This window comes from Bradyrhizobium sp. UFLA01-814 (assembly GCF_046718885.1).
Lineage (GTDB): Bacteria > Pseudomonadota > Alphaproteobacteria > Rhizobiales > Xanthobacteraceae > Bradyrhizobium > Bradyrhizobium elkanii.
In genome coordinates, this window is the sequence record NZ_JAQOSR010000061.1 from 1 (window position 1) to 44,999 (window position 44,999).

A 44,999-nucleotide genomic window follows, 5' to 3' on the forward strand; every position below is an offset into this window, starting at 1 on the left:
GTTCCTGATGCGCGGGCTTCGCCGTCTCCTCCAGTCTCTCGGCGCGCTGCTTCAATTGCCTGGTCTTCGACAGCAAAAGGTCGCTGCCGGAATTGATGCCGAGGTTGTTGAGCTTCGCGGCCTGCTGCCGGAGCTGCCGCACGGCCTTCATGTCGCGCTGATAGCGCCGCTCGTCCGAGGCATCGAATTCGTCGATCGCCGCGCGCGCCGCGGTATAGGGCAGCGAGAACAGCTGCGACCGCTCCGGGCGCAGGAACAGCGTCCGGTTGGTCGTTGCATCGAGAAAGGCGCGATCGTGGCTTGCGATCACCACCGGCATCTCGCGTGGCAGTGCGTTCAGCCAGGCCTCGAGCCGGCCGATCTTGGCGAGGTCGAGATGGTTGGTCGGCTCGTCGAGCAGCAGCACATCGGGTTCGGTCACCAGCACGCGGGCGAGCACCGCAAGCCGCAGCCAGCCGCCGCTCAGCTGCTTCAGCGGTCTCGTCCACAGCTCCTCCGGAACTTCAAGCGATTGCAAGGCGACGTCGACCCGCCAGCCCTCGCTGGCGCGCTGCTCGCCGGGAAGCGCCTCGAGCACGGCGGCGTGGAACGGCGTATCCAGCAGTCTTGGCGGCGCATCCTGCTCGACATGGCCGACGGTCAGTCCGCGCGCACGAGTGATGTCGCCTTCGTTAGGCTCCATCGCATCTGCGATACAGCGCAAAAGCGTGGACTTACCGCGGCCGTTGGCGGCCACCAGCCCGATACGGTCGCCGGCATTGACGACAAAATTCAGTTCGGAAAACAGCGGCGCGTTCAGCGTCACGCCGAGGTTGCGTACATTGATGAGGGTCACGATCAATTCTCTGGTCTTGCCGGCGATCGCGACATCCCGAGGCGTCCAGCCATCATCGGATGTGCGTGTCGAAGCGCGGCGAGGGATTCATGTGCAGGCACGAACGCTCAAACGTTCGACGCCGCACGGCCACGAAGGGCAGACCAGGAAGAGATGTTGCGCGAGTTTCCGGTCAGCCCTGCAAACGCATCTGCAGGGCGTTGACGGGGCCACGCTTGAGGTGGGGATCGGTGTATCTCGCCACGACGCGGCCCTCCTTTCTCGGCTGAAATGATGTGGTGGGTCGAGATGTAGCCGGGCGAGCAACGGATGGCAAGCATAGCCGGCCGGGCCGGCGACCATTCAGGCCAAATTACCCGGCTCTGCGCACGGTCTCCGCAAGCTGGTCGCCACCGACCAGCCCGGCAAATTGGCCGATCGGGGCCGGCCTGCCGATCAGATAGCCCTGCACCGCGTCGCAGCCCTCTTCGGCGAGGAAGCCGAGCTGTGCCTCGGTCTCGACGCCTTCGGCGACGATCGACATTTCAAGGCCGTGGCCGAGATCGATCACCGCGCGCACGATCGCGGCCGATTGCGGGTTGCGGCCGAGATTGATGACGAAGGCGCGGTCGATCTTGATCTTGTCGAACGGAAACGCCTGCAGGTAGCTCAGCGAGGAATAGCCGCTGCCGAAATCGTCCATCGAGATGCGGACGCCGAGCGCCTTCAGCCGCCGCAGCAGCGACAGGCCGCGGTCGAAATCCTCGATCAGCACGCCCTCAGTGATTTCGAGCTCGAGCCGGTCGGGCGTGAGCCCGGTTTCGAGCAGGATCGAATGCACGAGGCCGACGAGGTCGCCATGGGTGAATTGCGCCGGCGACAGGTTCACCGCAACCTGCAGCGGGATCGCCCAGGAGGCCGCCTCCCGGCAGGCTTCGCGCAGGATCCATTCGCCCATCTCGACGATCAGGCCGCTTTCTTCCGCGAGCGGAATGAAGTCGCCGGGCGGCACGAAGCCGCGCACCGGATGGTGCCAGCGCGCCAGCGCCTCGAAGCCGATGATCCGGCTGGCCGCCACGCTGCCGCCCGCGGCGGCCTGCGGCTGGTAGTAGAGCGACAATTCGCCATTCTTGATCGCGACCGACAGCTCCTGGTGCAACACGCGGCGATCGCGGATCTGCTGGTCCATCTCCGGCTCGAAGATCGAGATCGTGCCGCGCGACTTCGCCTTGGCGCGAAACAGCGCCGCGCCGGAATTGGCCAGCAGCGAGGCCGCGTCGGATCCGTTGTCCGGGAACACCGCGATCCCTGTGGTGAGGCCGGTCCGCACCGACTTGCCGTCGATCAGGAAATCCTGCCCGAGCGCCTCGGCGGCCTGCTCGGCCAGCGCGATGCCGGCCGCCGGCTGCTTGCCGTCGATGATGAGGCCGAATTCGTCGCCGGACAGCCGCGCGACCACGCCGCCGCGCGCCACGGTCTGCAGGCGCTGCGCGACCTCGATCAGCACCTTGTCGCCCATCGCGTGGCCGTAGACGTCGTTGATCTCCTTCAGCCCGTCGAGGTCGACGCAGAGCACGGCGAACTCCTCGTCGGTGCCGTCGCAGGCCTCGATCATCTGGGTCAGCGCCTGCAGGAAGGCGGCGCGGTTCGGCAGATCGGTCAGGCCGTCATGATAGGCCATATGCGCCATGCGCGACTCGGTCTGGCGCCGGTCGGTGACGTCCTCATGGGTCTTGATCAGATATTGCGGCTCGCCGACATCGTCGAGCACGGTCATACGGCGGGTCAGGAACAGCCGCAGGCCGTCCTTGGTCGAGATCGGATGCTCCTCGGCGATCATGCTGCGCTTCCTGATCGCGGCCTCGTCGCGGGCGATGATCAGCTTGGCTTCACGCGCATTGAAGATGTCGGACGCGGTCAGGCCGGCGGCGTCCTCGCGGCGGCGATTGAGGATCGTCTCGGCGCTGCGGTTGGCCAGGAGGTAGCGGCCGTCGCTGACCCGCTGCACGATCAGCGAGACCGGGATGTTGTCGACCACGAGCTCGAGGAATTTCTTGTTGTTCTCGAGCTCGCGCGATAGCGAGCGGCGATCGGTGACGTCCTCGAACAGCGCGATCAGGAATTCCGGCTCGCCGGCCTCGTTGCGGGCGATCACGCGGTTGGAGGCGAGGATCCGCTTGTCCGAACCGCGTTCGACGAAGAATTCGCTGCGATGATAGCCTTCCGCCGCGTTCAGCGCCGCGCGGTCGGCGGTGTCGATGCTGGCGGCGGTCTCGGGGCGGAAGATCTCGTCGGCGCGCCTGCCCACGATGTGATCGCGCGAGAAGCGCGAGAAGCGCTCGAAGGCGCGGTTGGCGAAGATGTAGCGGCCGTCCTCGATGTTCTTGGCCGCGACGCAGACCGGAACGTTGTCGAGCACCGATTCCAGGAATTGCGTGGTCGAGGCGAGCTTGCGCGACAGCTTGCGCTGGTCGGTGCAATCGAGATGGGTCGCGACCGAGCCGCCGTTCGGCAGCGGAAAATACTTCACCAGCACCGACCTGCCGCCGGGCAGCTCGGTGACCAATCCATCGGGCGCCGCGGCCCTGGCGAAGAAATCCTCGGCGCTCAGGTCGAGCACGCCGCGGTCGCGGCGCAGCTCCAGCAGCTCGACGCCCGTCATGTTGCGCCGGATGTCGGCACGCGACAGGCCGTAGATGTCGAGATAGCGGTCGTTGCAGAACACGATGCGCTCCTGCGCATCGGTCATCACCACGCCCTGGTTCAAATGGTTGAGTGCCGACGAGACGAAGGCGTTGCGCCGCAATTGCGCGCGCTTCGCCTTGCGCAGCGCCGAGAGGATCCACAACCCGACCGCGCCGAAAAAGGACGCCACCACCACGCTGCCGATCAGGAGCTCCCAGACCACGCCGGGATCGAGGCTGCCCAGATAGCTCGACGGCGCCGCGAACGCACCGGTGCCGGCCCGGGCTGCAGCGCACGGCGCTACGGCGGCGATCAGGCAGAGCACGGCCCTTGCCGGAATCCAATTCTTCCCGCCCGCCTGCACCTTCCTGCCAGCCATCGATCACCCGCGGATTTCCGGGGCGAGTGTCCGGCTCCGGCGGTTTGGATCGGGTAAACGCGTACTGATGCAACCGGAAAATGCTGACTTAATTTATGGCAATTGCCCTGACATGATTAATGCTCCACTAACTGGGCATGGCTTCCCAACTATTTGAGATAGCCCAAGCACTTGCCTAATAAGCACTTGCCCAAAGCGACCGGATCGGCTGAACGATGTTGGCGGCAGCGGCCAGGCGCGGCCGGGCGGAAATTTTCGGACCTGAAGGACGAGATGGACAGGGTTGATTGCGTGATCGTCGGTGCGGGGGTGATCGGCCTCGCCGTGGCGCGGCGGCTGGCACAGGCCGGCCGCGAGGTGATTGTGATCGAGGAGGCCGAGGGGATCGGCACGGTGACCTCGTCGCGGAACAGCGAGGTGATCCACGCCGGCATCTACTACCGCGCCGGCAGCCTGATGGCGCGGATGTGCGTCAGCGGCAAGCGGGCACTCTACCGCTACTGCGCCGAGCACGGCGTCCCGCACAAGAATTGCGGCAAGCTGATCGTGGCTACCACGCCTGCCGAGACCGAGAAGCTGCAGTCGATCCGAGCGCATGCAAAGGCCAATGGCGTCGACGACATGCAGCGGTTGTCCGGCGAGGCGGCGCGCGCCCTGGAGCCGGCGCTGAATTGCGACGCAGCGCTGCTGTCGCCCTCGACCGGGATCATCGACAGCCATGCCTACATGCTGGCGCTGCGCGGTGACGCCGAGGCGGCCGGGGCGGCGTTCGCCTTCCATACGCCGCTGCTCCACGCCAGGGCCACCGCCGACGGGTTTGAGATCGAGGCCGGCGGCGCGGCGCCGATGACGCTGGCCTGCGATCTTCTGGTCAATGCCGCCGGGCTCGGCGCGACGGCGGTCGCGCGCAACGTCGAGGGCATGCCGATCGAATTGATTCCAACGGCCTATTTGGCCAAGGGCAATTATTTCAGCTGCAGCGCCAGGGCGCCGTTCTCGCGGCTGATCTACCCGGTGCCGGAACCCGGCGGGCTCGGCGTGCACCTGACGCTCGACATGGCCGGACAGGCGAGGTTCGGGCCCGACGTCCAATGGATCGATCACATCGATTACGCCGTCGACCCTGATCGGGCCGAGCGGTTCTATCCGGCGATCCGGAAATACTGGCCGGCCCTGCCGGACGGCGCGCTGATGCCGAGCTATTCGGGAATCCGCCCCAAGATCGTGCCGCCGGCGGTGGCGACGCAGGACTTCCTGATCCAGGGGCCGGCCGATCATGGCGTCGCGGGCCTGATCAACCTGTTCGGGATCGAATCGCCTGGACTGACGTCATCGCTCGCGGTCGCCGACCATGTCGGCGAGTTGGCGGAACTCTGAGCAAATACAGTATGGCCGTCCGGGGGATGCGCGCGCACTTGTGCGTTCATCCCTCGGTGAAAGGCCAGGCTATTTGCTAATTTGCAGGGGGGCGGTCTAGTGGACCGTGTCGTCGGCGGACAGTCTCAACCGCTCGATTTGATCCTTGACCATCAACTTGCGGCGCTTCAGCTCGCAAATATGCAGGTCGTCTACGGAGGGGTGAACGAGCGCTTCGTGCAGTTCGTTCTCGAGTATTTTGTGTTTACGCTCCAGCTCAATGAGATGGGCCTGTATTGCCATTGCGAACTCTCCTCGGTGCGTTAAACCTCAGGTTCGATCCGGACCGCCGAGTGTACACGAGTGGACGGCGCTGTCGATGGGGAACGCGAAATGCCGCACGCACTCATTTCGGTTTATCTGTAACCAATCGTGACTATGGAACCGGTCTGGCTTGCGCGGCGCGCGCGCAAGGAGGATATTCCGGCGAGCGGCGACTTCCGCCGCAACAACCTCATCGTGCTTATCAGTTAATATACAACCATGAACGATCAGGATGAGCGCGAACTAATCGCCGAGCTCGCGCGTCTGCAACAAGAGCACCGCGACCTCGATGCCGCGATCGACGCGCTGCATCAGTCGCCGGCGCCGGATCTCTTGATGCTGCAACGCTTGAAGAAGCGGAAGCTGCAACTCCGCGATCGCATCGCCTTCATCGAAGACCAGATCACGCCCGACATCATCGCCTGACGCGCGTCGCGGCGCGGGCCTTCGCGGTTCGGCGCTTCCGGTTCAGGCCGGGCGGCGGTTTTCCCCGTCATCCACAGCGCCGCACCGGCTTCACGTTCGCGGCAACGGACGCGAGGCGGTTTCCCGGCGCTTGACTCTATCGGAACAAAAAGAGAACATAACGATCCAGCCGCCAGCCATCAGAGGGAGTTTCGCCATGTCCGCACCGCCTTCCCTGCCCGACAACAGCCGCTACGAGAAGGCCTGCGATCAGGCGATCGCGATGTGCGACGGCAACCTGCGCAGCACCATCAAGGCGCTGATCATGGCCAACGAATACCTGGAAGCCGAGCTTGAGGAATTGCAGGCCGCGATCACCGCCGGCTGCGTGCCGGCGCAGACCCCGGCGGCGAGCGATGCCGCCTGATCCTTGGCCTGATCCTTGGCCTGATCCTTGGCCTGATCCTTGGCCTGATCTTCAGGGAGCACAGCGATGGCCGATGTAACCTATTACGTGGCACTGCCCTTCATGCAGGATGATGACGGCACGCCGGTCGCCGGCAATGCCGAGGAATGCCAGAGCTCGGCGGTCGCGCTGCGCCGCGCGGAGACCATGTCGCGGATGCCCGGCAGCATCGGCGCCGTCGCGTTCAGCCGCACCGGCGATCCCGCGATCGGCGAATTCGGCGATGCCAAGCTGTTGCGGGCCTACGGCAATGTGCCGGAGGATCTGAGCGCGCTTTGATCTCTTAAGCGCGATGGGATCGGGTCGAATCATCATCGTTTGAGCATGATCTTTTCGGAAAACCGCTTCGCACTTTTCCGGATCATGCTTAGGATTCGTGGCGCCGCTGCGCCTTGCGCACATACATCGCACGGTCGGCCTCATCGAGAACGCGATCGATGTCCGAATGCGCGGTGAGGATCGCAACGCCCGCGGAGGCACCTGCGGTGACCTGGCTGTCACGGAACATGAAGGTCAACCGATCGATCGCCTCTTCCAGCGCAGCCGCCTTGGCGCGGGCATCGATCTCGCTGAGATTCCACAGCAGCACGGCGAACTCGTCACCGCCGAGACGGCCGATCACATCGGAAGCGCGCACCTGATCCGATATCGCGGCAACGATCGCCTTCAGCACCTCGTCGCCCGCCGCGTGGCCGAAGGCATCGTTGATCGGCTTGAGGCGATCAACGTCGAGCACGATCAGCGCGCCGGAGGCCTGATAGCGCTTGATGAAGGAGAGCGAACGGGCGAGCTCGCGCTCGAATCCGCGCCGGTTCAGGATGTCGAGCAGGAAGTCGGTCTCGGCGGAGGCCTGCAGCTCCTCGATCCGGGCCTGCGCCCGCGCCAGTTGCGCCCGCAAGCTGCGGATCGTCGATTTGTCGCCGGATGCGACCGCGCCTCGCGTGGAAGCTGCGGTTCCAACCCGTTTGGTTCCAGCCCGCTTGGCTCCAGTCTTGCCCGGCCCGGATTTGCGCGCGGCGGGCGCGCCTTTGCGTCGTTTCGCGGCCCCGGAGGCGGCCGCCGTCGTCTTCTTCATGCGCATCCTTGTTGAGGCCTGCTTATGAAGGCTTGCCGGGATTCACCAAGACAGGATAGTCCATTCTAACTCCCTTGCCACGCCTTGGATGACGCCCGGGCCGCCCCTATAATCGGCCTATGCTTTTGGATTCCTGCACAGAATTGAAGAGATGACCGCTCCGATCGCCATCATCATGGGAAGTCAGTCCGACTGGGAAACCATGCGCCATGCCGCCGAGACGCTGGCTGCGCTCGGTGTGGCCTGCGAAACGCGTATCGTTTCGGCCCACCGCACCCCGGATCGGCTCTACGCCTTTGCCAAGGGCGCCAAGGCGGCCGGCCACAAGGTGATCATTGCCGGCGCCGGCGGCGCCGCCCATCTACCGGGCATGACGGCCGCGCTGACCGAGCTTCCGGTGTTCGGGGTTCCCGTCGAGTCGAAGGCGCTGTCGGGCGTCGATTCGCTCTATTCGATCGTGCAGATGCCGGCCGGCGTCCCGGTCGGGACGCTGGCAATCGGCAAGGCCGGCGCGATCAATGCCGCGTTGCTCGCGGCGAGCGTGCTCGCGCTCAACGATCCGGCTCTGTCGGCCCGCCTTGCGGCCTGGCGCAAGCAGCAGACCGACGCGGTCAATGAGCATCCGGAGGGCGCGGCGTGACGGCTTCGAACGGAGTGAAGCTGAAGCCGGGCGACACCATTGGAATCCTCGGCGGCGGGCAATTGGGCCGGATGCTGGCGATGGCCGCGGCGCGCCTCGGGCTCCGCTGCCAGGTGTTTTCGCCGGATCCGGACTCCCCGGCGTTCGACGTGGTGCAGAACGCGACCTGCGCGGAATATGCCGACGTCGAGGCGCTCGAACTGTTCGCCAACGACGTCGACGTCGTCACCTATGAATTCGAGAATGTCCCGGCCGCAACCGCGATGGTGCTCGCCGCACGCCGCCCGGTGCTGCCGGCCTACAAGATCCTCGAGACCACGCAGGACCGGCTGATCGAGAAAGATTTTATCAGCAAGCTCGGCATCGGCACCGCCGACTACGCCGACGTCTCCTCGGTCGGCACGCTGCGCACGGCGATCGAGCGCATCGGCCTGCCCGCGGTGATCAAGACCCGCCGGTTCGGTTATGACGGCAAGGGCCAGGCCATCATCCGCGCCGGCGACGATCTCGAACAGGTCTGGCAGGACCTCGGCACCAAGTCGGCCATCCTCGAAGCCTTCGTGCCGTTCGAGCGCGAGATCTCGGTCATCGCCGCTCGCTCCGCGTCCGGCGAAGTCGAATGCTTCGACGTCACCGAGAACGAGCACCGCGACCACATTCTGAAAATTTCCCGCGCGCCGGCCGCAATCCCCGATGAGCTTGCCGCGCAGGCGCGCGCGATCGCCGAAAAGATCGCCTCGGCGCTCGATTATGTCGGCGTGCTCGCGGTGGAGATGTTTGCGGTGCCCGGCAACGGCAGCAAGGCGACGGTGCTGGTCAACGAGATCGCGCCGCGTGTGCACAATTCCGGCCACTGGACGCTCGACGGCGCCTCGATCTCACAGTTCGAGCAGCACATCCGCGCGATCGCCGGCTGGCCGCTGGGCAAGCCGGTGCGCCACGGCGATGTCGTCATGACCAACCTGATCGGCGACGATATCCTGAGCTACGAGCAGTGGCTCACCGTTCCCGGCGCCACGGTGCATCTGTACGGCAAAGGCACGCCGCGCCCCGGCCGCAAGATGGGGCACGTCACCGAAGTGACGCCCGCCCGCAAGCCTTAATTCCACTAAAGCGCGATGAGCGATTCATCGCGCTTTAGCTCGTCGTTTGAGCATGATCTCTTCGGAAAACCGCTTCCCACTTTTCCGGATCATGCTCCGGCGGCAGCAAGCCGCCTTCGACGCATCGATGGAAATGGGATCGTGGCAGCCACGATCCATTAGAGCATCGGTTCTGATTCAATCAGGACCGATGCTCTGGATTTTTGTTTACGCGTTTTCTTCACGCGAACCGGCGTCCACTTCGCTCGAAAACGCTCTCGCCGATCACGCCGTCTTCGCGCCTGCGACGATGCCGGCCGGCTCGTCGCTGAGCCAGCGATAGATCACGCCGCCGAGCGCACCGCCGATCAGGGGCGCGACCCAGAACAGCCAGAGCTGCCCCAGCGCCCAGCCGCCGACGAACAGCGCCGGTCCTGTGCTGCGCGCCGGGTTCACCGACGTATTGGTGACGGGAATGCTGACGAGATGGATCATCACCAGCGCGAGGCCGATGGCGAGCGGCGCGAAGCCGGCAGGCGCCTTGCCATGGGTCGATCCCATGATGATGAACAGGAACATCATGGTCATCACCACCTCGGTGATGAAGCACACCACCATGTTGTACTGGCCGGGCGAGTGCGCGTCATAGCCGTTGGAGGCAAAGCCCTTGCTGACATCGAAGCCGGGCGCGCCGCTCGCGATCACATAGAGCAGCCAAGCCGCGATGATGGCGCCCACGACCTGCGCGATGATGTAGGGCAGCACCTGGCCGCCCGGGAAGCGCCCACCCGCGGCGAGCCCGACCGTCACCGCCGGGTTGAGGTGGCAACCCGAGATATGGCCGATCGCATAGGCCATGGTCACCACGCTCAGCCCGAAGGCCAGTGACACCCCGACCAGGCCGATCCCGACCTGCGGAAAGCCGGCCGCGATCACCGCGCTGCCGCAACCAGCGAATGTGAGCCAGAACGTACCGATGGCCTCGGCAGCGTATTTCTTCATCTCCATCTCGCATCTCCCCTATTTCCAATGTCCGGGTTGTTCAAAACGCCGGGAGCGGCCCTCATCTGGGCGCCAAACCACCCAAATCAGGGCCGCACAATGGCATTTTCGCCCTATTTCGTGGCTTTACTAGGCCCGAAAGTCACTCGACCGGTGGACATCTGCGCGTTTGTCTGATACATGCGCGCGCCTAGGGTTAAGAGGCAGGCCTTTTGCCGCCCCTTCACCTCGCCAGAATTCCGAACCGATCAATTCAAAAGAGGATGCCGCGTGCAGGTTCTCGTCCGCGATAACAATGTCGACCAAGCCCTGAAGGCGCTGAAGAAGAAGATGCAGCGCGAGGGCATTTTCCGCGAGATGAAGCTCCGCGGTCACTACGAAAAGCCCTCCGAGAAGAAGGCCCGCGAAAAGGCCGAAGCCGTGCGCCGCGCGCGCAAGCTGGCACGCAAGAAGCTGCAGCGCGAAGGCCTGCTGCCGATGAAGCCGAAGCCGGTGTTCGGCGCTGGCCCCGGTGGCGACCGCGGCGGCCGTCCGGGCGGTGCAGGCGCTGGTCGCGGCCCTCGCTGAACCGTTTTGCCGATATGGAAGTCTAACAGCGCGGGCCACGGGCCCGCGTTGTCGTTTTGAAGCGCGCCGCGTTCCGGGGTACCCATGCAAAACGACCGGCAAGAGCATTTTGCATGACGGCTGATCCGGTAGCCCGCCCGCCCTTTCCAGGACCCGCGCACCGCCGTTGCGCGCCGCATCTCGTCATCATAGCAGTGGTTCTCGGCCTGCCGCTCGGGGGCTGCTCCTTCGACCTCGGTTCATGGGGCTCCTCGGACGACAAGCCGAAGCCGGCTGCCACTGCCGACAAGCCCGCCGCCGACACCATCACCCCGCAAGACGTCAACAGCGCCAAGGATCACACCACGCGCGCTCAGGTGCTGGCGCGCTCCGGCAAGCTCGACGAAGCGATGGCGGAGTTCGAACAGGCACTGGCGGCCGACCCTTACAACATCCAGGCGCTCTACGGCCGCGCCCTGATCTATCAGGGCCGTGGACAGCATCAGCAGGCGATCGACGATTTCACCGCGGCCAGCGGGCTGTCGCCGCAGAAGGCCGAGCCCCTGGTCGGCCGTGCCGCCAGCTACCTCGCGCTCGACAAGGCCAAGCAGGCCGCCAGCGATCTCGACGAGGCCGTGCAGGCCGATCCAAGCAATGTTGCGGCATGGAGCACACGCGGCCAGGCCTATGAGCGGCTCGGCGACAAGGCCAAGGCGGCGGCGTCCTACAATCGCGCGCTCGCGCTGCGGCCAAGCGACGGCAATGCGCGCAGCGGGCTGGCGCGCACCGGCGGCTAAGCATGATGAGATTAGGTTGAGCTGGAAACGGCGTCGAAGGTTCACCTCTCCCGTGGGAGAGGTCGATTTGCGCAGCAAATCGGGTGAGGGGTTACGGTCTATCGAGAGGGCGAGAGCCCTCACCCGGATTGCACTGGACGATGCTTCGCATCGCCAGGCGCAATCCGACCTCTCCCCGACGGGGAGAGGTGGACCGAAATCGCGGCAAGCCGATTCGCTGGGCTACTTCGGCAGGACGGCGTGGAACATCGACTTCATGCCGGAGAACATGTCGTCGGTCACCGACGTACGCTCGTTCTTCTGCGCCGGCATGATCGCCTCGGCGCGCAGGTCGAGCGGGGCCTGCACCACCGGGACCGGAATGTCGGCCGGCGGCGTCAGCCGGTTGGAGTCCTGGCCGCCGGCGGCGTAGGGCGGACGCGGCTGCGAGGATTGATCGACATTGTCAGTGGACGGGCTCGACACCATGATCGGCGGCGGCAACGGCCGGATCGCCGAGGTGGCTGCCGGACGCTGCGCCTCTGGCAGGCGGGCAAGATCGGTGCGCGCAGCGTCCTGGGAACGCGTGGCGTCCTGGGAACGCGCCGCCTCCTGCGGACGCTCCTTGCGCAGCCGCTCGATGGCGGCGCGCGCGAGGTCGTTGGCGTCGCGGCTTTCCTCAGGCGTGACAGCCGTCTCGACCGGCGCAGCTGACGTCGCAGGGGCGGCCGGCTGCGGCGCGGCGGGCGTGACCTTCGCGACGGCCTTCGGCGCCGCCGGGTGATGGCGGGTGTCGGCGGGGATGCTGGCGGTATCGGCCGGCGCCTCAGGCTTCACATCGGCAGATTTGGGGTCGGCCGATTTCTCGGCGGGCTTCTCGGTGACGGTGGCCTTCTCGGACGCCGACCGCTCGATCAGCGTGCGCTCCGACATGCCCTTGGCCTTCACACCGGCTTCGGGGAGGCTGCTGACGACGGTGGCGGGCTTGGCGGCGGCCTTCGGATCTGCCTTGGGATCGACTGCGGCGGTCACGGCTGCGGCTGCCGGCGCCTCCGGCTTGGCCACGATGTAGTGATTAACGATGTACGCCCCGATGATGGTCGCTGCCACCGAGGGTAAGATGTCCATCACGAATTTCTTCAGGTAACTCAGCATGACCTGCCACTCCCCACCCCGGTATTACATGCTGGAACTTTGAGGCACATTCAGGGATCAACTGCGTCGGATCGGTGGCAAACCCCCGTTCCGACGTCACCTTTGGTGTCGCTTTGGTTTCAGCCGGAGGCGCCCCCTGCGCAGGCCGCATCCGCCTGCTAGATCATCGCGCAGCCGTTAACGGGTTATGAATTTCCACAGCCGCGCCGGCTCGGACCTGCCATTCGGCGGGTGCAGGGTTCCTTGCCGGATTCCTTGGAGGGTTCTTGCGCCGCGTCAGGGCTTGAGTTCGACCTCGAGGAACACGATCTCGCTGGCCGTCTCGTTGAGCACGTCGTGCTGGACCCCTGCCTTGCGGAAATAGGATTTGCCGGCTCCGAGCTGCGCCTTCGAGCGCTCGCCGTTCGGCGCCACGATCGTCATCTCGCCGGCCGTGATCGGAACGATGACATAGTCCATCTCATGGGTGTGGTGGCCGGTGGCGCTGCCCGGCGCAAGGCGCCATTCGGTCACGCGGACCTCCGCGGTATCCACCTGCACATCCGATTTGGCGCTGAGCATCGTCATTCTCTCCAATTTTTTTGAGCGGATCATGCTCTACGGCACGAAAACCATGAACACGAACACGGCGAACACCACCATGTGAACGAGCCCGAACAGGATGTTGGTGCGGCCGGTTCCGAAGGTGAGCATGCTGACCATGAAGGTGAGCAGCAGGATCAGCATATGCTGGTTGCTGAGCCCGAGCACCAGTTGCTTGTCGAGCGCATAGGCGGCTACGGCCACCGCGGGAACCGTGAGCCCGATGGTGGCGATCGACGAGCCGAGCGCAAGATTGATGCTCTTCTGCAGATCGTTCTTGCGCGCCGCCGACACTGCGGCAACGCTCTCCGGCAACAGGATCAGGGCCGCCACCACCAGGCCGGCAAAGGCCGGCGGCGCGCCGATCTTGACGGTGACGACATCGACCACCAGCGAGAATTTCTTCGCCAGCAGCACCACCGCCAGCAGCGAGATCAGCAGCAGCGCAACGCTGATCGCGGTCATGCGGTCCGACATCACCTCGCCATGCGCCGCCGCCTCATTGGCGCCGCTGACGAAATAATCGCGGTGACGGATGGTCTGGGTGTAGAGGAACACCGCATAGAGCAGCACGGTCACGACGCTGACCACGGCGAGCTGGGCCGTGGAAAACACCGGGCCCGGAGAGGCCAGCGTGAAATTGGGCATATCGAGCGTGATGGTCGCGAGCACGAACAGTACGCTGAGGTAAAGGTTGGCGCCGGTGATCTGGAAATCCTGCTCCCTGTAGCGCAAGCCGCCGATGAAGATGCAGAGCCCGACCAGGCCGTTGCAGACGATCATCACCACCGCAAACACCGTGTCGCGGGCCAGGGTCGGCGCCGGCGTTTCGCCCAGCATGATGGTCGAGATCAGCGCCACCTCGATGATCGTCACCGCGAGCGTCAGCAGCAATGTGCCGAACGGCTCGCCGATCCGCTCGGCGATCATCTCGGCATGGTGGACCGCCGCGAACACGGTGCCGAACAGAATGACCAGCAGCACCGCCGCAAACACCCAGCCCCCGGCCGATGGCGCGAAGCTGTAGCCGGTGGCCGTGACTGCGGCAAACAACAGCACCGCCAGAACGGGATACAGCCAGGCCGACCGCGGCATCGGTCCGTGTGCGCTCATCGTGGGGGTCCCCTCACTTCGATGGCGCGATTATGCGACAGACAATCGCCGCCGTCAGCCTCTTGCGGCATCGATAAACCGCCGCGCCGTCGCCATCGCACCGAAATCGTCGAGATTGTCGTGCCCGCCACCGGGCAGTCGCACGAATTGCTTGGGCTCATGGGCGAGGCCGAACAGGCGCTCGCCGAAGCGAATCGGGATCACCGGATCGTCGGTGCCATGCATGATCAGAAGCGGCGCCTTGACCCGCGCGATGAGCCGGTCGGAGCGGAATTGATCGCGCATCAAGAGGCTGACCGGCACATACCAGAAATGCGCGCCGGCGACGTCGGCCGTCGACGTATGAGGCGCCTCAAGGATCAGCTTGCCGAGCGGATGTTCGGCAGCGAGCGCAACCGCAACGCCCGTGCCGAGGGAGAATCCCCAGGCCACGATCTGCTCGGCGCGGTAGCGTGCGGTGGCGAAGGCATAAGCCGCCGCGGCGTCCTGCAGCAGTCCCTGCTCGCTCGGAGACCCGCTCGACCCCGCGTAACCCCGAAAGGACAGCGCCACCAGCCCGGTGCCGTCGGCCGTGATGGCCTTGAAGCGCGCCACGCGCCCGGCAAGGAAATCGCCATTGCCGTGAAAGAACAGCACGACGGGCCGGCCCGGCTTCGCCGGCACGTGCCAGACGATGACCTTCTCGCCGTCGTCAGTGGTCAGGACATGCTCTTCCGCTTCGGGAAGCCCCGCGGCTGCCGGCGCGGTCCGTCCGACCGGCGGGATCGGAAACAGCAGTTCGCGCTGCCTGACATACAGCGCAACGAGCCCGCCGAGATAGATGACGAACGCGGCGATCAGGAGCCATTTCAGGATTGCGAGTGCCAGTGCCATCAGCGGTGGCCGCGGCTATGTTTTGCCGCGGAGCTTGCGCAGCTTCTCGACATCCGCCTTGATGCTGTCGGGGACCGGCCGGCACGCGCACGCCGCCGCATGCGCGACGTGCCACTTGATGCGCTGCTCGCGCGTCGCCCGGGGCGGCATGCGATGCGCTCGATGCCACTCCCGGTTCAGCGTCATCGCTACCGCCTTACATCGCCTTGACGATGTTCTCGGTGACCTTCTTGGCGTCGCCGAGCAACATCATGGTGTTGTCGCGGTAGAACAGCGGGTTGTCGATGCCGGCATAGCCCGAGGCGAGCGAGCGCTTGATGAACATCACGGTGCCGGCCTTCCAGACCTGCAGCACCGGCATGCCGTAGATCGGCGAGGTCTTGTCCTCTTCGGCGGCCGGGTTGGTGACGTCGTTGGCGCCGATCACGAAGGCGATGTCCGCCTGGGCGAACTCCGAGTTGATGTCCTCGAGCTCGAACACCTCGTCATAGGGCACGTTTGCTTCAGCGAGCAACACGTTCATGTGCCCGGGCATGCGGCCCGCGACCGGGTGAATGGCGTATTTCACCTCGACGCCTTCCTTCTTCAGGATGTCGGCCATCTCGCGCAGCGCGTGCTGTGCCTGCGCCACCGCCATGCCGTAGCCGGGCACGATGATGACCTTGGAGGCGTTCTTCATGATGAAGGCGGCGTCATCCGCCGAGCCGAGCTTGGCGGGCTTCTGCTCGCCGCTGCCGCCGCCGGCCGCCGCGGTCTCGCCGCCGAAGCCGCCGAGGATCACCGAGATGAACGAGCGGTTCATCGCGTGGCACATGATGTAGGACAGGATCGCGCCGGAGGAGCCGACCAGCGCACCGGTGATGATCAGTGCCGAATTGCCCAGCGTGAAGCCGATGCCGGCCGCGGCCCAGCCGGAGTACGAGTTCAGCATCGAGATCACGACCGGCATGTCGGCGCCGCCGATCGGGATGATCATCAGCACGCCGAGCGCCAGCGCGATGATGGTGATCAGCCAGAAGTCGAGCGCGCTGCCGCTCATCACAAGGCCGACGATGAAGAACACCAGCGCCAGCGCCAGCACGATGTTGATGACGTGGCGGAACGGCAGGATGATCGGCGCGCCGCTCATCCGGGCCGACAGCTTCAGGAACGCGATCACCGAGCCGGTGAAGGTCAGCGCGCCGATCGCGACGCCGAGCGACATCTCGACCAGGCTCTGCGGATGGATGTTGCCGGGCGTGCCGATGTCGAACGCCTCGGGCGCATAGAACGCACCGGCGGCGACCAGCACCGCGGCCATGCCGACCAGCGAGTGGAATGCGGCGACGAGCTCGGGCATCGAGGTCATCGGCACCCGGCGCGCGATGACGGCGCCGATGCCGCCGCCGATCGCGACCGCGAGGATGACCAGCACCCAGGCCACGCCATCGGCCGGCGGATGGCTCGCCAGCGTGGTGCCGACGGCGATCGCCATGCCGATCATGCCGAACATGTTGCCCTGGCGCGACGACGCCGGGCTCGACAGGCCGCGCAGCGACAGGATGAACAGCACCCCCGCCACGAGATACAACAGTGCAGAGAGATTGGCGCTCATCTCAGGTCCCCCAAAATCCTCATCACCCCGAGGTGATTGCCGCTCACTTGGCTTTCTTCTTGTACATCGCGAGCATGCGCTGGGTGACCAGGAAGCCGCCGAAGATGTTCACGCAGGCGAAGATCAGCGCGACGAAGCCGAAGCCGCGGGCCCAGCCCGAACCGCTCGAGACCATGCCGACGCCGACCGCGAGCAGCGCGCCGACCACGATCACTGAGGAGATCGCGTTGGTCACGCTCATCAGCGGCGTATGCAGCGCCGGGGTCACCGACCACACCACGAAATAGCCGACAAACACGGCGAGGACGAAAATCGACAGCCGGAACACGAACGGATCGACGGCCTGCGCGAGATGCTCCATGGCTTCTCTCCTTACTTCGGCTGGAAGTTGGGATGGATGACGGCGCCGTCCTTGGTCAGCGCGGTGGCCTTCACCAGCTCGTCGTCCCAATTGACCGCGAGCGCCTTGTTGGCCTTGTCGACCATCGTCTCGATGAACGAGAACAAATTGCGCGCGTAGAGCCCCGAGGCCGACGCCGCGACGCGGCCGGCGACATTGGTGTAGCCGACGATCTTGATGCCGTCGGTCTCGACCACCTCGCCGGGCTTGGCGCCCTCGACATTGCCGCCGCGCTCGACCGCGAGATCGACCAGCACCGAGCCGGGCTTCATCGATTTCACCATCTCGCCGGTGACGAGCTTCGGTGCCGGACGGCCGGGGATCAGCGCGGTCGTGATCACGATGTCCTGCTTCTTGATGTGCTCGGCGGTCAGCGCGGCCTGCTTGGCCTGGTACTCCTTGGACATTTCCTTGGCGTAGCCGCCGGCGGTCTGCGCGTTCTTGAATTCCTCGTCCTCGACGGCGAGGAATTTCGCGCCGAGCGATTCGACCTGTTCCTTGGTGGCCGGGCGCACGTCGGTCGCGGTGACGACGGCCCCGAGCCGCCGCGCGGTCGCGATCGCCTGCAGGCCGGCGACGCCGACGCCCATCACGAACACCTTCGCGGCCGGAACGGTGCCGGCGGCGGTCATCATCATCGGGAAGGCGCGGCCAAAGGCCTCGGCGCCCTCGATCACGGCGCGGTAGCCGGCCAGATTGGCCTGCGAGGACAAGACGTCCATCACCTGCGCGCGGGTGATGCGCGGCATCAATTCCATCGCGAAGGCGGACACACCGGCATCGGCCATCACCTTCAGCGCGGCCTCGTTGCCATAGGGATCCATGATCGCGATGACCAGCGCGCCGCGCTTGTATTTGGAGAGTTCGGAGGCTTCCGGCCGCTTCACCTTGATGATGATGTCGGCGTCCTTGAGCGCGTCCGCGCTGACGGTGGCGCCCACCGCGGTGAACTCCGAATCGGGAAGGCCCGACTTGATGCCCGCGCCCGGCTCGACCGCGACCTCAGCGCCGAGTGCCTTGAACTTCTTCACGGTATCGGGCGAGGCCGCAACCCGCGGCTCGGACGGATCAATTTCCTTGGCAACGGCAATCTTCATGGGCCCTCCGGCGGCGCGAGCGGCGCACGCGTCTTCAAACTAGCGTTATTTTCGCCAGATTTGGATACCCGGTTTTTACACATCCGGGTTCGACAGGAATTCCGGCACCGCCGCGGGACGGCGGCGCCGCTAGCCGATCTAAGGATCAGACCAGGAAATAGGCCATCAGGGCGAGAATAATGGCGACGCTGATGGTGCCCCATTTGACCAGCATGATAAACCCTTCATAGGTCTGCTCATGCGCCACGTAATCGTTGCCGTCGGCGGTCGTGTAGGCCACTTCGCTATGGTCTGCCATCGCTGTCCCCAGTCAGAAATTCGCGTTCCTCCGCGAGCCATTACCGCAAACGGGTAGGCAGGGCAACGGCACGGTCCCGATCAGGCGATTTGAAGCGCAAATCGTCCCCGATCCGGGCGGCCCGCCAACGGCCGCGTCCGGGCCGGATTGATCTCCCCAGCGCGGACGCCAAGGAAAGATCATGCCGTCCGGCGCAAAAACGCCGGCTTCAGCCCAGGGACAGCATGGCGGATGGGCCTCAGCCCATCGTTTCCAGCTCGTCGATCATGCCGGCGATGACGGACAGGCCGCCGTCCCAGAATTTGGGGTCCTTGGCATCGAGCCCGAACGGCCGCAGCAGCTCGGAGTAGTGCTTGGTGCCGCCGGCGGCGAGCATGTCGAGATAGCGCTCGGCAAAGCCTTCCGACGCGTGCTCGTAGACCGCATAGAGCGAGTTCACGAGGCAATCGCCGAACGCATAGGCATAGACGTAGAACGGCGAGTGGATGAAGTGCGGAATGTACATCCAGAACGTCTCGTAGCCCGGCTTGATCTCGATCGCCGGCCCCAGGCTCTCGCCCTGCACGCTGAGCCAGATCTGACCGATCCGCTCGGCGGTGAGTTCGCCGTTCTTGCGCTCGGTATGGACCGCGCGCTCGAATGAATAGAACGCGATCTGCCGCACCACGGTATTGATCATGTCCTCGACCTTGCCCGCGAGCAGCGCCTGGCGCTGCTTGGCGTTCCTGGTCTGGGACAATAACCGCTTGAAGGTCAGCATCTCGCCGAACACGCTTGCGGTTTCCGCCAGCGTCAGCGGCGTCGGCGCCATCAGCGCGCCGTTCTTCGCCGCCAGCACCTGATGGACGCCATGACCGAGCTCATGCGCCAGCGTCATCACGTCGCGCGGCTTGCCCTGATAGTTCATCAGCACATAGGGATGCGCCGACGGCGTGGTCGGATGCGAGAACGCGCCGGGCGCCTTGCCGGGACGGACCGGCGCATCGATCCAGCGATCGTCGAAGAAGCGCTCCGCGATCGCGGCCATCTTGGGCGAGAAGCCGCTATAGGCCGACAGCACCATGTTGCGCGCCTCGGGCCAGGCGATCGTACCGGTCGCCGCGAACGGCAGCGGGGCGTTGCGGTCCCAGTGCGGCAGCTTCTTCTTTTTGAACCAGCCGGCCTTCAGCGCGTAATAGCGGTGCGACAGCTTCGGATAGGCCGCGCGCACCGAGGCGACCAGCGCATCGACCACCTCGCGCTCGACGCGGTTGTTGAGATGGCGGGAGTCCGCGACATCCTGGAAGCCGCGCCAGCGGTCGGAGATTTCCTTGTCCTTGGCGAGCGTGTTGGTGATCAGCGCGAAGCTGCGCTCATTGTCCTTGAAGGTCTTGGCGAGCGCCTGCGCGGCAGCCTTGCGCTTGTCCCCCGCCTTGTCCTGCAGCAGGTTCAGCGTCGGCTCGATCGCGAGATCCTTGCCGCCGACCTTGAAACGCAGGCCGGAGATGGTCTGGTCGAACAGCCGGTTCCAGGCCGCGTAGCCGCTTTGCGCCTTCTCGTGGAACAGCTGCTCGACGCGATCCTCGAGCTGGTACGGCTTGTCCTTGCGCAGATCCTCGATCCACGGCCGGTAATGGCCGAGTTCGGGTTCGGCCATCGCGCGCTCGATCACATCATCGTCGACGCGATTGAGCTCGAGCGAGAAGAACAACAGATGCACCGACGCGGCGGTCAGCCGCTCGGAGACGTCGCCGTAGAATTTCGAGATCGCGGGATCGACGCTGTCGCCGGCATGGACGAGGCCGGCGTAAGAGCCGAGACGGCCAGCCAGATCGTCGATCGCCTCATAGCGCCTGATCGCCTCGGCCAGCCACTTTCCGCCGCCCTCTTTGGCGGTATTTTCGGCAAGCTTGCCCTTGTAGTCGGTCTCAAACGCGACGCAATCTGCGTCCATTTTCTGCAAGTCGCGTGCGACCTCAGGCGCATCGATACCGGAGTAGAGATCTGCCAGATTCCATTCCGGAAGCTTGCCGGTCTTGCTGGCTGCCTTTTTCGCCGCCGGGCTGCCTGCGGACGATTTGCGTTGCGCGGCCGTCTTGCGCAACGCGGCTTCCTTGCGGAGAGCGGCCTTGCTGAGGGCAGACTTGTTGGGTGCAGTTCTGGAGCGCGAGGTCATCTTGTTCGTAACCTTAGTTCAGTCGGAAAGATGTCGGCGGCGGCGGAATGAATGCGGGTTTGCAACATTTAAGAGTGCGTTAATCGGCATCGGCGACATTGCCCCGATTCGAGACAAATAAACGTAGCGTGCGGGGAAAACCATGGCTGCCACCATTTTGATCGCCGATGACGACGCAGTACAGCGCCGTTTGGTTGAAAACATGGTGCAGAAGTGCGGCTATGAGCCCCTCGTCGTGGACAGTGGCGACGCGGCGATCGCGGCCCTGACCGCATCCGAGACGCAGGCGATTGACGCCGTCGTGCTCGACCTCGTGATGCCGGGCCTCGACGGTCTTGGAGTCCTCGCAAAAATTCGTGAAGCTGGTTTGACCGTCCCGGTCATCGTGCAGACCGCGCATGGCGGCATCGACAATGTCGTGTCGGCGATGCGCGCCGGCGCCCAGGATTTCGTCGTCAAGCCGGTCGGCTTCGAGCGGCTGCAGGTTTCCCTGCGCAACGCCCTCAACGCCTCGGCGCTGAAGGGCGAATTGCAGCGGATTCGCCACAGCCGCGAGGGCCGGCTGACCTTCTCCGACATCATCACCCGCAGCGAGGCGATGGCCGGGGTGCTGCGCACCGCGCAAAAGGCCGCGTCCTCGACGATCCCGGTGCTGATCGAGGGCGAATCCGGCGTCGGCAAGGAACTGTTCGCGCGCGCCGTTCACGGCAGCGGCGAGCGCAAGGCCAGGCCGTTCGTTGCGGTGAATTGCGGCGCGATCCCGGACAATCTCGTCGAATCGATCCTGTTCGGCCACGAGAAGGGCGCCTTCACCGGCGCCACCGAGCGCCACCAGGGCAAATTCGTCGAAGCGCATGGCGGCACGCTGTTCCTCGACGAGGTCGGTGAATTGCCGCTGGCCACGCAGGTGAAACTGCTGCGCGCGCTGCAGGAAGGCACCGTCGAGGCGGTCGGCGGCCGCAAGCCGGTCAAGGTCGATGTTCGCATCATCTCGGCGACCAACCGCAAGCTGCTCGATCTCGTGAAAGGCGGCCAGTTCCGCGAGGACCTGTTCTATCGCCTGCACGTGCTACCGCTGACCATTCCGGCGCTGCGACAGCGGCGCGAAGACATCCCGCATCTGCTGCGGCATTTCCTGGCGCGGTTCTGCGCCGAGGAAAACCGCAACATCACCGGCATCAGCGGCGAGGCGATGGCGCACCTCTCGCAGCTCGACTGGCCGGGCAACATCCGCCAGCTCGAGAACACGGTGTATCGCGCCGTGGTGATGAGCGACGGCGACCAGCTCGGCCTCGCCGATTTCCCGCAAGGAACGGCGCATCCGGTACCGGAGGGCAAATCGCTGCAGGGCGAGCCGCTGGTGGTGTCGCCCTCCACGGCTCCGGCCATGATTTCCGGTAATGAAATACCGGTTACTGCCTCCCTGCCCACCGCCGGCGGCCTCGCGATGCTCAATACGGCGGGCGAGGTGCGCCCCCTGGAAGATCTCGAGAACGAGATCATCCGCTTCGCGATTTCGCATTACCGCGGACAGATGTCGGAGGTCGCGCGCCGCCTCAAGATCGGCCGCTCGACGCTCTATCGCAAGCTCGACGAAGCTGCGGCCGGCACGCGCGCCAGCGACGCCACTTAGCCCTCAAAGCCGGCCGGGCCACACCAGGGAACCTTTTGAACCGTGTCGTGGCGGTGACAGACAAAGGCTGTGCCGCGTGGCAAAAACGCACGGCCCGGAGCGAAATCAGCTGCTTCGAGGTCAGTTTGTCGTGAGTTGCCCCGCATGGCGCTGGCTGCATGAGAGGGGCAAATGTATCGTCTGCGTTCGTTGTGTGCAGGCGTGCGAGTCGATCGAGAGGCCGGCGCTTCGCGCAAGCTATGAAACCAAATTCTGAATTGAACTGTTCCAGTTTGACGAGGGGCAGTTTCACCCAGGGGGTGTGACGATGCGTGACTGTTCGAACAACCGTCGAGGATTTGACCGCGTATTGATGGCCGTCGCGGCAACCTTCCTCACGGTGTCCGCGACCTCGGCCCTCGCGCAGGACAGGCCTCACTCCAGCGCTTCGGAACTCGCGATCGACGCGGCGATCCCGCGCCCCGAACCGGCCAACGTGCCGCCCCCCACCGCAAGCGATTTCAAGGCCGACACCACCGCAGCGCTGCCCGATGCAGCCAAGCCGGCCGACGTGAAGCCAGCGGATGTGCAAGCCACCGAGGCCAAGCCTGCTGAGACAAAGCCGGTCGACGCCAAGCCGGCAGAGCCGAGCGCGACTGCAAAGGCGGTCGAGCCGAAGCCCGCCGATGTAGCGACCGCGCCGGCCACGAAGCCCGCCGATGCGCCGAAGACCGATACCGCCATCGCGCCGGCGGCCCCCGCCCCTGCAACTGCCACCGCGCCTGCCGCAAGCCCCGCGCCTCCAACGGCCGCGGCGCCGGCCACAGCGCCTGCTCCCGCGACCGCCGCAGCTCCGGCGAGCGAACCGGCGAAGGCAGCGAGCAACGTTGCCGCCGAGGATCAGCCGGTTGCCGACAAGCTGCGCGAACTGCTCGCCAGCAAGTCGCTGCGTACCTTCGACCGCAAGAACGAGCGCGCTGCGGCCGAGAAATTCTATTCGGCTCGCGAATACGCGCCGGTGTTCACCAAGGCCGGCAAGCTGACCGATGCCGGCAAGGGCGTCATCGCACGCCTGAAGGACGCGGCCGCCGACGGCCTCGATGCATCAGACTATCCGGTGCCAGATTTCGCCGCGGCGACCTCGCCGGACGCGCTGGCCGACGCCGAGCTGAAGCTCGCGTCCAGCATGCTGGACTATGCGCGCCAGGCCCAGAGCGGCCGCATGCACTGGTCGCAGGTGTCGGCGGACATTCTCTATCCGGAGCACCCGATCGATCCGGCGGAAGTGTTCGCCAATGTGACCTCCGCCAAGGACGCCTCCGCCGCGCTCGACGGCTACAACCCGCAGCAGAAGCTCTACAAGGAGCTGAAGAAGAAGCTCGCCGAGCTGCGTGGCCAGGGCGACGGTCCGGTCATCACGATCGCGGACGGCCCGACGTTGAAATATTTGCCGGCGCGCAAGAAGCAGGCCGCGGTCGAGATGGACGATCCGCGCGTGCCGGACCTGCGCAACAAGCTCGGCATCACCGAGGATGCCGACAGCACCAAGTATGACGCGACGGTCGCACGGGCCGTGGAGAAATTCCAGAGCAGCGTCGACCTCAAGCCGACGGGCGTTCTCGACGAGCGCACGGTCAAGGCGCTGAACAATCCGAAGCGCGATCGGCAGATCGACACCGTGATCGTCAACATGGAGCGCTGGCGCTGGCTGCCGCGCCAGCTCGGCGCCGCCAGTGTCGGCAACGCCTATGTGATCCTCAACATCCCGGACTACACGCTGAAGGTGATGCAGAACGGCGCGCCGGTCTGGACCACCCGAGTCGTCACCGGCAAGCCCGGCCAGCATGCCACGCCGCTTTTGACCGAGACGATGAAGTACATCACGGTCAATCCGACCTGGAACGTGCCGCCGTCGATCATCTACAACGAGTATTTGCCGGCCCTGCAGCAGGATCCGACGGTGCTGCAGCGCATGGGCCTCAGGCTCGAGCGCAACCGCGACGGCTCGATCCACATCTCGCAGCCGCCGGGTGAAGCCAACGCACTCGGCCGCATCCGCTTCAACTTCCCGAACAAGTTCCTGGTCTATCAGCACGACACGCCGGACAAGTACCTGTTCGCGAAGGACGAGCGTGCTTTCAGCCACGGCTGCATGCGCGTGCAGAATCCCGATCAGTACGCCGCCGTCCTGCTCAACATCACCGAGCCGAACCAGCACTACACGCCGGAGCGGATCCGCAGCATGTACGGCTCGAGCGAGGTCGACCTGAAATTCCCGACGCCGATTCCGGTGAACATCACCTACCAGACCGCGTTCGTGGACGACGCCGGCAAGCTGCAGTTCCGCAGGGACGTTTACGGCCGCGATGCCAGCATGCTGTCGCTGCTCAGGAACAGCCGCGGCAAGGATCTCGAGACGGTGGTGGCGCACGCCCAGCCGAGCTACTCGCGTCCGCCGAGCAGCAGCCTGCCCGCCGGCGTCAATGTCGCCGGCGACAACGGCTTTGGCTCCTCCGGACCAAACTTCTTCGAGCGCCTGTTCGGGGGATTCGGACAGCCGGAGCCGCAGCCGATCCGTCGTGGGCAGGCCCAGCAGCAGCGCCGGGTGATCACCCGCTAATCTGCATTTCCGCCCGATTGGGATAAATTTTGAAGCAAAATCAACGATCTCGCTCAAAAGGCGAGATCGTTTACGTTAACCATTTCGGGTCTCGGCTGGGGAGCAGGGCTATCTTTTGCCACAGTCGCCCAGTTAGTTAAGCCTAACTTGGGGGCGGGTCGGTAAACCTCGGTTAACCCTCCCGCTTTAAGAAAGCGTTCACCGTCTTCCGCAGGGGGTCTGCGAAAGATGCCGACCGAACGCTCGTCGACTGGGTGGGCTCATAGTGCTGGCTGTCTTCGCACGCCGCTGCAATCCGCTGTCGTTGCCTAAGGCCGGATACCAAGTCGGCCTGACTGCGCTATTGCTGTTGGCGGGCGCGGGATCGGTGCACGATGCCACCGCGCTGAACCAGACCCGCACCCTCTCCTTCCACCACACCCATTCCGGCGAAGACCTCACCGTCACCTTCAAGCGCGAGGGCCGCTACGACGAAGGCGCGCTGAAGCAGCTCAACCACTTCCTGCGCGACTGGCGCTCCCAGGATGAAACGGTGATGGACCGTCACCTCTTCGACATCCTGTGGGACGTCTATAACGACGTCGGCGGCAAGCAGCCGATCCAGATTATCTCCGCCTATCGCGCCCCTGCCACCAACGCCATGCTCCGCCGCCGCTCCTCGGGCGTTGCGCGCCACAGCCAGCACATGCTGGGGCATGCGATGGACTTCTTCATCCCGGGCGTGCCGCTGGAGCAGATCCGCTACGCGGGCCTCCGCCTGCAGCGCGGCGGCGTCGGCTTCTATCCGACCTCGGGCTCGCCGTTCGTCCATCTCGACACCGGCAGCATTCGCCACTGGCCGCGCATGACCCGCGAGCAGCTGGTCAGGGTGTTCCCCGACGGCCGCACCGTCCATGTCCCGACCGACGGCACGCCGCTCAAGGGCTATGAGCTCGCCAAGGCCGACATCGAGCGCCGCGGCAATAGTGACGATGCCGCGACCATCGGCAAGCCGAGCCTGTTCGCGAAGCTGTTCGGTGGCGGCAAGTCGAGTGACGATGAAGACGAAGGCGCGGCCAGCGTGAACGACAAGCCCGCCGCCAACACCGTGGTGGCCGCCGCCGCGCCCGCCAAAGCCGCCGATCCGGTTCCGCTGCCGCGCGCCAAGCCGCAGTTCGCCGCCGCCATCCAGCTCGCCGCCGCCGACGCCCAGCTCGTCCCGATGCCGAAGGCGAAGCCCGCGGTGCAAATGGTGCAGGTGGCCGAGAACACCGCGCCGCAATCGCCTGCCGACATCATCAACGCCCGCGGCTTCTGGGGCGACGAGGGTGAGGCGCCGAAGCAGGCGTCGGCGGCGCAGATTGCCGCGCTGAAGGCCCGCGAGGCGGTCGGCGGTACCGATCCGCAGACCACTGCCAGCACGACAACCGAAAACTTCAACAAGGCGCTGGCCTATGCGCCGGCGGCGGCGTCACCGGTCGATCGCGCCAACATCGTCGCAGCGACCGCGCCGATCCCGCGCAACGTACGCCCGACGCGCAATGCCGCGGCTCCTAGCACCGAAATCAACACCGTCGTTGCCAAGGGCGCACCGAGCCAGGGCGTGATCACGACCTCCGCGCGGATCTCGGCTGCCAAGGGTAACGATATCTGGATGCGCGTGGTGATGCTGGCGCCGAGCGCCAGCAATGCCATGCTGACCACGGTGCTTGGCGACACCGACATGACGATGATGCGGGCTCATTTCGTGAAGCCGCAGGCCGCCGTCGTCATGACCTTCTCGGAAGATCCGATGATGGGCATGACCTGCGACCGCTTCTCGGGCTCGGCGACCGCCCTGCTGACGACCCAGTCCTTCGTGCTCCGCACCGCCTCGCTGCGCTGAGCCGCGCTTCTACCGACAAGATAGCTTTCCGCCGGTTCAGGCCGGCAGCCCTGCCTTGAGCAGGCCGGCCTCGTAGCGCGCCCGATCGGGCTCGCACTTGTAGCGCTGGGTTGTCAGATGCGCGGCAACCGAGAAAGTGGGCTCGCGCTTCAGCACCTCGGCGGCGTGGGCGGAGGCCGCCACCGTGTTACCCATCTGCGCGAAGGTCGCCGCGAGGAAGGCGTGATGGGTATGGTCGGGGCGCGTGATCCGCGAGAACGCCTCGGCGGCGTCAGCGTATTTCTCGGCGCAATAGCAGGCCCGGCCGAGATGGCTCCAGAAGCGCTCCGGATGGAACGGATTGAGGCGCATCGCCCGCTTGATCCAGTCGATGCCTTCCTCGGGCCGCCCGAGCCAGGTCAGGAGCTCGCCCTGCTGCACGACGACGAGGTCGTAATTCGGGTTCAGCGCGAGCGCGCGCTCCTGGTGGAAGGCGGCCTTGTCGTGGTCGTCGCGGTTGAGGTTCAGCGCGGCGAGGATCCGGTGCACGTCGCTGTCATTGTCGTCGAGCTTGAGCGCGATCTCGAGCTCGGCGGCGACCTGCGCCATGGTCGCGTCGCGGTCGGTGCACCAGTTGTAGACCCAGGTCTGGCCGAGCACGCAGGCCCGCCAAGCGTGGGCATGGGCATAGTTCGGGTCAAGCACGATGGCCCGCTCGAGGAGGCGCTGCGCCTCCGCGTTGTCGTCCCGTGCCGAGCGATGATGCAGCACCTTGGCGGCAAGCACGCACTCATAGGCCGCCATGTTGTCGGTCGGCTTGCGCTTGACGCGGTCATGCGCGGCAGCCTCGAGGCGCCCCGGCAGGGTCGCCACGATCGCGCGCGTCATCTCGTCCTGGATGGCGAAGATGTCGGCCAGCTCGCGGTCGTAGCGTTCGGCCCAGACGTGCCGGTCGGCCACGGCGTCGATCAGCTGCACCGTGACGCGGATCCGGCCGCCCGCCTTCCGCACGCTGCCTTCCAGCACGTAGTCGACGGCGAATTCCTTCCCGACATCCTGCACCTTCACGGCCTTGCCCTTGTACACGAAGGTCGAGTTGCGCGAGATCACCAGCAGATCGTGGAAGCGCGACAGCTCGGTGATGATGTCCTCGGTAAGCCCGTCGGCGAAAAATTCCTGCTCGGGATCGCCGCTCATGTTGACGAGCGGCAGCACGGCGATCGAGGGCTTCTTGGCGACGACAGGGGCAGCCACCGCACTCGGGTGCTCCGGAACGGGCCTGACACGGGCTTCGAGATGGACGCGGAAAACCCGGATCGGGCGCGCGATGTTCTTGACGGTCTGGTCGCCGAGATCCTCGAAGCTCAGATCTTCCAGGCGATCGCCGACCTGATCGCGGACCGCGCCGGAAATGCAGATGCCGCCGGGCTCGGCCAGCGTTTCCAGGCGGGACGCGACGTTGACGCCGTCGCCGAAGATATCGGCGCCGTCAACGATCACGTCGCCAAGGTTGATGCCGATGCGAAACTGCATCCAGCGCGCCGGCGCGACATCGGCGTTGCGCTTCGCCATCCGGCTCTGGACCTCGGCCGCGCACAGCACCGCATCGACGACGCTGTGGAATTCGACCAGCAGGCCGTCGCCGGTGGTCTTGATGATGCGGCCGCGATTCTTGCCGATGGCCGGATCGATCAGCTCGATGCGATGGGTTTTGAGGCGCGCAAGGGTGCCCGTCTCGTCAGCCTCCATCAGGCGGCTATAGCCGACCATGTCGGCGGCGAGGACCGCAGCGAGCCGGCGCTCTGGTCCTGGCACGTCCATCTGAACGATCTGCCCGGTTACCTCGCCGGCAGTGTAGCAAATCCCGGGATTTCACCCAAGCCTCGACAGGAGGTCTTCCAGCAGCTTTGACCTGAGCGTTGGCGAGAGCGTTGGGGAGAGCCTTTGGGGGGCGCCTTGCAGAACGCCCGGCAGGGTGGCCGCCGGCCGCCTCAGAGCATCCCCAGCGCCTGCATGTAGGTCTCCAGGATGGTCTCCTGCTCCTGGCGCTCGTTCGGATCCTGCTTGCGCAGACGGATGATGGCGCGCAGCGCCTTGACGTCGAAGCCGTTGCCCTTGCTCTCGGCATAGACGTCGCGGATGTCGTCCGAGATCGTCTTCTTCTCTTCTTCCAGCCGCTCGATGCGCTCGATGATGGACTTGAGCTGGTCCTTGGCAAATCGCGTTGCGGGCTCTTCCTTGACGGCGGCAGACGTGGTGGCCATCGCGCACTCCTGAACAGGTATCAAAATGTTACGCGAATACGCGCCTTGCGCACCGCTTGCTGCGGGCGACCCTCGATTTTGCCGCGCGTTCCGTCAAGGAAACATCGCGCTCATCCACAGCGCGCCCACAGGAGATGCGGACGGCCGCGGAACAATGTCATTCCGGGGCGTCCGAAGGACGAACCCGGAATCTCGAGATTCCGGGTTCGATGCTCTCGCATCGCCCCGGAATGACACTGTCAGCTTAATGCCCGCTTTGGGCCTTCTTCATCGCCGCGAGCTGCTCCGGCGTCGCGCTGCCCTGATGCTTCGCCTTCCATTCCTCATACGGCATGCCGTAGACCGCCTCACGGCTCTCGTCCTTGCTCACCGCAAGGCCCTTGGCGTCGGCCTCTTCCTTCATCCAGTTGGACAGGCAGTTGCGGCAGAAGCCGGCGAGGTTCATCAGATCGATGTTTTGCACATCGGTGCGGTTGCGCAGGTGACTGACGAGACGCCGGAAGACCGCGGCCTCGAGTTCCGTTCTGGTTTTGTCGTCAATGCTCATGATCGTGATCCCGTGTGTCGCGCTCACCATATTGATATCAGGTGGGAATTGTCACAGATTTTGCCATATCGGCGCGCAGAACGGACCCGTCCGGCCACCCCGGCCACGGTCCGGCAGCGTCGCAGACGGGCGCCCGCCCGTTGACAGTGCCGGCCGAGCACGCGAAATCGTCCATGATTTGATATAGCTTCGCTGCATGAGCCCAACAGATTCCCTCGCCTCAGCTCCCCGCAATATCCGCCTGATCCTGGTCGGCCTGCTGCCGGTGCTGGCGCTTGTCGCAGCCTGCCTGTGGACGAGTCCGGCGGCCGCCGATTTCCGGCTCTGCAACAACACCTCGAGCCGCGTCGGCATCGCGCTCGGCTACAAGGACGCCGAGGGCTGGACCACCGAGGGCTGGTGGAACGTGTCGTCGCGCACCTGCGAGACCTTGCTGCGCGGCAACCTTGTGGCGCGCTACTACTACATCTACGCTCTCGACTATGATCGCGGCGGCGAATGGTCCGGCCAGGCCTTCATGTGCTCGCGCGACAAGGAATTCACCATCAAGGGCACCGAAAATTGCCTGGCGCGCGGGTTTGACCGCACCGGCTTCTTCGAGGTCGACACCGGCGAGCAGCGTGCATGGACCGTTCAGCTGACCGAAGCCAACGAACAACAGCCGCAGAAAGTACCGGGAATGCCGGGCGGCGTGGGTCCAGGAAGTCCCGGGGCGATGCCGGGCCTGCCCAACCCGCCGCCGGGCGCAGCGCCTCCGGGCGCGTCTGGTCTGCCGCCAGCCGCACCACCCGGAAACAAACAATGAGACGACTGCGTCGAATCAAGATCCTCGCAACGCTCGGCCCGGCCTCCTCAGACAGCGCGATGATCCGCAAGCTGTTCGAGGCGGGCGCCGACGTCTTCCGCATCAACATGAGCCATACCCCGCATGACAAGATGCGGGAACTGGTCAAGACCATCCGCAATGTCGAATCGAGCTACGGCCGGCCGATCGGCATCCTGGTCGACCTGCAAGGGCCGAAGCTGCGGCTCGGCTCGTTCGCGGAAGGCTCGACCCAGCTCAAGAACGGCCAGAGCTTCATTCTGGATTCCGACAAGACGCCGGGCGACAACAGCCGCGTCCAGCTTCCGCATCCGGAGATCCTTGCCGCGCTCCGCCCGGGCCATGCGCTGTTGCTCGACGACGGCAAGGTGCGGCTGATCGCCGAGGAAACCTCGCCCGAGCGCGCGGTCACGCGCGTCGTGATCGGCGGCAAGATGTCGGACCGCAAGGGCGTCAGCCTGCCCGATACCGATCTGCCGGTGTCGGCGATGACCGCAAAGGACCGCGCCGACCTGGAAGCCGCGCTGCCGGAGGGGATCGACTGGGTCGCGCTGTCCTTCGTGCAGCGTGCCGAGGACGTGATCGAGGCCAAGAAGATGATCCGCGGCCGCGCCGCCGTGATGGCCAAGATCGAGAAGCCGCAGGCGATCGACCGCCTTGCCGACATCATCGAAGCGTCGGACGCGCTGATGGTGGCGCGTGGCGATCTCGGCGTCGAACTGCCGCTGGAACGGGTGCCGAGCCTGCAGAAGCAGATGATCCGGATGGCGCGCCGCGCCGGCAGGCCGGTGGTGGTCGCAACCCAGATGCTGGAATCGATGATCCAGGCGCCGGTACCGACGCGCGCCGAAGTCTCCGACGTCGCCACCGCCGTCTACGAAGGCGCCGACGCCATCATGCTGTCGGCGGAATCCGCCGCCGGCAAATTCCCGGTGGAGGCGGTCTCGACCATGAACCGCATCGGCGAGGAAGTGGAGCGCGACCCGACCTATCGCAACGTGATCAACGCGCAGCGCGTCGATCCCGAAGCGACGGTGGGTGACGCCATTGCCGACGCCGCGCGGCAGATCGCCGAGACGCTCGACCTGTCGGCGATCATCTGCTGGACGTCGTCAGGCTCGACCGCGATCCGGGTGGCGCGCGAGCGGCCCAAGGTGCCGGTGGTCGCGATCACGCCGAACCTCGTCACCGGCCGCAAGCTGTCGGTGGTGTGGGGGGTGCATTGCGTGGTCGCCGAGGACGCGCACGATCTCGACGACATGGTCGACCGCGCCGGCTCGATTGCGTTCCGCGACGGTTTTGCCAAGGCCGGCCAGCGCGTCATCATCGTCGCCGGCGTGCCGCTGCGCGCCCCCGGCACCACCAATATGCTGCGCATCGCCTCGGTCGGCCCCAGGGGCGACGCGCAGCTCTAGATTCTCTTGTTTGACGCGTTTTCTTCACGCGAACCGGTGCCCGCTTCGCGCGAAAACGCGCTAGCCCGCCGCGGGGCGATCAACCCTGCAAGGACACGTCGAGCGTGATCTTGGTGTTGAGCAGCTTCGACACCGGACATCCGGCCTTCGCCTTGCCGGCTAGTTCCTGGAACGTCGCGTTGTCGGCGCCCGGGATCTTCGCCGACAGCGTCAGGTGCACCGCGGTGATGGCGAAGCCGTCGGCGACCTTCTCCAGGGTCACATCGGCCTTGGTCTCCATATGCTCCGCCGTAAGCTTGGCTTCGCCCAGGATCAGCGACAGCGCCATCGTGAAGCAGGCGGCATGCGCCGCGCCGATCAGCTCCTCCGGATTCGAACCCGGTTTGCCCTCGAAGCGGCTGGCGAAGCCGTAGGGGTAATCCGAGAGCGCGCCGCTCTTGGTCGAGATCGCGCCCTTGCCGTCCTTGATGCCGCCCTGCCATTTGGCCGAGCCATGGGTCGTCGTCATGCGTTGCTCCGTGAGGTTGGTTGAACCCAGCCCGCAAAACTACAACGCCATTGCGACAGAAGTGTTCTTCGCGCGCCTTGGCCTCACCCTGGCCTCAGGCGCCGACCAGCGCCTTCGCCGGGGTCGTCGCCTGCACCACGAGGCCACGCGCACGTGCGTCCATCACGCCGACCGCGCGCAGCGCAAGCAGCGTCACGGTCTGCACCGCGTCACGCAGCTTGATCGGATCGTCGAGATTGGCCGGCGCCAGCGGGCCGACCAGCGCCTCGTGCAGCGCGCCGAGCAAGGCGGTGGCGGCCAGCGCCGTGTCCTGTGCCGGCAGGTGGCCGGCGCGCACCGCGGCATCGATGCGCATGGCAAGCTCGCCGGAAATATCGCGGCGGCTGGCGAGGCGCGAGGCGGTGACGTCGACGTCGACCGGCTCGGCCAAAATGCCCCAGGCAAGCTTGCGTTGCGAGAGCACGTGGACGGCGATCGTCGTCACCGCAGCGGCGAGCGCCGATGACGGCCCTGGCGCGGCATCGGCGGCGCGCCGGATCGCGGTGAGCTCGTCGCGCGAGACTTCCGTGATCAGTTCCGAGATCAGCTCGGCCTTCGACGGGAAATAGCGGTAGACCGTTCCGGCCGCGACATTGGCCCGCACCGCGACGGGTGCGATCTGGACCGCCGCCATGCCGCCCGCCGCCGCCGCGTCCCGCGCAGCCGACAGGATGGCGCTGCGCCGCGCGGCCAGCCGTTTCACGACCTGATGAGTTCGCCGGTAAACCATGGCGTTCCGTCCCCCCGCCGTGCGCCCCGGCCGGCGCCCACCGGCAGAACACACGAGTCTTCAACGTTTTGAACGATTGATCCCGCAATCGTCTGAAGAAGTGAACAACTATTCAGACTGAATGACAAGCTGGAATTGTAAGGATTTTTTGCAACCTCTGGTACCACCTCTGATTGAGCCGGCGGCGCTCCGGCCCCTCCCGAACCGGATCAGGGCCACGATGGTAAATCGCCGGCTAAGGCGATCGCTCGAAATCGAGACATCTGATCTTGCGCATGCGCGCGATATCGCTGCGGCATTTACCCGAATTTATCGGAAGCCGTGGTCGAGTACGCGCTGGCGTCACGCGTGGCGTTGGCTCTGGATGCCCCCGGCCGAAACAAGCAAGAAAGCGCATGTCACTCTCCATCACCAGCAGCGTGAGCAGCCGTAGCGCGGCGCGAGGACTGGTGCCGCTGTGCGCCGCCGTGGGCGCCTATCTGTTCTATCTCTCGGCCGGCGAAATCCTGCTGCGCGATTCCGACACGATGTGGCAGATCAGGGTCGGACAGTGGATCCTCGAACACGGCGCGATGCCGACATCGGACGTGTTCTCGTTCACCCGCTTCGGCGAGCCCTGGATCTCGAGCTCGTGGCTGTCGCAGGTGGCGTACGCGCTCGTCTACGGCGGCGATTGGGCCGGACCGGTGATCCTGTCGTCGATGGCGATCGGCGCGACGGTCGCGATCTTCCTGCATCTGTTGAGCCCGTATTTCGATCCGGCGCGCGCGCTCCTGATCGCGGCGCTGGCGCTGCTGTTGTCGACGATCCACTTTCTGGCGCGGCCGCATGTGCTGGCGCTGCCGGTGCTGCTGGCGTTCATCGGCGGCCTGCTCGTGGCCGCGGATCGCCGCACCTCACCGTCGTGGTGGCTGCTGCCGCTGATGACGCTGTGGGCCAATCTGCATGGCGGCTTCGTTCTCGGCCTGGCGCTGATCGGACCGATCGGACTGGAGGCGGTGTGGAACGCGGAGCCCGGCCGCCGCCGTCAGCTTGTCGTGCGATGGGGCCTGTTCGGCCTCGCCGCGCTGGCCGCGAGTTGCCTGACGCCCTATGGCTGGAATAGCCTGCTCGGCGCGACCAAGATCCTCAGCCTCGGCAAATTGCTGACGCTGATCGGGGAATGGAAGCCGGCGGATTTCAGCAAGCCCAGCTTCTTCGAAGCCACGCTGCTCGGTCTGATCGGCCTGATCTGCTATCGCAGGCTGACGCTGTCGGTGCCGCGGATCCTGCTGCTGCTCGGGCTGATCTGGATGGCGCTGAGCCATGTCCGCAACATCGAGGTGTTCGCGTTCATCGCTCCGCTGGTGCTCGCCAAGCCGATCGCCGAGCAATGGGGAACGACAGGCGCCACCGCCGCCCGCTTCGGAGAAACGCGCTCATTCCCGCTCGTCACGATCCTGGCTGTGATCGCGATGGTGATCGGCGCCTGGGTGACGACGGCGATGTTCGTCGCGCAGCATCAGTTCAAGTTCCTGCCGATCTTCTCGCCCGTTGCCGCGGTCGATGTGCTGCAGCAGCACAAGGCGCAGCGCGTGTTCAGCACCGCGCCGTTCGGCGGCTACATGGTGAGCCGAGACATGAAAGTGTTCATAGACGGCCGCGCCGAGCTCTATGGCGAGCAATTCGTGCTCGACTATTACGATGCGCTCGATGCCCGCGACGTCGGCCAGCTGCTGGGCCTGCTCGACAAGTACCGGATCGATGCCACGCTGCTGAGCTCGGACTCGTCGGCCGGCAACGCACTGGATCATCTGAAGGGCTGGAAGCGGCTGTACAAGGACGACATCGCCGTGATCCATGTGCGCTCGGACGAGACCAAGGCCGGCGCGGCGGCGGCGGCGGCCGAGGAGGCGAAGTAGCGTACGCTATTGCTTCCTCAAGCGTCGCGCGCTGCTTGTCCCGTCATCCTGAGGTGCGAGCCTTGCGGCGCAATTGCGCCGCTGGGCGAGCCTCGAAGGATGCACGGCCGCATTGTGGCCGATTCATCCTTCGAGACGCCGCTTCGCGGCTCCTCAGGATGACGGGCTTAGAATGGCGATAATCAATTCCCTGTCTGGAGCTCGCCGAAGCGATCCCAGGTCTTGCCGTTGAAACGCATCAGCTGCATCTGATCGACCGGCACGTGATCGGCCGGTGAGGTGTTGACCTTGATGCCCGGCAGCAGCATCGGCAATTCCAGGCCCTTGATCGCGAATGCCTGACGCAGGATGTTTTCGGTCGAGAGATCGTCGCCGCAGGCATTCAGCACCGCCTCCAGCGCCATCGCGCTGTTGTAGGCGTTGACGTAGTTGGTGTCGTGCTGGTCGCCTTCCGGCACGTATCTGGTCATGAACTCGCGCCAGCCCTTCATGCCGGGATCGTCCTTCCAGGCCGGATCGTCCGGGTCCTTCACATAGGCCGTGGAGATGATGCCGGTGCCGGCCTCGACGCCGGCAGGCTGCATCACGGTCGAGATCCACACCGCGGTGTTGGACAGGAAGGTCATCGGCCGCCAGCCGATCTCAAAGGCCTTGCGGATCGACTGCGCCGCGAATTTCGGCGTCGCCGCGATCACGAAGACGTCGGCATTGGTGGCCTTCAGCTTGACGATCTGGGAGTCGATCGTCGGATCCGTGATCTCATAGGTCGCAACGGTGACGACGGTATCATACTTCTCGCCGAGCACGTCCTTGAGGCCGGCGAGATAGTCGCGGCCGTAATCGTCGTTCTGCGAGATGACGGCGAACGTTGCATTCGGATTCTTCGCCAGCGCGTAGCGCGCATACAGCCGTGCCTCGTAGCGGAACGGCGCCTGCACGCCCATCGTCGCCTGCGGGAATTGCGCGATGTCGCCGAATTTCGAGGCGCCGGAGGCCAGAAACAGCTGCGGGATGTTCTTGCCCTGCAGGTACTTTGCGATCGCGGTGTTGTGCGCGGTGCCGATCGAGGAGAAGATCAGCGCGACCTCGTCGCTCTCGACGAGCCGGCGCGTCTGCTCCACCGTCTTCGGCGGTGCGTAGGAATCGTCCAGCGAGATGAAGTTGATCTTGCGGCCATTGATGCCGCCGCGCTCGTTCAGCATCCTGAAATAGCCGGCTTCGCCCTTGCCGAGTGCGCCGAACGCCGACACCGGCCCGCTATAGGGCATGGTCTGGCCGATCCTGATTTCGGTTGATGTGACGCCGCGCATCTCGGCGGCGATGGGAGACGTGGGCAGCAGCAGGAACGAAATGGCGCCAAGCGCGCCGAATGCCTTGCGCATCGGCCTCCCCTCCCCTTTTCTTGCCGCGCCTTCAGACAACGCGGCCGTGCCGTTTGACGGCTTGGCGCGAGGATGCCACGGCGCCGCACCGGGGGCCAAGGATATTCGAAAGGCGCGATCTCAGCGCTTGCCGCGGTCCTTGACGGGGATCACGAATTTCAGTCCCGACCAGACGTCATCGACCGCACAGACCTTGACGTCGACCAGGCCGTTCGCGAGCCCGGTTTCGCGGACCTGTCTCTCCGTAAGGTCGGTGGCGACGCCCGAACTCTTCTTCGGCCACGACACCCAGATCATGCCGTCAGGGGCGATCGCCTGACGGTAACGCCGCAGCTTGGCCGCAAGGCCTTGGGCCTTGGCGGCGAACAGGTGCACGGCATCGAGCGGTGCCCGTGCGGTCTTCGCCACCAGCACATCGGCGGGCAATTCGCCGACAACGTCACCGTAGGGAACGGACAACCCGTCGACAAAAATACAAAAGCCCGGCTTGAGGCCGAGCTTTTGCACAACTGGTTTGCCGCACGTGCCGGCCATCGCGGGCGAGGCTTACGCCTGCGGCTGCGGCTCCATGCCGGTGTCCGGATCGGGACGCGGGCGCGGCTTGCCGGCCGGCGGCACGGCGGAGGCGCGCGGCGTCGACGGCTCCAGCACCGACTCGCGGTTGGGCTTCTTGCCCTTCAACAGGTCGATGATCTCGTCGCCGGTCAACGTCTCGAACTCGAGCAGGCCCTTGGCGAGCGCCTCGAGATCCTCGCGCTTCTCGGTGAGGATCTTGGTCGCCTCGTTGTAGCCTTCCTCGACCAGACGCCTGATCTCGGAGTCGATCTTCTGGACGGTCGCCTCGGACGCGTTCTGCGTGCGCGAGACCGACATGCCGAGGAACACCTCGTCCTGGTTCTCGCCGTAGGAGACGGTGCCGAGCTCTTCCGAGAGGCCCCAGCGGGTCACCATCATGCGGGCAAGGCGGGTCGCCTGCTCGATGTCGGAGGCGGCGCCCGAGGTCACCTTCTCGCGGCCGAAGATCAGCTCTTCGGCGACGCGGCCGCCCATCATGATGGCAAGGCGCGAGGTCATCTGCTCGAGCGACATCGAGAGCTTGTCGCGCTCCGGCAGCTGCATCACCATGCCCAGCGCACGGCCGCGCGGAATGATGGTCGCCTTGTGGATCGGATCGGTCGCGACGACGTTGAGGCCGACGATGGCATGGCCACCCTCGTGATAGGCCGTCAGCAACTTCTCTTCCTCGGTCATCACGAGCGACTTGCGCTCGGCGCCCATCATCACCTTGTCCTTGGCCTCTTCGAACTCGGCCTGCGTCACCATCCGCTTGTTGCGGCGGGCGGCGGTCAGCGCAGCCTCGTTGACGAGGTTCATCAGGTCGGCGCCCGAGAAGCCCGGGGTGCCGCGCGCGATGGTCTTGAGGTTGATATCCGGCGCTAGCGGCACCTTGCGGACGTGAACCTTGAGGATCTGCTCGCGGCCGACGACGTCCGGGTTCGGCACCACGACCTGGCGGTCGAAGCGGCCGGGACGCAGCAGCGCGGGATCGAGCACGTCGGGACGGTTGGTCGCCGCGATCAGGATCACGCCTTCATTGGCCTCGAAGCCGTCCATCTCGACCAGCAACTGGTTCAGCGTCTGCTCGCGCTCGTCATTGCCGCCGCCGAGACCGGCGCCGCGATGACGGCCGACCGCGTCGATTTCGTCGATGAAGATGATGCACGGCGCGTTCTTCTTGGCCTGCTCGAACATGTCGCGGACACGGCTCGCGCCGACGCCGACGAACATTTCGACGAAGTCAGAACCGGAGATGGTGAAGAACGGCACATTGGCTTCGCCCGCGACCGCGCGCGCGATCAGCGTCTTGCCGGTGCCGGGAGGGCCGACCAGCAGCACGCCGCGCGGAATCCGTCCGCCGAGCCGCTGGAATTTGCCGGGGTCGCGGAGGAATTCGACGATCTCCTGCAGGTCCTGCTTGGCCTCGTCGACACCCGCGACGTCCTCGAAGGTGACGCGGCCGTGCGCCTCGGTCAGCATCTTGGCGCGCGACTTGCCGAAGCCCATCGCCTTGCCGGCGCCGCCCTGCATCTGCCGCGACAGGAATATCCACACGCCGATCAGCGCGATGAACGGCAACCACGAGACCAGCAGCGAGACGAACCACGGCACGTTGTCGCCGGGCGCCTTCGCGGTGATCTGCACCTTGGCGTCGTAGAGGCGCTTCACCAGCGACGGATCGCTCGGCGCGTAGGTCTGGAAGCTCGTGCCGTTGTTGAAGGTGCCGTGAATCTCAGGCCCCTGGATCACGACGTCGCGGACATGGCCCTGATCGACTTCAGTCAGAAGTTGCGAGAACGAGATATCCGAGGACGACGAGCGCTGGCCAGGATTCTGGAAAAGCGTGAACAACGCCAGCAACAGCAGGACAATGATGACCCAGAGGGCGAAATTCCGCAGATTGGCGTTCATGGTCTTCCTTCGTGGTCGCGCGGATCGCGGCCTCTTCTAATCCTTGGGCAGGCTCTGTGGGAATCCCCAGGGAATCCATCCCGTCGATGCCCTACAATCTAGGTGCCGCTGGGGTCGATGCCAAGGGAACCACGCACGACTATTTACCGCATCCTAGCGCGATTCCCGGTCAAAAAATGGCGCTGAATCCGGTGTTTTTCCGGGGTGGTTAAGCCTCCTTGCCGGATTATGACAGCGATTGAAACAATCGAACCCGGCTCAGCGGGAGCGCGCCCGGCGGGGTGGCGCCGGCCCGATCCTGATACGGCCGGCGGCGACGCTGATGACCGCTCCGGCAAGCGTCTGTTTCAGCTTGGATTCGCGTTTTCCCAAGGCGCCATCGATGGCCTGATCGACCGCGGCGAGTAGGGTTTCGACCTTGCCGAGCTCGGCCGGCCCCTCATGCCCGACGCGGTCGATCGCGCGCTTGAGCAGACGGACGCGGATTTCCTCGGGCATCACCGCGAACAGCGCAGCGTCGAAGCCGGTACGAGGGTTATCCTCGCTTTTCAACGCAAGATAGTGCTCGGCGCCGTCGGCCAGCAGTTCCAGGGCGGCGTTGGCGCGCGCGATCCTTGCGGCGAGCCGCGCCAGGTTCCGCGCGTCGCCACCCTCCTCCGCGAGCATCGGCATCAGCGCGCGCAGCCGTGGACGCGTGTAGGATCGATCGCGGTTGGTCGGATCGTCGGCAAAGCCAATGCGCGCCTTCTTCAGCGTCGCGATCAGCTGCGCCTTGGAGATGTCGAGCAACGGCCGTGTCAGCAAGATGCCGTCGCGCTCGGTCTCGCGCGCCATTGCCGAGAGGCCCGCAACGCCGCTGCCACGCAGCATCCGCATCAACAGCGTCTCGGCCTGATCGTCACGGGTGTGCGCGGTCAAGATATGCGTGGCGCCATGCTTGCGTGCGGCCTGCGCGAGCAGGCGATAGCGGGCCGCGCGCGCGGCCGCCGGCACGCCGGTTCCAGGCTTTGGTCCAGTCCAACGCAACGTGTGATGCGGCAACTCGAGACTTCGCGCCAGCTGCTTGACGTCGCGCGCCTCGCGAGCCGCTTCAGGACGCAGGCCGTGATCAACGGTGACCGCCACCAGCCGCGGTCCCTGCGCGAGCGCACGGCGCCAGCGCGCGGCCAGCCACATCAGCGCGACTGAATCGGGACCGCCGGACACCGCAAGCAGGATCGCCGGCGCGCCCGCGAGGCCCGCGAACAGGCGCTTGGCGTCCCTTGCCGGGATAGCGGATTGATCGTCGGGCATCGCAAAACCAGCTGCTGGCGGAGAGGCCGAAAGCGGCCTTCCCGCATCTGGTTTAGCACTTCACGCGCTTCTGCTCGCGGTCAACCGCGGTCTTGACCCCGCCGGACGCGCGCGGGTACTTCCGCGAGATCTCGCCGAACGCGGCGCAGGCGGCTTCCTTTTCCTTCAGCGCCGCCAGCGACTGGCCGAGCCGCAGCAGCGCGTCGGGCGCCTTCGCGGACTTGTCGAACTTGGTGGTCACGCCGAGGAAGGTCTCCGCAGCGTCGCGATATTGCTGGCGCTGGAAATAGCTTTCGCCGAGCCAGTATTGCGAGTCCGCCACCAGCGGATCGCTCGGATATTTCACCGCAAAGTTCTTCATCGTCTCTTCGGCGAGCGCATAGTCCTTGCGCTGCATGTAGCCGATGCCGAGGTCGAACTCGTCCTTCGGCGTGGCCGACGGCGGCAATGTGGTCAGGGCCGCGCTCGCGCCGGGGGCACGCTGCGGGCTGGTGTTGCCGAGATCGAGCGGCTCGCCCGCCCCGCGGCCGCCGGGGGCACCGACCGCCGCATTGCTCTGCACCGGCATCTGGCCGCCGCCACCGAGCACGCGCGGCGCGCCAGGGGCGTTCGGGTTCTGGGTCGGATCGAAGGCATCGCCACGACCGCGGCGGCCGGGAGCCGTCCCCGGCGCGGGCTCCTGCACAACCGGCGCGGGCGCCGCGATCTGTTGCTGCTGGTCATAGCCGCCCTGCGGCTGCCTGCCATATCCTTGCTGCGGCTGGCCGTAGCCTTGCTGGGGCTGGGCGTAGCCCGGCTGCGCCTGCTGCGGGTAGGCCTGCGGTTGCTGCGCCGGCGGCACCGCCGCAACGCCGGGCTGCGCCGCCGGGGCCTGTCCACCAGGGCCGGGCGGCTGGCCGCCGAGCTGGCGCAAGCGCTCCTCGAGCTGACGATTGCGGTATTGCAGCTCCTCGTTCTGGCCGGTCAGCTGCCGCAGCTGGTTTTCGAGCCGCTCGATCCGCATTTCGGCATCGGAATCGTCGGATTGGGCAAACACTGGCGCGGAAACGGCGAACAGCGCCGCGATCGCCGCGGCGGAAGAAAGAAAATGAATCCTGGATGACATTTTGCCCTGACGACGAGATCGACGTGAAAAGCGAGCGACATTGAAAGACGGAGTGCGCCGGAATTGTGACTGGCACTTCAAATCCGGGTCAGCGTCGCGGGATACCGGTTTAGTACGGACGCTGGAACAAGCAAGCGGCCAATTGCGCGCAGCTTCGTTCATCTTGATGACGGCGGGCCGGGCTTTCACGCGGCCAAAACAAAACCGGCGCCCGAAGGCGCCGGCTTGAAAACACTCATTCAGGATCGCGTCAGGAGCTGGCGTTCAGCACGGTGACGGCGCGACGATTCTGCGACCAGCAGGAGATGTCGTTACAGACCGCGACCGGACGCTCCTTGCCGTAGGAAATGGTGCGCATGCGGCTCGGATCAATGCCGCGCGAGGCGAGATAGGCGCGGACCGACTGGGCACGGCGGGCACCGAGCGCGATGTTGTATTCGCGGGTACCGCGCTCGTCGGCATGACCTTCGATGGTGAAGGAGTAACGGTTATAGGTCTGCAGCCACTGCGCCTGCTTGTCGAGGGTCGCCGTCGCCTGCGGGCTCAGATCGGTCTGATCGCTCTCAAAGAACACGCGGTCGCCGACATTGACCACGAAATCCTGCTGGCTGCCCGGGGTCGCGGCGCCCCCAATTGCGCCATTGGCGTCCAACGGGTTCTTGTTGGCGCAGGCACCCATCGACAGCGCCACCGCCAGAACCGCAACCAGCTTCATACCCTGGAGATAATTCATTCCCGGAGCCTCCACGCTCGCGCTCTTCGTACTACCCAATCGGTCTACAGGGCGATGGTTAAGCGAACGTTCCGTCAACCTTGACGAGACCTTGCTGGACCCCATCAAATGCCAGGCAATGGCGAAAAGCGCCCCCGATGGTTAATGGGTGGCAAATGTGGCGCGATGGTGAAGGGAAGGCAAGGTTCGCGGGAACCGGCCGCTTTTGCAGGACAATTTGGCCTGCGCGCAACAGTCGATCGACACTGACTCGATGAGAATGCCGATTCCCTCAGGGATTCGGCACGATCGACGCGCGCTCGAACGGCTGCACGACGCCGTCGGGCTGCAACTGGCCTTCACGGTCGAACAGCATTCGCCGCTCGAAAGCGCTCGAGCGCAGGAAGGGATAGCGGGCCAGCACGCGTTCTCGCACCGTCGGTAGATGCGACGCCATCAAGCCGACCGGCTTCACCAGCCCGGGATAGAGCCGCGGCTCCGACCAAGTCTCGTGCAGGAACACGCGCCGGTAGAACGCCATGTGCTCGGGCCGAACCGGTGCAAGGCCGTAATCGGCATTGAAATGCACGCCCGCGGTCGAGCCGAGGCGCACCGTGACATAGGGCAGTTCCGGATTGTTCCGGGCCTTTTCGGGATCCGCGACGAAGCGCGTCGAGTCGATGAAGATCAGACCCTGATCAAGCTTCGGCAACAGCACGTCGCCGAATACCTCGAGCGTCGGCGAGGTACGCCATTCCGGCGTCACCACGGTGATGCGGATCGAGCTGCAGAGTTCGCCTTGCAGATAGACACCGAACACCCAGGCATTCGGCGCATCATCGAACCGGTCGACGACCCGCTCGTCCGCCGAGGGCCGGATCGCGCCTTCGCGCAGATAGGCGCGATAGCGAAGCCGGTAGATCTCGTCTTTCTGTTCCGGGGTCTGAGCGAGGCGGTAATCGACTTGATCCAGAGGGTCCGCAAGCCTTCCTGTCGCGGGCTTGATGGCTTCGGCCGCGGACCTCATTTGGTACTCCCTGAACAACTCAACAACTTCAACGCGCGAGCCAAAAGATTAACAGCTTCTTAATTTCCGTCAAAGCAATCGAGGCAATACGGTTAACCTCTGGCCGCAAGGGCACACTACGAATGGTGCAGCCGAAGGCTCTCACAACTATCGATTGAGGTATCGCGCCGGGTTCAAGCGATCGAGCGCGAGGGAACCACGTGCAGTTGCTCGTCGGTCCGCCGGCCGTGCGAGGCATTGAGCAGCTGGCGGATGCGGACCGAGGGAACCGGCCGGCTGAACAGGTATCCCTGTGCTTCGGTCACCGCGCCATCGGCGCTGATCAGTTCGAGCTGCTCATTGGTCTCGATGCCCTCGACCACGACCGACATGCCGAGATCCGCCGACAGCCGCGCCACCCCGCGCAGCAGCGTCAGCGGACGGTCGCTGTCGATGCCCTCGAGGAAGGAGCGGTCGATCTTGACCTTCTGCAGCGGGAAATTGTGCAGGTAGCTGAGCGACGAGTAGCCGGTGCCGAAATCATCCAGCGAGATCCGCACGCCGAGCGAGCGCAGCTGGGACAGCACGTCGTGGGTCAGTTCGGTGTTGTGCAGCAGCGAGGATTCGGTGATTTCGATCTCGAGACGGTGCGCCGGCAGGCCGGAGACCTCGAGCGCATAGCGTACCTCGCTCAAGACGTCGCGCTGGTGGAACTGCTGCGGCGAGAAGTTGACTGCGACGCTGACCGCCTCGGGCCACTTCATGCATTCCATGCAGGCCTTGCGCAGGATCCAGCGGCCGAGATCGACGATCAGGCCCATGTCCTCGGCGACCGGAATGATGTCGACCGGAGAGACCGTGCCGCGCGCCGGATGGTTCCAGCGCAGCAGAGCCTCGCAGGTGCTCACCTTGCCGGACTTCAGGTTGATCAGCGGCTGGTAGAACAGCTCGAATTCCTCGTTGGCGAGCGCCTTGCGCAGGTCGAGCTCGAGGATGCGGCGGGCCTCGACGGTTTGCGCCATCTCGTCGCGGAAGAAGCAGAAGGTGCCGCGGCCGTCGGCCTTGGCGCGGTAGAGCGCCATGTCGGCGTTCTTCAGCAACGTGTCGGCGCCGACGCCGGGCGCGGTCATCGCGATGCCGACGCTGGCGCCGATCTCGACCAGATGGTTGTCGATCTTGTAGCGCTCGCTGAGGCGGTCGACGATGCGCCGCGCCAGTGCTGCAGCGTCCTCGTGCGAGTGGATGTTCTGCTGGAACACCACGAACTCGTCGCCGCCGAACCGCGCCACGAAATCCTCCGGCCGCAGCATCTCGCGCAGCCGCTCGGCGACCGCGCAGAGCAGCTGGTCGCCGCAGGGATGACCGAGCGTATCGTTGACCTGCTTGAACTGGTCGAGGTCGACGAACAGCAATGCGGAGCGATGGTCGCCGTGCTGCATGGCGAGCAGCCGGCCGATCTCGTCGCGGAAATTGACGCGGTTGGGCAGCGCGGTCAGTTCGTCGTAGCGCGCGAGGTGGCTGATCCGGGCCTCGGCGTCCTTGCGCTCGGTGATGTCCTCGACCAGCACCACCGTGCCACCGCCGGCCATCGGCTGGAAGGTCCAGTCGAGCGAGCGGTTCTTGGTGGGATCGGGGTCGCTGGTGACGATATCGCCGCGCTGCGAGCTCTCGATCTCGTAGAGAATCTGCTGCGCGGCCGCGGCCGAGATCGAGCCGGACAGGACGCAGGCGTTGCAAATGTCGGTCGCGCTGGCGCCGCGCTGCACGAAATCGTCCGACAGCTGCATCATCTCGATGAAGCGGTGGTTCATCACCGCAACGCGGCCGTCGGCGCTGAACATGCACAGGCCGTGCGGCATGTTGTTCAGCGCGGTATCGAACTGGCCCGCCAGCGCGGCCTCGCGCTCCTTGGC

42 protein-coding genes are annotated in these 44,999 nt (G+C 65.4%); 14 read left to right on the forward strand and 28 right to left on the reverse strand.

All coding sequences use genetic code 11. From position 1 onward, the window contains the following. Positions 1–835 (reverse strand): ATP-binding cassette domain-containing protein (locus tag PMN64_RS19680; RefSeq protein ID WP_411781814.1); only part of this gene is annotated, 835 nt, incomplete at its 3' end. Positions 836–1,187: 352 nt separating this feature from the next. Then, complete coding sequence (locus tag PMN64_RS19685; protein WP_411781815.1) at positions 1,188–3,878, reverse strand: EAL domain-containing protein; 2,691 nt, start codon at positions 3,876–3,878, stop codon at positions 1,188–1,190. A 261-nt stretch (positions 3,879–4,139) separates the two neighbouring features. Between PMN64_RS19685 and PMN64_RS19690 the strand changes: the two genes are divergently transcribed. Next, positions 4,140–5,255 carry an NAD(P)/FAD-dependent oxidoreductase gene (locus tag PMN64_RS19690; protein WP_411781836.1) on the forward strand — a complete coding sequence of 372 codons (1,116 nt, stop codon included), beginning with the start codon at positions 4,140–4,142 and terminating at the stop codon, positions 5,253–5,255. Positions 5,256–5,351: 96 nt separating this feature from the next. Here PMN64_RS19690 and PMN64_RS19695 read toward each other — a convergent pair whose 3' ends face one another. Next, a complete protein-coding gene (locus tag PMN64_RS19695; RefSeq protein WP_016847370.1) occupies positions 5,352–5,537 on the reverse strand; it encodes a YdcH family protein in 186 nt (61 codons plus the stop codon). A 240-nt stretch (positions 5,538–5,777) separates the two neighbouring features. Between PMN64_RS19695 and PMN64_RS19700 the strand changes: the two genes are divergently transcribed. The 3 genes from PMN64_RS19700 (at position 5,778) to PMN64_RS19710 (ending at position 6,708) form a co-directional block, all read left to right on the forward strand. Continuing rightward, on the forward strand, positions 5,778–5,984 hold the full coding sequence (locus PMN64_RS19700) for a YdcH family protein (protein ID WP_016847372.1): 207 nt from the start codon (positions 5,778–5,780) through the stop codon (positions 5,982–5,984). A 196-nt stretch (positions 5,985–6,180) separates the two neighbouring features. Further along, a complete protein-coding gene (locus PMN64_RS19705) occupies positions 6,181–6,390 on the forward strand; it encodes a hypothetical protein (RefSeq protein WP_411781816.1) in 210 nt (69 codons plus the stop codon). Between the two features lie 66 nt (positions 6,391–6,456). After that, positions 6,457–6,708, forward strand: coding sequence for a hypothetical protein (locus tag PMN64_RS19710; protein WP_018268738.1), 252 nt, complete (start codon positions 6,457–6,459; stop codon positions 6,706–6,708). Between the two features lie 88 nt (positions 6,709–6,796). Here PMN64_RS19710 and PMN64_RS19715 read toward each other — a convergent pair whose 3' ends face one another. Continuing rightward, positions 6,797–7,510, reverse strand: coding sequence for a GGDEF domain-containing protein (locus PMN64_RS19715; RefSeq protein ID WP_411781817.1), 714 nt, complete (start codon positions 7,508–7,510; stop codon positions 6,797–6,799). Positions 7,511–7,655: 145 nt separating this feature from the next. Here PMN64_RS19715 and purE point away from each other — a divergent pair, with 145 nt between their 5' ends. Continuing rightward, complete coding sequence (gene purE, locus PMN64_RS19720) at positions 7,656–8,144, forward strand: 5-(carboxyamino)imidazole ribonucleotide mutase (RefSeq protein WP_028335999.1); 489 nt, start codon at positions 7,656–7,658, stop codon at positions 8,142–8,144. Continuing rightward, complete coding sequence (locus tag PMN64_RS19725; RefSeq protein WP_028340621.1) at positions 8,141–9,247, forward strand: 5-(carboxyamino)imidazole ribonucleotide synthase; 1,107 nt, start codon at positions 8,141–8,143, stop codon at positions 9,245–9,247. The genes purE and PMN64_RS19725 overlap by 4 nt, the downstream gene beginning before the upstream one ends. Positions 9,248–9,511: 264 nt before the next feature. On the opposite strand, the gene aqpZ is transcribed toward PMN64_RS19725, so the two are convergent. Next, positions 9,512–10,234 (reverse strand): aquaporin Z, encoded by a 723-nt coding sequence (gene aqpZ / locus PMN64_RS19730; protein WP_016840586.1) that lies wholly within the window; start codon positions 10,232–10,234, stop codon positions 9,512–9,514. 264 nt (positions 10,235–10,498) lie between these two features. Here aqpZ and rpsU point away from each other — a divergent pair, with 264 nt between their 5' ends. Both rpsU and PMN64_RS19740 read left to right on the forward strand, forming a co-directional pair. Beyond that, positions 10,499–10,795: a 30S ribosomal protein S21 gene (gene rpsU / locus PMN64_RS19735; RefSeq protein ID WP_021078544.1), complete on the forward strand. Its 297-nt coding sequence runs from the start codon at positions 10,499–10,501 to the stop codon at positions 10,793–10,795. A gap of 113 nt (positions 10,796–10,908) precedes the next feature. After that, positions 10,909–11,571, forward strand: coding sequence for a tetratricopeptide repeat protein (locus PMN64_RS19740; RefSeq protein WP_411781818.1), 663 nt, complete (start codon positions 10,909–10,911; stop codon positions 11,569–11,571). Positions 11,572–11,793: 222 nt separating this feature from the next. On the opposite strand, the gene PMN64_RS19745 is transcribed toward PMN64_RS19740, so the two are convergent. The 10 genes from PMN64_RS19745 to PMN64_RS19790 all read right to left on the reverse strand — a co-directional run bounded on the left by PMN64_RS19745 (position 11,794) and on the right by PMN64_RS19790 (position 20,817). Further along, positions 11,794–12,705, reverse strand: a complete 912-nt coding sequence (locus PMN64_RS19745) for a hypothetical protein (protein WP_411781819.1) — start codon at positions 12,703–12,705, stop codon at positions 11,794–11,796. Positions 12,706–12,981: 276 nt separating this feature from the next. Further along, positions 12,982–13,266 (reverse strand): cupin domain-containing protein, encoded by a 285-nt coding sequence (locus PMN64_RS19750; protein ID WP_028340624.1) that lies wholly within the window; start codon positions 13,264–13,266, stop codon positions 12,982–12,984. 36 nt (positions 13,267–13,302) lie between these two features. Then, a complete protein-coding gene (locus tag PMN64_RS19755; RefSeq protein ID WP_304497213.1) occupies positions 13,303–14,400 on the reverse strand; it encodes a calcium:proton antiporter in 1,098 nt (365 codons plus the stop codon). A gap of 54 nt (positions 14,401–14,454) precedes the next feature. Further along, the gene (locus PMN64_RS19760) at positions 14,455–15,273 is read right to left on the reverse strand and encodes an alpha/beta hydrolase (RefSeq protein WP_411781820.1); all 819 of its coding nucleotides are present in this window, start codon (positions 15,271–15,273) and stop codon (positions 14,455–14,457) included. A gap of 15 nt (positions 15,274–15,288) precedes the next feature. Beyond that, entirely contained in the window at positions 15,289–15,459 is a 171-nt protein-coding gene (locus PMN64_RS19765; protein ID WP_162832440.1) for a hypothetical protein, read from the reverse strand. Between the two features lie 10 nt (positions 15,460–15,469). Next, the gene (locus PMN64_RS19770; protein ID WP_018268744.1) at positions 15,470–16,867 is read right to left on the reverse strand and encodes an NAD(P)(+) transhydrogenase (Re/Si-specific) subunit beta; all 1,398 of its coding nucleotides are present in this window, start codon (positions 16,865–16,867) and stop codon (positions 15,470–15,472) included. 43 nt (positions 16,868–16,910) lie between these two features. After that, the gene (locus PMN64_RS19775; RefSeq protein WP_016841609.1) at positions 16,911–17,228 is read right to left on the reverse strand and encodes a proton-translocating transhydrogenase family protein; all 318 of its coding nucleotides are present in this window, start codon (positions 17,226–17,228) and stop codon (positions 16,911–16,913) included. Between the two features lie 11 nt (positions 17,229–17,239). Next, positions 17,240–18,364, reverse strand: coding sequence for a Re/Si-specific NAD(P)(+) transhydrogenase subunit alpha (locus PMN64_RS19780; protein ID WP_411781821.1), 1,125 nt, complete (start codon positions 18,362–18,364; stop codon positions 17,240–17,242). A 145-nt stretch (positions 18,365–18,509) separates the two neighbouring features. After that, positions 18,510–18,662 carry an aa3-type cytochrome c oxidase subunit IV gene (locus PMN64_RS19785; RefSeq protein ID WP_016841611.1) on the reverse strand — a complete coding sequence of 51 codons (153 nt, stop codon included), beginning with the start codon at positions 18,660–18,662 and terminating at the stop codon, positions 18,510–18,512. A gap of 238 nt (positions 18,663–18,900) precedes the next feature. After that, a complete protein-coding gene (locus PMN64_RS19790) occupies positions 18,901–20,817 on the reverse strand; it encodes a M3 family oligoendopeptidase (RefSeq protein ID WP_411781822.1) in 1,917 nt (638 codons plus the stop codon). A 142-nt stretch (positions 20,818–20,959) separates the two neighbouring features. Between PMN64_RS19790 and PMN64_RS19795 the strand changes: the two genes are divergently transcribed. From PMN64_RS19795 to PMN64_RS19805, 3 genes are all read left to right on the forward strand, one after another. Continuing rightward, entirely contained in the window at positions 20,960–22,450 is a 1,491-nt protein-coding gene (locus PMN64_RS19795) for a sigma-54-dependent transcriptional regulator (protein WP_411781823.1), read from the forward strand. Between the two features lie 307 nt (positions 22,451–22,757). After that, entirely contained in the window at positions 22,758–25,049 is a 2,292-nt protein-coding gene (locus PMN64_RS19800) for a L,D-transpeptidase family protein (RefSeq protein WP_411781824.1), read from the forward strand. Between the two features lie 265 nt (positions 25,050–25,314). Further along, entirely contained in the window at positions 25,315–26,913 is a 1,599-nt protein-coding gene (locus tag PMN64_RS19805) for a DUF882 domain-containing protein (RefSeq protein ID WP_411781826.1), read from the forward strand. Positions 26,914–26,949: 36 nt separating this feature from the next. Here PMN64_RS19805 and PMN64_RS19810 read toward each other — a convergent pair whose 3' ends face one another. The 3 genes from PMN64_RS19810 to PMN64_RS19820 form a co-directional block, all read right to left on the reverse strand. Beyond that, complete coding sequence (locus PMN64_RS19810) at positions 26,950–28,713, reverse strand: adenylate/guanylate cyclase domain-containing protein (RefSeq protein WP_411781827.1); 1,764 nt, start codon at positions 28,711–28,713, stop codon at positions 26,950–26,952. A 170-nt stretch (positions 28,714–28,883) separates the two neighbouring features. Further along, on the reverse strand, positions 28,884–29,156 hold the full coding sequence (locus tag PMN64_RS19815; protein ID WP_016841616.1) for a DUF2312 domain-containing protein: 273 nt from the start codon (positions 29,154–29,156) through the stop codon (positions 28,884–28,886). A gap of 244 nt (positions 29,157–29,400) precedes the next feature. Next, the gene (locus tag PMN64_RS19820) at positions 29,401–29,703 is read right to left on the reverse strand and encodes a DUF1244 domain-containing protein (protein ID WP_026191804.1); all 303 of its coding nucleotides are present in this window, start codon (positions 29,701–29,703) and stop codon (positions 29,401–29,403) included. A 196-nt stretch (positions 29,704–29,899) separates the two neighbouring features. Between PMN64_RS19820 and PMN64_RS19825 the strand changes: the two genes are divergently transcribed. After that, a complete protein-coding gene (locus PMN64_RS19825) occupies positions 29,900–30,508 on the forward strand; it encodes a DUF1036 domain-containing protein (protein WP_035631531.1) in 609 nt (202 codons plus the stop codon). Next, on the forward strand, positions 30,505–31,941 hold the full coding sequence (gene pyk, locus PMN64_RS19830) for a pyruvate kinase (protein ID WP_028340635.1): 1,437 nt from the start codon (positions 30,505–30,507) through the stop codon (positions 31,939–31,941). The genes PMN64_RS19825 and pyk overlap by 4 nt, the downstream gene beginning before the upstream one ends. Before the next feature lie 79 nt (positions 31,942–32,020). Here pyk and PMN64_RS19835 read toward each other — a convergent pair whose 3' ends face one another. Continuing rightward, positions 32,021–32,449: an OsmC family protein gene (locus tag PMN64_RS19835; protein ID WP_411781828.1), complete on the reverse strand. Its 429-nt coding sequence runs from the start codon at positions 32,447–32,449 to the stop codon at positions 32,021–32,023. Positions 32,450–32,543: 94 nt separating this feature from the next. Next, positions 32,544–33,218, reverse strand: coding sequence for a TetR/AcrR family transcriptional regulator (locus PMN64_RS19840; protein WP_026191806.1), 675 nt, complete (start codon positions 33,216–33,218; stop codon positions 32,544–32,546). Between the two features lie 395 nt (positions 33,219–33,613). Here PMN64_RS19840 and PMN64_RS19845 point away from each other — a divergent pair, with 395 nt between their 5' ends. Beyond that, on the forward strand, positions 33,614–35,119 hold the full coding sequence (locus tag PMN64_RS19845) for a hypothetical protein (protein ID WP_411781829.1): 1,506 nt from the start codon (positions 33,614–33,616) through the stop codon (positions 35,117–35,119). 182 nt (positions 35,120–35,301) lie between these two features. Here PMN64_RS19845 and PMN64_RS19850 read toward each other — a convergent pair whose 3' ends face one another. The 8 genes from PMN64_RS19850 to PMN64_RS19885 form a co-directional block, all read right to left on the reverse strand. Continuing rightward, complete coding sequence (locus tag PMN64_RS19850) at positions 35,302–36,501, reverse strand: ABC transporter substrate-binding protein (RefSeq protein WP_411781830.1); 1,200 nt, start codon at positions 36,499–36,501, stop codon at positions 35,302–35,304. Positions 36,502–36,621: 120 nt separating this feature from the next. After that, complete coding sequence (locus PMN64_RS19855; RefSeq protein ID WP_411781831.1) at positions 36,622–37,008, reverse strand: DUF3052 domain-containing protein; 387 nt, start codon at positions 37,006–37,008, stop codon at positions 36,622–36,624. Positions 37,009–37,047: 39 nt separating this feature from the next. After that, a complete protein-coding gene (gene ftsH / locus PMN64_RS19860; protein WP_018268750.1) occupies positions 37,048–38,970 on the reverse strand; it encodes an ATP-dependent zinc metalloprotease FtsH in 1,923 nt (640 codons plus the stop codon). A 258-nt stretch (positions 38,971–39,228) separates the two neighbouring features. Then, positions 39,229–40,263 carry a tRNA lysidine(34) synthetase TilS gene (tilS, locus tag PMN64_RS19865; protein ID WP_411781832.1) on the reverse strand — a complete coding sequence of 345 codons (1,035 nt, stop codon included), beginning with the start codon at positions 40,261–40,263 and terminating at the stop codon, positions 39,229–39,231. A 52-nt stretch (positions 40,264–40,315) separates the two neighbouring features. Continuing rightward, complete coding sequence (gene ybgF, locus PMN64_RS19870; protein ID WP_411781833.1) at positions 40,316–41,368, reverse strand: tol-pal system protein YbgF; 1,053 nt, start codon at positions 41,366–41,368, stop codon at positions 40,316–40,318. 250 nt (positions 41,369–41,618) lie between these two features. Continuing rightward, positions 41,619–42,101 (reverse strand): peptidoglycan-associated lipoprotein Pal, encoded by a 483-nt coding sequence (gene pal, locus PMN64_RS19875; protein ID WP_016846948.1) that lies wholly within the window; start codon positions 42,099–42,101, stop codon positions 41,619–41,621. 271 nt (positions 42,102–42,372) lie between these two features. After that, positions 42,373–43,107, reverse strand: a complete 735-nt coding sequence (locus PMN64_RS19880; protein ID WP_411781834.1) for an N-acyl amino acid synthase FeeM domain-containing protein — start codon at positions 43,105–43,107, stop codon at positions 42,373–42,375. A 173-nt stretch (positions 43,108–43,280) separates the two neighbouring features. Then, on the reverse strand, positions 43,281–44,999 hold a 1,719-nt coding region (locus PMN64_RS19885), incomplete at its 5' end, for a putative bifunctional diguanylate cyclase/phosphodiesterase (protein WP_411781835.1).

Bases quoted from the DNA above. Each gene is read 5' to 3' on its own strand.
- PMN64_RS19685 (WP_411781815.1), bottom strand. From the start codon at position 3,878: ATGGCTGGCAGGAAGGTGCAGGCGGGCGGGAAGAATTGGATTCCGGCA.
- PMN64_RS19695 (WP_016847370.1), bottom strand. From the start codon at position 5,537: ATGGCAATACAGGCCCATCTCATTGAGCTGGAGCGTAAACACAAAATA.
- PMN64_RS19700 (WP_016847372.1), top strand. From the start codon at position 5,778: ATGAACGATCAGGATGAGCGCGAACTAATCGCCGAGCTCGCGCGTCTG.
- PMN64_RS19705 (WP_411781816.1), top strand. From the start codon at position 6,181: ATGTCCGCACCGCCTTCCCTGCCCGACAACAGCCGCTACGAGAAGGCC.
- PMN64_RS19710 (WP_018268738.1), top strand. From the start codon at position 6,457: ATGGCCGATGTAACCTATTACGTGGCACTGCCCTTCATGCAGGATGAT.
- PMN64_RS19715 (WP_411781817.1), bottom strand. From the start codon at position 7,510: ATGCGCATGAAGAAGACGACGGCGGCCGCCTCCGGGGCCGCGAAACGA.
- purE (WP_028335999.1), top strand. From the start codon at position 7,656: ATGACCGCTCCGATCGCCATCATCATGGGAAGTCAGTCCGACTGGGAA.
- aqpZ (WP_016840586.1), bottom strand. From the start codon at position 10,234: ATGGAGATGAAGAAATACGCTGCCGAGGCCATCGGTACGTTCTGGCTC.
- PMN64_RS19740 (WP_411781818.1), top strand. From the start codon at position 10,909: ATGACGGCTGATCCGGTAGCCCGCCCGCCCTTTCCAGGACCCGCGCAC.
- PMN64_RS19745 (WP_411781819.1), bottom strand. From the start codon at position 12,705: ATGCTGAGTTACCTGAAGAAATTCGTGATGGACATCTTACCCTCGGTG.
- PMN64_RS19750 (WP_028340624.1), bottom strand. From the start codon at position 13,266: ATGCTCAGCGCCAAATCGGATGTGCAGGTGGATACCGCGGAGGTCCGC.
- PMN64_RS19755 (WP_304497213.1), bottom strand. From the start codon at position 14,400: ATGAGCGCACACGGACCGATGCCGCGGTCGGCCTGGCTGTATCCCGTT.
- PMN64_RS19760 (WP_411781820.1), bottom strand. From the start codon at position 15,273: ATGGCACTGGCACTCGCAATCCTGAAATGGCTCCTGATCGCCGCGTTC.
- PMN64_RS19765 (WP_162832440.1), bottom strand. From the start codon at position 15,459: ATGACGCTGAACCGGGAGTGGCATCGAGCGCATCGCATGCCGCCCCGG.
- PMN64_RS19770 (WP_018268744.1), bottom strand. From the start codon at position 16,867: ATGAGCGCCAATCTCTCTGCACTGTTGTATCTCGTGGCGGGGGTGCTG.
- PMN64_RS19775 (WP_016841609.1), bottom strand. From the start codon at position 17,228: ATGGAGCATCTCGCGCAGGCCGTCGATCCGTTCGTGTTCCGGCTGTCG.
- PMN64_RS19780 (WP_411781821.1), bottom strand. From the start codon at position 18,364: ATGAAGATTGCCGTTGCCAAGGAAATTGATCCGTCCGAGCCGCGGGTT.
- PMN64_RS19785 (WP_016841611.1), bottom strand. From the start codon at position 18,662: ATGGCAGACCATAGCGAAGTGGCCTACACGACCGCCGACGGCAACGAT.
- PMN64_RS19790 (WP_411781822.1), bottom strand. From the start codon at position 20,817: ATGACCTCGCGCTCCAGAACTGCACCCAACAAGTCTGCCCTCAGCAAG.
- PMN64_RS19795 (WP_411781823.1), top strand. From the start codon at position 20,960: ATGGCTGCCACCATTTTGATCGCCGATGACGACGCAGTACAGCGCCGT.
- PMN64_RS19800 (WP_411781824.1), top strand. From the start codon at position 22,758: ATGCGTGACTGTTCGAACAACCGTCGAGGATTTGACCGCGTATTGATG.
- PMN64_RS19810 (WP_411781827.1), bottom strand. From the start codon at position 28,713: ATGGACGTGCCAGGACCAGAGCGCCGGCTCGCTGCGGTCCTCGCCGCC.
- PMN64_RS19815 (WP_016841616.1), bottom strand. From the start codon at position 29,156: ATGGCCACCACGTCTGCCGCCGTCAAGGAAGAGCCCGCAACGCGATTT.
- PMN64_RS19820 (WP_026191804.1), bottom strand. From the start codon at position 29,703: ATGAGCATTGACGACAAAACCAGAACGGAACTCGAGGCCGCGGTCTTC.
- PMN64_RS19825 (WP_035631531.1), top strand. From the start codon at position 29,900: ATGAGCCCAACAGATTCCCTCGCCTCAGCTCCCCGCAATATCCGCCTG.
- pyk (WP_028340635.1), top strand. From the start codon at position 30,505: ATGAGACGACTGCGTCGAATCAAGATCCTCGCAACGCTCGGCCCGGCC.
- PMN64_RS19835 (WP_411781828.1), bottom strand. From the start codon at position 32,449: ATGACGACGACCCATGGCTCGGCCAAATGGCAGGGCGGCATCAAGGAC.
- PMN64_RS19840 (WP_026191806.1), bottom strand. From the start codon at position 33,218: ATGGTTTACCGGCGAACTCATCAGGTCGTGAAACGGCTGGCCGCGCGG.
- PMN64_RS19845 (WP_411781829.1), top strand. From the start codon at position 33,614: ATGTCACTCTCCATCACCAGCAGCGTGAGCAGCCGTAGCGCGGCGCGA.
- PMN64_RS19850 (WP_411781830.1), bottom strand. From the start codon at position 36,501: ATGCGCAAGGCATTCGGCGCGCTTGGCGCCATTTCGTTCCTGCTGCTG.
- ftsH (WP_018268750.1), bottom strand. From the start codon at position 38,970: ATGAACGCCAATCTGCGGAATTTCGCCCTCTGGGTCATCATTGTCCTG.
- tilS (WP_411781832.1), bottom strand. From the start codon at position 40,263: ATGCCCGACGATCAATCCGCTATCCCGGCAAGGGACGCCAAGCGCCTG.
- ybgF (WP_411781833.1), bottom strand. From the start codon at position 41,368: ATGTCATCCAGGATTCATTTTCTTTCTTCCGCCGCGGCGATCGCGGCG.
- pal (WP_016846948.1), bottom strand. From the start codon at position 42,101: ATGAATTATCTCCAGGGTATGAAGCTGGTTGCGGTTCTGGCGGTGGCG.
- PMN64_RS19880 (WP_411781834.1), bottom strand. From the start codon at position 43,107: ATGAGGTCCGCGGCCGAAGCCATCAAGCCCGCGACAGGAAGGCTTGCG.